Below are 55945 nucleotides of genomic sequence, written 5' to 3' on the forward strand. Positions count from 1 at the left end.
TGGTGGGGCGCTCCCCCCCCCCCCACCCCCCCCCAACCCCCCGCCACCCAGCCGCCGCTGGGGGTCTGGTCACGCAGCCCGCCCACCCCGCCGCGGGGCGCGCCCCCGCGTACGTCGGGGCCGCCCCGCCCCTCTGTGAAGGGTGAGACGTTGAGAATTTCGAGTGCGATGTCCGGTGGGCGAGGAATCGGGATGCACGGTGTGTGCGCCCTGCTGCTCGCCGCGACGGCCTGTGGGTTCTCCGGTACGGAGAAATCGCCTCACGTCACCGAAGATCAACTGGTCGGCCGCTGGGTCGGCGACTGCGGAGCGGTCGTCGAGGTGAAAAGCGACCACACGTTCGCGGCCAAGGACTTCCCTGTCGCCTTCGACGGGGTCGGGACCAAGCCGCGGTTGGCCACGGGCAGTGGGGACTGGCGCCTGGCTCGTGCCATCAAGGACGTCCGGCCGCAAGCGTTGGTCCTGAATCTGCGGGACGGCTCGTACGACCTGCCGGTCCGCGGCGATGAGGACGAACTGGTCCTGCGCTGGCAGGTCGGGGATCCCGACTACGCCCACAGCTGTGACTTCGCCGTCGATCAGGCCTGACACGCGTGACGGGGGAGCCCCGCCGAGTCGCTCGGCGGGGCTCTCCCTGTTTCCGGCCGGGTGGCCCGGGCGTCAGCCCGTCTTGGTCCAGTCGCCGCAGCCCGAGGTCTTGAAGTAGCCGTCCGAGGCCGAGATCTTCACGATCGCCGTGCCCGAGACGTTGTTGTTCGCGAGGATCGCGTCCGTGTTGTGGCTCGCGTCCTTCGAGCGCTCCCAGTAGCAGCCGTCGTCCGTGTTGCCCGTCGACTTGTACGTGCCCGGGGCGATGTCGAGGCCCACCTTGAACATGCCGCCGTTGCCCTTCGGGGCCGCCTTCGGGGTGCCGGTCGCCTTCTTGTCCACGGCTTCCCACTCCTTGCAGCCCGAGGACTTGAAGAGCTTGTCCGAGGCCTTCACCTCCACGTAGCTCGTGCCCGTGACGTTGTCGTTCGCGAGGATCGAGTCGGTCTCGCCCGAGGAGTCCTTGGCCCGCTCCCAGTAGCACATGGCGTCCTCGTTGCCGCTCGTGCGGTAGAGGCCCGGCTTCACGTCCTTGCCGACCTCGAAGTCGCCGTCGCCGTCGATCGTGACGGCCTTCTTCTCCGCCGGGGCCTTGCTGTCGCCGCCCTGCTTCGCCGGCTGCTCCTGCTTGGCCGAGCTCTTCGGGGACGTGGTGTCGCCGCCCTCGCATCCCGTCGCTCCGATCACGACGAGCGCGACGATCGCGCCGGTGGCGGTGAGGGTCTTGTGGCGGGCGAACCAGTTGCGCTGCTGCTGAGACATGGCTGTGGCACCTTCCGGGGCGCTGTGGGAACTCCGTTTGCGATGGGTCAATCACAGCAGAGGCTGTGAACCGAGTCAACATGGTTCACGAGATTCGGATCGACTCACACTGTGAACCGGTGCGGTGGGTATGCTCGGTGTTCACAGGAGGACGAGGGGAGACGGACCGGTGCCGGACGAGCGCGCAGCAGAGGTCACCGCAGCCGGAATCGCCCGGCTCGCAGGCGTGGGAAGGGCCGCCGTCAGCAACTGGCGGCGCCGGCACGAGGACTTCCCCAAACCCGTGGGCGGGACCGAGACCAGCCCCTCCTTCGCTCTCGCCGACGTCGAGCAGTGGCTGCGCGAGCAGGGGAAACTGGTCGAGGTCCCGCTCCGCGAGCGCGTCTGGCAGCAGCTCGCCGCTCACCCGGCCGGGACGGTGACCGCGCTCGTCCACACCGGCTGCGCGCTGCTGCTCGTACGGGACCGGCCCACCGGCTGGGTGGAGTACGCCGCGCTGTCCGACGAGCGGCTGGCCGACGTCCTGCCGCCCGCGCTCGAAGAGGTCCTCACCGCCCGCTTCGGCGTCGAACGCGCCGTGCGGACCCCGCTCGCCGACGAACTCGCCCCCTCCGTCCCCCTGATGCGCGGCGCGGCGGAGCTCGCCGCCGCCCTCGGGGCCCGGCAGGCCTTCGAGTTCCTGCTCGGCCGCCACCTGGACGCCAATCCGCGCCAGTACACGCTCACCCCGCCCGGCCTCGCCGAGCTGATGGCCGCCCTGGCTGCCGAAGCCGCGGGGCCGACCGCGACTGTCCTCGACCCCGCCTCCGGTACCGGCGGGCTGCTGCGCGCCGTCCAGCGCCCGACCGCCCTCTACGCCCAGGACGCCGACCCCGAACTCGCCGCCCTCACCGCCCTCCGCCTCGCCCTGCACGGCGACGCCGACATCCGCTCGGCCGCCGCCGACACGCTCCGAGCCGACGCCTTCCCGGCGCTCACCGCGGACGCCGTGCTGTGCCACCCACCGTTCAACGAGCGCGGCTGGGGTCACGACGAACTCGCCTACGACCCCCGCTGGGAGTACGGCTTCCCGGCCCGCACCGAATCCGAGCTGGCCTGGGTCCAGCACGCGCTCGCCCGACTCCGTGACGGCGGCACCGCCGTGCTGCTCATGCCCCCCGCGGTCGCCTCCCGCCGCTCCGGCCGGCGCATCCGCGCCGACCTGCTCCGCCGCGGCGCCCTCCGGGCCGTGGTCGCCCTCCCGGCCGGCGCCGCACCCCCGTACGGCATCCCGCTCCACCTCTGGGTCCTGTACCGGCCCGCTCCGGCCCAGCGGCCCGCCCCCGAACTGCTGCTCGTCGACACCACCGGCCTCGTCCCGGACGGCGGCCGCGACAAGCTGCCCTGGCCCACCCTCCAGGGCGCCGTCCTCGACGCGTGGAACGGTCGGGCCGAACCCGGCGTCAGCCGCTCGGTCCCCGTCATCGAGCTCCTCGACGACGATGTCGACCTGGCCCCCGCCCGGCATCTGGCAGCCGCGGCCACGGGTGGCTCCGTCGCCGAACTGGAGACCGTGCGCGGGCACCTGGACGAGGCGCTCCGCCGCACCGTTGGCCTCACCCCCACTCCTGCTGCCCCCGCCCGGCCCGCCGCCCGCACACTCACCACCGTCGGCGAACTCGCTCGCGCCGGAGCACTCCAGCTGAGGGCCGGCGGCGCAGGGACCTCCCCGGCCGGCGGTCCCGTCCTCACCGAGCAGGACGTTCTCTACGGCGCCGCGCCCTCCGGGACGCTCCCCGACGGCCCCGCCGAGGCGCCCGTCCTCGTCGAGCAGGGCGACGTCGTCGTCCCCGTCCTCGGCGGCGGATCGATCGCCCGAGTCGTCGACGCCGCCACCGCCGGCGCCGCGCTCGGCCGCAACCTCCAACTCCTCCGCCCCGACCCGGAAGCGCTCGATCCCTGGTTCCTCGCCGGGTTCCTGCGGGGCACGGCGAACAACCGCCAGGCCAGCAGCTTCGCGTCCACCGCGACGCGGCTGGACGTCAGGCGGCTCCAACTGCCCCGGCTGCCGCTCGCCGACCAGCGACGCTACGGCGAACGCTTCCGCGCACTGGGAGAGTTCGAGGAGGCGCTGCGACTGGCAGGCAGGCTCGGCGAGCAGTTGGTGCAGGGGCTGTACGACGGACTCGCGGACGGGACCGTCCACCCGGAGTGACGGAAGGCGGATCCTCGAGCGGATCCTCGAGCAGATCGTCGAGCCGATCGCGTCGCGCCGATCGCGTCGAGGCGATCGGCAGGCGGATTGGCAGGCGGATTGTTGGACAGATCGTTTCCGTACAACCCTGGGCCGGTTGTGGGAGTCGCCTTATACGCTCGTACTCCGCACGCCCGCACCCCAGGAGCGACATCCATGCACGGTCACGCGCCCATGACGCCCCCGCGGCCCGGCCCGTCGGCAGGCGTGATCGTCGTGCGCGTGCTCCTGTGCATGCTGGTCGTGCTGTCCCTCGGCTCCTTCGCGTGGATCGCGATGCTGCGGATCGCGATCATGCGGCGCGGGGGCCGGGACTGGGTGCTGTTCTGGGGCCAACTCGTCCTGAACATCGCCTGTCTGGCCACGCTGGAGCAGCACCTCGCCGATCACTGGATCTCGAACGTGGGCATGGCCGGACTGCTGGTCCAGATGGCGGCCGTGACGGCGTACTACCTGGTGGTCGACATCCGGCACCACCAGCGCCCGGCCGCGCAGCCCCTGCTGTGGGCGCAGCCGCCCGCGCCCCCGGTCGCTCCGTACGGATACGGCTACCCGCCCTCGGCAGTGACGGTGCCTCAACCGACGCCCGCACAGCCCGCACAGCCCGTTCAGCCCGTACAGCCCGTACAGCCCGTACAGCCCGTTCAGCCCGCCCAGCCCGCGATGCCCCCGCAGCACGCGGCGCCCCCGGTGCCCGCGCAGCCTCCGGTGCCGCCCCGGCCGCCGGTTCAGACCCCCCAGCCCGCGCCCCGGATCGACCAGGTCCGTGCCGAACTGGACGAGCTCAGCAACCTCCTCCGTAAGGACGAGGGGAAGTGAACGGACGCGTCATCGGTGGCCGGTACGAACTCTCCACGGTCATCGGCCAGGGCGGCATGGGCCAGGTCTGGACGGCGTACGACGGACGGCTCGACCGCCGCGTCGCCGTCAAGCTGCTCCGTCCCGCCACCATGACCGGCCCCGCCACCGCCGCGGAGGAGCTCCGGCGCCGCTTCGTGCGCGAGTGCCGGGTCACGGCCCAGGTCGACCACCCCGGCCTGGTCACGGTCCACGACGCCGGCAGCGACGGCGACGACCTCTACCTCGTCATGCAGTACCTCGACGGCGCGGACCTCGCCGACCATCTCGCCGAGCACGACCTGTACCCCTGGGAGTGGGCCGTGTCCGTCGCCGCGCAACTGTGCGCGGTGCTCGCCGCCGTGCACGCGGTGCCGATCGTCCACCGCGACCTCAAGCCCCGGAACGTGATGGTGCGCCCCGACGGCACCGTCACCGTCCTCGACCTCGGCGTCGCCTCCGTCCTGGACACCGACACCACCCGTCTGACCCACACCGGTTCGCCGATCGGCAGCCCCGCCTACATGGCGCCCGAGCAGGCGATGGGCGGTGCCGTCGGCCCGTACACGGATCTGTACGCGCTCGGCATCCTGCTCCACGAACTCCTCAGCGGGAACGTGCCGTTCGCCGGATCGACCGCGCTCGGGGTCCTGCACCGCCACCTCTACGAGCCCCCGCTCCCGGTCCGCCAGTTGCGCCCCGAGGTGCCGGAGGCCCTGGAGGCGCTCGTCCTGCGGCTGCTCGCCAAGGACCCGCAGCACCGCCCCTCCGGAGCGCACGAGGTGTACGAGGCGCTGCTGCCGCTGCTGCCCGCGCGCGGCGCCCCGGCGGGGCCGCTCGACCCGACGCGTCCCTTCCTGCGCCCGCATGCACCCTGGCCCGACCGGGCCTCCGCGTCCGTCCCCGCGCCGCCGGTCGCACCGCCCGTCGCGCGCCCCGATGTGGCCGCCACTGTCGACGAGGTCAAGCGGCTGCTCGGCGAGGGCTCCCTCACCCGGGCCGTCGACCTCCTCGGCTCGATCCTGCCGGCGGCCGCCGCCGAGCACGGGGAGTACTCGCCCGTCGTCCGGATCCTGCGCAAGCAGTACGCGACGACCCTCATGGACGACGGCCAGTACCGCCGCGCCCTGCCGGAGCTGCGCCGCCTCGCCGACGACCGCGCGGCCGAGGCCGGCCCCGCCGACCCGCAGACCCTGCAGTTCCGCTACGAGGCGGCGCAGTGCCTGGAGCAGCTGGGGGAGACGGCGGCCGCGCTGTCGGAGTACCGGGCGCTCCTGCCGTTCCACGAACACGGCGCGGACCAGTCGCGGTTCTTCGACCTCCGCAGGCGGATCGGGATGCTGCTCCTTGCGATGGGCGACCACACGGCCGGCCATCAGCAGCTCCAGGCGCTGCTGTACGACACGGAGCGGACGTACGGCCCGTATCACGCGCTTCCGACGGATCTGCGGCGTGCGTTGGCGCGGCAGCAGCAGATGGGGCGGTTCGCCTGACGGGGCGCCAGAATCACGAGTCCACAACTGATGGGGAAGTGGATCTTCCGGGTCCGTTATGCCCGTTCGGGGCGATGTAGCGTTCGCGTCTGATCATGCACACGTCCCCAAGGAACCCCTCATGACGACGCAGTCGCCCACCTCCCCCGACCAGCCGCTCGTGCCCGCCGAGCCGGAGAAGAAGAAGCGCGGGATCGGCAAGAAGATCCTCGGTGTCGTCGTGGCGATCGCCGTCGCCCTGGCCGTGAAGCTCGGCCTCCCGCACCTCACCGGCGAGGCGCCCGTGCACGCGGAGGCCGGCGACTGCGTGACCGTGACGGGCCCGGAGAACAACCCCGAGGTCGAGAGCAAGGGGTGCACCGAGAAGGTGGCCGACCTCTACAAGGTCGTCAAGGTCTACGACAACACCTTCGACATCGAGAAGTGCGGCGAGGACAGCGAGGTCGCGCTCGCGCAGCAGCTGAACTCGGACAAGTTCGTGCTCTGCCTGAACCCCGTCAAGAACTGACGCCACCTCCGCGCATGACGAAGGGGCCGGACCCGAGTGGGTCCGGCCCCTTCGTCACGCTCCCGAGCACCTCGGGCCCCGCCCCGCGGATCAGCCGGTGGTGACCGTCGCAGTGCCCACCACGGGAAGGTGGTCCGACCAGGCCTTCAGCTCCGCGTTGCTCAGGACCTCGCAGGAGGTGAAGGAGCTCTTGGAGAACAGGTAGTCGTACTTGCGGTCGGTGCGCGTGATAACGGGGGAAGCCGAGGGGTCCGGGCCCTTGGACGGTTCGGACCACATGGTGCCCGAACCCTTGCGCACGGTGCCGCTGCCCTGCTCGCACTCGCGGTACTTCGCGTACAGCGGGGCGAGGATTCCGCTGTCGGCACCACTCGCCGAGTCGTCCGGCGGACGGCTGTTGAAGTCGCCGCCGAAGATCGTGTCCTGGCCGTCCCCGATGATCTCGACGAGCCGTTGCACCTGCTCGGCACGGTACGAGAATCCGGCACGATGATCCCGGTCATCCGCCTTGGGGGTGAGGTGGCTGGTGCAGAGGCGGGCCGGGGTCCCGCCGCTCGTGCGGCGCACGCAGAGCGCCTTCAGCCACAGCGCAGGCGCAGGGGAGTGCAGTTCGAACTCCTCGCGTTCGCCGAACGTGCCCTTCACGGCGATCGCGATCCCCTGCACACCGATCCGCTCCGGCCCACGGCAGCGAAAATCGGCTGTGGTCGGCGGGTTCGTGTACGGGGGTGTCGAGTCCGAGCGGGGCGGATAGGCCGTTGAGCCGGAGGTGGGAATGGGGGCGGGGTAGGGGGCGAACGGCGTCGAGGTCCCGAAGCGGCTCTCGGCAGGGCGGGTGTACGGAAGGAACGCGATGCTCCAGCCGGTGCCCAGTTTCTCCCCCAGGTGGGTCACCAGACTCTTGTCGGCCGTCTTGGCGGGGTCGTCGGCCCGGTCGTTCTTGTCGTCGTCGCCGCAGACCTCCTGGAGGAAGACGGCCTCGGCGTTCTTGTTCACCGCGAGGTTCTTGATCTGCTCCGCAAGCAGGACCTGCTGGTCCGTCTTCCCCGCGGAGGGGCACCCGCCGCTCTCGCCGCAGACGTTCCAGTCCAGCACCCGCATGGTGCTCGTCGTCGCGCCCGTGGTCTGCCTTCGCTTCGTCTCCTCGCCTGCGGAGTCCTTCACCACGGCCCCGGCGTACACCAGCGACGCGACGCCCAGAACGGCCAGCGCGGCGCCGACCTGACGACGAACCATTTTCCCTCCCCGTCCCCCGAATGATCAACGGAGTATAGGCTGCGCGGCGAACAGGTGAACGAAGGGGGAACCGTGACGGGACGGACGGGAGCCGGCCGCTGGAACCGGTGGGCGATCGCGCTGGTGCTGACCATGACGGCCACCACGGCGGTGCTGCCGGAATCGGCCGGCGCGGCCGTCGCACAGCGGGCCCGCAGCACGGACCTGAACGGCGACGGCGCCGCCGACGTCGTGGTCGCCTCGTCCGCCCGGCTGACCCGCTGGACCGACCCCGCCATGGGCGCGGCGGACCTGGGCGGTTCCGTCTACCTGCTGCCCGGTGGCCCGACCGGCGCGCGTCCGGCGCAGGCCCTGCTCAACCAGGACAATTCGCCGACGGTTCCCGGAAGTTCCGAGCTCGGGGACACCTTCGGCCAGTCGGTCGCCACCGGCGACTTCGACAACGACGGCAAGGCCGACGTCGCCTTCGGCAATCCCCACGAAGAGGTCGGCGGCATCCTCGACGCGGGGGCGGTGACGGTTCAGTACGGCCAGAGCGCCGCCCCCTATCTGGGCGCCGGGGCCGGCGGGCTGACCTGGGTCGACCAGAACGCGCAGGGAATCCCGGGCGACAACGAGCCCCACGACCGGTTCGGCACCAGCCTGATCACGGGCTATTTCAACGACGACGCCTACGCCGACCTCGCGATCGGCGCCCCCGGTGAGGCCGTCGGCACGGCGTTCGAGGCGGGCCGGGTGACAGTCCTGTACGGCGGCCCCACCGGCCTCGCCGCGACCGGGGCGCAGCACTTCGACGGCACGGTGGCCGGCGCGGCCGAACCCTTCGACCACTTCGGTGCCTCGCTCGCCGCCGCGGATCTGAAGGGCGACGGCCGCGACGACCTGGCTGTGCTCGCCTCCGGCGAGTTCATCGGCGGAGTCAACGGCGCCTGGGGCGCCGCCATCGTGCTGACCGGCTCCACCAGTGGGCTCGACGCCACCGCCCCGGCGGTGATCAACGTCGGCAACACGGGCACGTCCGGCCATGTGCGTACCCTGGTCGCCGGCCGATTCCACGGCTCTGCTTACGCCGATCTGGCTCTCTTCGCCGACCAGCGCCGCGGCGCCGCGCCCCGCTCGGGCGCGGTCGTCGTCGCGCCCGGCGGCTCCACCGGCATCGGAGGCACCCCCGTCGTCCCCCTCGCCAACTCCTCGGCGTACGCGGACGCGTACTGGGGCGGGGCGCTCGCCGCCGGTGACGTGAACGGCGACGGACTGGACGAACTCGCGGTCGGGGCGCTGCGCGGCTCCGGCGGTACGGGCAGCGTCACCGTCTTCATCGGCGACCCGGCGGGCCTCACCGCGCGGCCGAGCGCCACCTTCACCGAGGACTCGGCACCCCTCACCGCCGTCGCGAAGCCGGGTGAGGGCTTCGGCTACGCCGTCTCCCTCCAGGACCACACCGGCGACGGCCTCGCCGAACTGCTGGTGAGCGCACCGTGGGAGGACGCCACCGCGGAAGTGGCCCGCACCTCCACCACCGGCTCGACCCTGTTCGAACTGGGCCTGACCATTCCGGCGTCCGGCCCCGCCTCCCTCACCTCCGCCCTGGCCACCCAGGCTTCGGGAACCTCTGCCTTCGGACCGGGTGGGGTCGGCCTGGCCGGCGGGGTGACCGCCCTGACCGAGAACGGCGTCGAGCCGTTCCCGTGGCTGGACCGCCTGCCACCACTCTTCCCGACCGCGTCCTAGGCGAGTGGGGCCGGCCGGATCGGAAGCCTGCGCCCGTCACACGGTGACGGCCAGGCCGAAGGACGCGAGGGCCAGCGCCAGGAAGCCCCCCGGGAAGGCGATGTTGTGCAGTACGCGCTTGCGGATGTGCACCGCGACCGCGCACACGAAGAACAGGACGAGCCCCGCCGCCGCGGCCGCACCGATGAACGGGACGCCCAGCAGCCCGAGCAGCAGCCCGGCCGCGCCGGCCGTCTTGAGGACGCCGAGCCCCGGAATCCAGGTCTCCGGGACACCCACCTCGGCCGAGTTGGCACGTACGAACTCCGCCCTGGCGAAGCCGGTGGGCGTCGCCCCGCTCGTGGAGAAGGCCTTCCGCAAGGCCGGCACCCCGCGCAAGGCCCTCGACGACACCCGCTCCCCGCGCTTCTGGGCAGCGGCAGCGGCCTGTCTGCTGCTGGCCGCTCTGGTCGCGCGCGTTCCGCTGTAGCGGCCGACGGCCCGGCCCTCGCCGTGGAGACGGCGCGCGCCATACTCGTGCGCATGATCAGCATCCGGCCCGAGACCGTTCAGACCCCACGGCTCACGCTCCTGCCCCTGGCCGTCGGGCACGCCGAGGAGATGGCCGGTGTGCTCGCCGAACCGGCGCTGTACGACGTCATCGGCGGCGCCCCGCCCACCCCCGAGGGCCTCCGGGAACGCTACGAGCGGCTGGTCGCCGGCTCGCCCGACCCCGCCGTCACCTGGTGCAACTGGGTCGTCCGGCTCCGCGAGACGGACCGTCTGACCGGCACCGTGCAGGCGACCGTCCACGACAGCGGGACCGCCGAGATCGCCTGGATCGTGGGGACCCCGTGGCAGGGGCGGGGGATCGCCACCGAGGCGGCGCGGGGGCTGGTGGGCTGGCTCGCCGCGCAGGGGGTACGGACGGTCGTCGCGCACATCCACCCCGACCACGCGGCGTCCGCCGCCGTCGCCACCGCCGCCGGGCTCGCCCCCACCGACGAGTGGCAGGACGGCGAAGTGCGGTGGCGGCGGCCGGCGGCGCCGTAAGGCCGCTGTAGCTCGGGCTCAGCGGCCGCTGCCGCCCGCGGCGGACAGGGCCGGCACGCGTGCGCGAGGCTCGTCCCGAGCGCCGGCATCCTGGACGGACGCGGGGGCCGGGGTGTTGCGGCGGATCTCCTGGACTCCGCGCCGCATCCCCGAGCGGAGGCGCTTCGACAGCGGGCGTTCCACGAGGACGTGGATCAGCCAGGCCGCGACCAGCATGGCGGCCGTCACCGACGCGACGAGGGGCAGGGGAGCGACCTCATCGCGGAAGTGGTGGATCAGCGTGATGCCCACCGCCATGTGGAGCACGTACAGCGGGTACGTGATCGCTCCCGCGGTCTTCAGCCAGCGCCACTGGACGCGGTCGAGGAGACCGAGCGCGACGGCCGCGATCGCGAGGAAGCCGAGCGCGATGACCAGGCGCGCGGGCCAGGTCGGCAACTGCTCCGAGAGCTGGACTCCGAGGTTCAGCTTCATGCGCCCGCGGACGTAGTGCTGGGCGAGCAGGAACTGGACCCCGACGATCGCCCACAGCAGCATCGTGGGCCGGTAGCGGTGCATCAGATAGAAGGCGATGCCGGCGATGAAGTACGGCGCGTACTGAGGCATCGCGAAGAAGTCGAGCAGTCGGAATTCGTTGGTCGGGGCGGCGACCGCGGCCAGCGTCCAGATTCCGCAGAAGATCACACAATTGCGGTACGTGACGCCGCGGAGAACGACGATCGCGAAGAGCGCGTAGAACTTGAGTTCCACGAAAAGCGTCCAGTACGAATGGTCCACGTGTCCGACGCCCAGGCCGCCCTGCATCATGGTCAGATTGACCAGGACGTCGCTCCACTGCTCCATAGTGCGTAGCTCCCGCACCTCGGGCAGGAGCCACAGAGTGAGCGCCGTCAGCGCGATACCCGCCCAATAAGCAGGGAAAAGCCGGGAGACACGTGACACGGCGAAGTCGCCGACCGAGCGTCCCCAGACGCTCATGCAGATGACGAAGCCGCTGACGATGAAGAAGATCTCGACGCCGAGCCAGCCGTACGCCGCGAAGGGGCGCAGCGCCGGAAACAGCTCGGACGGGTTCCTTTCCCAGGCGGCGTCAAGGCCGATGTAGTGGTAAAAGACCACGACCAGGGCTGCTGTGATCCGGATTCCGTCCAGGGCGAAGAGACGGTTCGTCGGCTCTCCGCCGCTTTTGGCCCTTGTGATGCCGGGCATTAGTGCGGCCTTCCCCGTGACTGAGTTGGTCCGGAAAGACCGTACAGTCGACGCACAGGGACATCACAGCCCGACACCGGTGGCCCTTCTCACCCGGAAACGGGGGTTTCGCCGGCGCCTTTTCGCGCAGAAGCAGAGGTCGTCATCAGCATCTGAATCACCAGCAGCACCAGCGCCACCGCCCCCGCGCCCAGCCCCGCCCGCAGGCCCGGTGGGCGGAAGTCGCAGGCCACCGACGTCTCGCCGGAGACCTTCAGCGCCACCAGGCCGCCGTAGGAGTCCGCCGACCGCCCCCCGCACGTCCAGCCCGCGATCCGCGGGGCCGCGACCACCACCGTCCCCTTCGTCCCCGGCGGGAGTTCCGCGCGGATGCCACTGGTCGTGATGTCGATCGACACCGCGGCCGAGGCCTTCAGCCCCGCCACGGCCGTCGCCAGCCGCCCCCGGTCCAGGCAGCCGACCTGGTGACCCGGCACCCCGGTCACCACGGGTTTAGTGCCCGCCGTCCTCTGCACGCCCAGCGAGGTCAGCGCGGCCCGCCACTTAGGCATCCCGCCGTCCAGCCTCACCGGCGCACCGCCCGCCCCGAGCCGGGCCGTCCCCTTCACGTCAGGGGCCCAGAGGAAGACCTCGCTGCCGACCGGGCAGACCCCGTCGGCGGGCAGCGTGTAGACGGACGAGCCCAGCAGCATCTCCTGGTTGCGGAACGGAGAGGCCCCGTATCGGGGCACGGTGGCCCCCTCCGGACGTACGGTCACCAGCGGCAGCACCGGCCCCGTCCGCACCACGGCGCCGTCCCGCCACCGGGCGCCGACGCCGAACAGCGCGTCCGTCACCGGGTTGTCCAGGCTCTGCAGATTGCGCCCCCGGGACGTCCAGCCGCCGCCGAGGGCGGCCAGCGTGTTCGTCAGCACCTCCGGGGTGTGGCTGCTGTAGTACGCGGCGCCCTGGCCGCCGAAGAGCAGCGGCTCGTTGCCGGTGATCCGCGGCCGGCCGGAGTCGGTGCGGTACGCCGGCCAGCCGTCGGCCGCGGCGAGCGCGGCCGTCCGCCGGTCCTGCTCCGCGCCCCAGGCCGGGTAGTCGTCGAGCCGCAGCCGCGCCCGGTCCGCGTACGCCGTGGTCGCGGCCGCCTGTCCGACGAGCGCGCCCGCCAGCAGCACCGCCGCCACGATCACCCGCTTCCCCTTCCCCTTTCCCTTCGCGGCGAGCCACAGCGCGCCGCAGGCGGCCGCCAGGCCGAGGACGAGCAGCGGGTACGACCAGCCGGTCACCAGGTCGCTGGCCGCCGCGCCCACGCCGATCACCGCCACCACGCCCGCGCCGCCCAGCAGCGCGCGCCGCCCGGGCCAGCCGTACGAGAGGACGATCCAGGCGGCGATGACCAGGACGCCGGACAGGACGAAGGTCTGCCGGTACGGGCTGCCGTTCGGAGTGGCGAATACATGCCACACCAGATGCGTCGGGCCCCACTGCAGCGACACCGCGACCGCTACCGCGAACCCGGACCACAGCCACCGCTCCCGCCGCGGCACCTTCCGGTGGAACAGCAGCGCGCCGGCGAGCAGCAGCGTCCCGGTGCCCAGGAACGCGGCGGGGGTGGAGAAGCTGTACGTCGCCGGGAGCAGCCGGGCCAGGAAGTCCGTCCAGTCGGCCGACTGGAACTCCCTCGTCACGCCCGGGTACGCGCGCGTGGAGCCGAGGAACACCGGTACGAGGATCGGCGCGGCGAGCCCGATCCCGAGCAGCACGGTCGCCACGGCCCGCGCCAGGACGCGGAGCCGGAGCTCGTTCGCCACCGCGAGCCGGACCAGGAGCACCAGGGCCGCGCCGATCGTGGCCATGTACGCGGTGTAGAAGTTGCCGACCCAGCACAGCGCGACGACCGCCGGCCCGAGCAGCGGCCGCCGGCCCTGCCGTACCCACTCGCCGACCAGGCACAGCAGGGGGAAGGCGATCAGGCCGTCCAGCCACATCGGGTTGTACGTGGCCTCGATGACGGCCCAGCCGCACAGCCCGTACGAGGCGCCGAGCACCGCCGCCGCCCACCAGGGGCCGGGCCGCAGCCGCAGCAGCGCGAAGGCCATGGCGGCCGCCGCGGCGGCCATCTTCAGGATCGTGACGACATAGACCGCGTACTCGATGTCCGCGCGCGGGAAGAGGGCGACGAGGAGCGCGAAGGGGCTGCCCAAGTACGTCCCGAGGTCGGGCAGGAAGCTGGTGCCCCAGCCGGACTGCCAGTTGAGCAGCAGCCCGCCGTCGGCCCGCCCGTGCAGCAGGTCCCACAGATGGGCGTGGTACGGGACGAACTGGTTGGCCAGGTCGTTCACGCCGCGCCGCTCCGGTCCGAACGGGAAGGTCCGGGCGACGGCGTCCCCCACGCAGACGGCGAGCGCGGTGAGGAACGCGGCGAGGGCGGCGGAGCGGCCCGCGGCCGCCGGGCGCGGTGTCGTCTGAGCAGGCATGATGGTGCGAATATGCCAGTAGGGAACACGAAATCGTGTTCTCTCGAACCCAGTTCACTCAATGGTCGCCTCGCCGTCATGTTTCGAATCGGTCGGCGACATCCGGGTGGGCTGTCGTGTCCTCTGTGCTGCTCTCGATCGTGGTCCCGTGTTTCAACGAAGAGGAGATCATCGGTCGCTTTCACGACCATGTGACCACCGAACTCTCCCGTTTCGACGGTGAATTCGAGCTGGTCTATGTGGACGACGGAAGTCACGACCGTACGCTCCCGCTCCTCGAGGAGATCGCCTCCTCCGACCCTCGCGCCCGCTATGTCTCCTTCAGCCGTAACTTCGGCAAGGAGGCCGCGATGCTGGCCGGCCTCCAGCATGCGCAGGGCGACGCCGTCGTCATCATGGACGCCGACCTCCAGCACCCGCCGGAGCTCGTGCACCGCATGGTGGGCCTGCATGCCGAGGGGTACGACCAGGTCATCGCCCGGCGCACCCGCAAGGGTGACCGGGTGACCCGCACCCTGACCGCGCGCGCCTACTATTGGGCGATCAACCGGCTGGTGGACGTCGAGCTGGTGGACGGGGTCGGCGATTTCCGGCTGCTCTCCCGCCGTACCGTCGACTCCATCCTCGAACTCACCGAGTACAACCGATTCTCCAAGGGTCTTTTCGCCTGGGTCGGATTCCGCACCACCACATTCGAGTACGAGAATGCGGTGCGCGAGGAGGGCCGCTCGAAATGGACCTTCGGAAAGCTGCTCAACTACGGTCTCGACGGGCTGCTGTCCTTCAACAACAAGCCGCTGCGGGCCGCCGTCTATCTGGGAATGGGCCTGGTGTCCGTGGCCCTGGCGTACGCGGCCTGGATCGTCGGCGTCGCCCTGGTGAAGGGCGTGGACACCCCCGGTTACGTCACGCTGCTCGTCATCGTCACGGCGCTGGCCGGGGTCCAGATGGTGATGCTGGGGCTGGTCGGCGAGTACGTGGGCCGTATCTACTACGAGGTGAAGCGGCGGCCGCACTTCCTGGTGAAGGCGACGAACACGGACGTTCCGGGGCTGATCGGGCCGCGGACCGCCACCACCCGAACGCGTGAGTCGTTGATCGAGGCAGTCACGTCGAAGTAGTGGCCCAGGCCACGGCGACTGCCTACCATCGATCACCGCAAGGTCGTTCAACTGACGCACGACCCACGCCGGGAGGCTCCTTTGCACCGCCGCACTGCGCTCTCCGTCTCCGCCGCGCTCCTCGCCGCGGCCCCGCTGCTCACCGCCTGCGGCGGTGAGGCCCACCCAGGGGCGGCGGCGGTCGTCGGTGGCGAACGGATCGAGGTGTCCAGCCTCCAGGCGCAGGTGCGCGACGTACGGACCGCGCAGCAGGCCTCGCCGCAGGCGGCGCAGCTGATCCAGGCGACCGGGGACCTCAGCCGCGAGAAGCTGAACGTGATGATCTTCGACAAGGTCGTGGACAAGGTCGCCGCGGACAACGGGATCACCGCCAACCGCGGGGAGATCCAGAAGGCGCGCGGCGAGTTCGCCGAGCAGAGCGGCGGCGAGGCCCAGCTCGCCGCGATGCTGCTCCAGCAGCAGGGCGCCGCCCCCGACCAGATCGACGCGGTCGTCCGCCGCACGGTCCTCATGAACAAGATCGCCGCGAAGCTCGGCATCGCGAACACCCCCGAGGGCCAGCAGAAGCTCACCGAGGTCTTCGCCGAGGCGTCCAAGGCGCTCAGCATCGACGTGAACCCGCGGTTCGGCGCCTGGGACGACAAGAAGATCCAGCTCGGTACGTACACGCCGGCCTGGCTGCGCCAGATCAGCCAGGCGCCGGAGGCCGTGGAAGCGGGCGCGTAGCCCCACGTAAGGTCGAAGGGTGAATGCTGAAGCACCCGTCGAGCCCGGCCGTATCGTTCTGCTCACCGCCAGCCACCGCGTGGCGCCCGGACTGCTGTCCTGGCCCGCGTGGCAGGCGCTGCACGGTGCCGACCGGGTGCTGTGCGCCGACGAGCACCACCCTCAGCTGCCGTACCTCCGCGAGGCGGGTGTCGCCGTCGAGCACACCCGCCCCGCCGCGCAGGACCTCGTCGAGGCCTGCGCCGGTGGGCGGACCGTCGTCGTCCTGCCCTCCGGCGAGGGCGACCAGGCCCTGACCGACGGGCTCGCCCGGCTGGCCGGCTCCGGCCGCGTCACGATGCCCGACCTGGAGCTGCTGCCCGGCTCGTACGACCTGCCGGGCGCCCGTCTCCTCGACCTGGTGCAGGTCATGGACCGCATCCGGCGCGAGTGCCCGTGGTCCTCGCAGCAGACGCACAAGGGGCTCGCCAAGTACGGCATCGAGGAGGCGTACGAACTCGTCGAGGCGATCGAGGACGGCGACCGCGACGAGCTGCGCGAGGAGCTCGGGGACGTGCTCCTCCAGGTCGTCTTCCACGCCCGGATCGCCGAGGAGGACGCGGAGGAGCCGTTCTCCGTGGACGACGTGGCCGGGACGATCGTCGAGAAGCTGATCCACCGCCACCCGCACGTCTTCGGCGACGCGACCGCCGAGACGCCGGAGGAGGTCAAGGCGCACTGGCTGCGCACGAAGGCGATCGAGAAGCAGCGCGAGTCGGTGACCGACGGGGTGCCGCTGGGCCAACCCGGTCTCGCCCTCGCCGCGAAGCTGGCGGGCCGGGTCCGCACGGCGGGCCTGGACGTCCCGCTGCCGTCGGGCGAGGGCCTCGGCTACGACCTCCTCGCCCTCGCCGCCCGCGCGGAGGCGCAGGGAATCGACCCGGAAGCCGCCCTGAGGGCCGCGGCCCGCGCCTACCGCGACACGATCAGAGCGGCGGAGGGCCGGTAGCCCCGGGGTCAAGGACGGCGTGGGGACCTGGCTTCGGGGTTGTGCCAGTGGAGTTGTGGGGGCTCGATGAACCACTCCGCCGTGCCCGGGCGGGCGGGTAAGACGGCGACCGCCGGCAGGTGGTCGTGGTGGAGCCGGGCCGCGCCGAGGTGCTCCAGGACCGGGACGGTCTCGGCGAGGAAGCCCGGCGGGCCCGCCAGGTAGACCTCGTGGGACGGCCAGTTGACGCAGGCGTACAGCGCGTGGATCAGCCGCTCGGTCGCCTGGTCGCGCGGGTGGTCGGGCGCGGAGGCGATGTATATGACGTTCAGCCCGGGTATGCGCTCCTGAAGGCGCGCGACGTCCTCCCGCCCGTACAGGTACTCCTTCGCCCGGGCGACCAGGAAGAGCCGGGCCTCGGTGCCCTCGGGCCCCTCGGCCACCTCTTCGAGGAGCGCCTTGACCGGCGCCCAGCCGGTCCCGGCGGCGATGTAGGTCCGCGGCCCGCCCGGCGCGGTCCGTGACGTCAGCGCGCCGCCGGGCGCGCTCAGCCGCAGCGGCTCGCCCGCCCGCACCTCGTCGACGAGCGCGGTGCTCATCGCTCCGCCGGGGATCCGGCTGACGTGCAGGTCCACCGTCCCGTCCGCCCGGGCCGCGTTGGCCAGGGAGTACGTCCGCCACACCCGCGGGACCCGCAGCGAGCTGACGCTCACGTACTGCCCCGGCAGGTATGCGAAGGGCTGCCGCGGGCGCAGCGTCAGCACCGCCAGGTCCTCGCCGAGCCGCTCGTGGCGCGCCACGACGGCGTCCCACCAGGCCGGCTCCCCGTCCGCCGCCGCCTCCTCGGCGCCCCGCATCATGAGCTCGGCGACGTACCCGTACGCCTCGGTCCACGTCTTCTCGGCCTCGACGGTCCAGGCGGCCCCCGCGGCGTGCGCGAACGCGGCGGTCAGGCTGGCCCCGACGGAGGCGTAGAGGGCGGGCGAGGCCAGAAACTTGCGGTGGTCCCGGCCCAGATGCGCGAGGTACCCCGGCAGCCCGGGGTCCTCCAGATGGGTCACGACATGGGTGAGCGCGGCGAAGAGCCGGTCGCGCTGGGGGCGCATGTCCTCGGGGAAGAGCTCGCGGACGCCCGGGTTGTTCCAGAAGAGATGGGAGTAGAAGAAGGTGACGGCGTGTTCGGCCCGTCTCTCGACGACGGCGAACGTGCTTCTGAGCAACTGGGCATCCACCCGGGAGAATCTAGGCCACGCCTCTTCACCGGACGATCACATCGCGAGGGTCCGACCGCCGCCCCCGGCCGTCCGCGCGCCCGCCCGCCGGCGACCTTGTACCGTCTCAGGGTGAGCACGCCCCCCGCCCCCGAGCTCTTCACCTGGGAGTTCGCCACCGACCCGTACCCCGCCTACGCCTGGCTGCGCGAGCACGCGCCCGTCCACCGGGCGAAGCTGCCCAGCGGGGTCGAGGCCTGGCTGGTGACGCGGTACGCGGACGCCCGGCAGGCCCTCGCCGACCAGCGGCTTTCGAAGAACCCGGCGCACCACGACGAGCCCGCGCACGCCAAGGGGAAGACCGGGATCCCGGGGGAGCGCAAGGCCGAGCTGATGACACATCTGCTCAACATCGACCCACCCGACCACACCCGGCTGCGGCGGCTGGTGTCGAAGGCGTTCACCCCGCGCCGGGTCGCCGAGTTCGCTCCGCGCGTGCAGGAGCTGACCGACCGGCTCATCGACTCCTTCGCGGAGAAGGGCTCCGCCGACCTCATCCACGAGTTCGCCTTCCCGCTGCCCATCTACGCGATCTGCGACCTGCTCGGCGTGCCGCGCGAGGACCAGGACGACTTCCGGGACTGGGCCGGAATGATGATCCGGCACGGTGGAGGCCCGCGCGGCGGGGTGGCGCGCTCGGTCAAGAAGATGCGCGGCTATCTCGCGGAGCTGATCCACCGCAAGCGGCTCGACCCCGGCGACGACCTGATCTCGGGGCTGATCAAGGCCTCCGACCACGGCGAGCACCTCACCGAGAACGAGGCCGCCGCGATGGCCTTCATCCTCCTCTTCGCCGGCTTCGAGACCACGGTCAACCTCGTGGGCAACGGGGTGTACGCCCTGCTGCGCAACCCCGATCAGCGCGAGCGGCTCCAGGCCTCGCTCGCGGCGGGGGACCGGGGTCTCCTGGAGACCGGGGTCGAGGAGCTGCTGCGCTACGACGGGCCGGTGGAGCTGGCGACCTGGCGGTACGCCATGGAGCCGCTGACCATCGGCGGACAGGAGATCCCGGCGGGCGACCCGGTCCTGGTCGTGCTGGCCGCCGCCGACCGTGACCCGGCGCGCTTCGACGAACCGGACACGCTCGATCTGTCCCGGCGGGACAACCAGCACCTGGGGTACGGGCACGGCATCCACTACTGCATCGGCGCCCCGCTCGCCCGGCTGGAGGGCCAGATCGCGCTCGCGACGCTGCTGACTCGCCTGCCGGACCTGCGACTTGCCGCCGATCCGGCCGATCTGCGGTGGCGCGGCGGGCTCATCATGCGTGGATTGCGCACGCTTCCGGTGGAGTTCGCCCCAGTTGTCAGCTGACGGTCCGTCAAGACTGTGACTTTTACGTGATCTCCGCTGCATCGACTTGTAACAGACGTTCGAATGCCGCTACGTTCACCGTCACCTCAGCAGTCACGCGAAAGGCAGCTCCGCATGCGCTCCGGGAACGGTCGACACCGCAGACCCCGCCAGGCCCCCGCCATCGTCGTCGCCGCAGGCGTGACGGGATCGGCCCTCGCGCTGCCGCTGCTCGCCGCGGGCTCCGCCTCCGCCGCCGACGCCCCCACCTGGGACCGGGTCGCCGAGTGCGAGTCGGGCGGCCTGTGGAGCGCCCACTTCGGCAACGGGCTCTACGGTGGCCTCCAGTTCACCCAGGAGACCTGGGAGACGTACGGCGGTCTGTCGTACGCGAGCAGTGCCGACCTCGCCAGCCGCGCGCAGCAGATCGCGGTGGCCGAAAAGGCGCTCGCCGCGGGGTCCACGCAGTGGGCCACCTGTGCCCCGATCGCGGGGCTGGCGAACGACGGCGCCGCGCCCGGTGTCGACCCGGGCCCTGCGGTCACGCCGGCGGAGCCCACGGGTCCCGTCGCGGAGTCGAACCGGACCGCCGGCCTCCCGCTCACCCCCGAAGCCGCCACGCCCGACGCCGCCACCCCTGAGTCGCCCGTCACCCCCGGGGCCACCCCGCCTTCGACCCCGACCCCGGGCACCACCCCCGAGACGCTCGTCACGCCCTCCGCGCCGGTGACGACGCCGGGCACCGGCAAGCACCGGGGCGACGCAGCTCCGGAGGAGACGCTCAATCCGGACAAGAATGGCGAAAAGGGTCGACACGCCTCGCCGACTGACGCACCGACACAGGACGCCACCCCTGGTACGGATGTGACGAATCCGGACAGTGCGGATGTAACGGATGTCGAGGGCGCCGAGGATGCCGAGAGCGGCAAGGGTGCCGAGGCCGGCAAGGACGTTACGGACACCAAGGGCACTTCGGGCGAATACACCGTCAAGCCGGGCGACAACCTCACCGACATTGCTCGGGAGAACGAACTCCCGGGCGGCTGGGGCGCCCTCTACGACGCCAACCGCTCGACGGTGGGCGCCGACCCGGACCTCATCCTCCCTGGCCAGAGCCTCGATCTGACGATCGGTCTCCCCGTGAAGTAGGGGTAGTTCGGGGTCGTATGTCCGGTTCTGTGCAAGTGAGACATGGGTCTCTTTGTCTCAACTGGCGTGTCGCGTCCGCAAACTTTGCTTCCGTCACCTCTCACCTGCGTAAACACCCTTCGTCCCGAAGCGAGTAGGGCCGATTTTTCCCCAATGGACGTCTTTGAACTTCGGAGAGGTCTGTGTCTACGGTCGTCACCGCTCGCCACCGCGGGCCCCGTCGACCGAAACGCCGAATCCTGCCGTCGGCCGATGGGAACAGTCGTCGCGTCGAGCGCCGAAGGCAGGAGCGGGGGACCCAAGGTAAGTGCCGCCCCCGGCCGTTGAGACAGACGGCCGACGGAGCGGCTTGGGGTGAAGCCGCGCGCTAGGTCGCGCGGCCGGGCAACTCACATGGCCCGAACCCGACAGCTCACCTCGCAGGCGTCGGTGAGGAGAAGTCCCATGCTGTTTTCCGCCAAGGGCAAACACCGTCGTCCCTCCAAGGCCACCCGCGCCGTCGCCCTCGCCGGTGTCGCCGGTGTCGCCGTCGCCGCCCCGCTGATGACCGCCGGGTCCGCCTCGGCCGCCACCGCCTCCGAGTGGGACGCCGTCGCCCAGTGCGAGTCCGGCGGCAACTGGTCCATCAACACCGGCAACGGCTACTACGGCGGCCTGCAGTTCTCCGCCTCCACCTGGGCCGCCTACGGTGGCACCGCGTACGCCGCCACCGCCGACCAGGCCTCGAAGTCGCAGCAGATCGCCGTCGCCGAGAAGGTCCTGGCCGGCCAGGGCAAGGGCGCCTGGCCGAGCTGTGGCGTGGGCCTCTCCAGCGCCGCCTACACCGGTGGTGCCGCCGAGAGCGCGCCGGCCCAGCCGGCCGCCCCGAAGCAGCAGGAGCGTCAGGCCGAGCAGCCGACGACCCGCAGCGAGCAGCGGACCGCGCCGAAGGCCGACGCGAAGAAGACCGTCACCACCCCGACCGGCAAGAAGGTCAAGAAGGGTGACGGCGAGTACAAGGTCGTCGCCGGTGACACCCTGAGCAAGATCGCCGCCGCCCACGACGTCAAGGGCGGCTGGGAGAAGCTCTTCGAGCTCAACAAGGACGTCGTCGAGGACGCCGACCTGATCTACCCGGGCCAGCAGCTTCACCTGAAGTGAGCCCGGCGGTTCGCGTGAGTCCGGCGGCTCACGCGGCCCCTCCGACCCTCCCGCGGTGACCACCCCGGTCCGACGTGCTCTTCCCCCGTGCGCGTCGGGCCGGGGTTTCCGCGTTACCGAAGGGTAGCTTCGGGGTCGTTCGTCCCCTGATGCATGCCCTTGGGTCCTTTTTCGTCCCAGGGGGCGGGCGCCCGGCTGGCTGGAGCCCCAGAGCCGGTTAGGCTCTTGTCGCAAGGCCAAAGCGACCCTGCACAGCTTGCGTCACATCTAGCGTCACATCCCAGAAGGAGATGCTCGTGCCGTCCATCGACGTCGTCGTAGCCCGGGAAATCCTGGACTCCCGAGGCAACCCCACGGTCGAGGTCGAGGTCGGCCTCGACGACGGCAGCACCGGCCGTGCTGCCGTTCCGTCCGGTGCCTCCACCGGTGCGTTCGAGGCCATTGAGCTCCGTGACGGAGACAAGAACCGCTACCAGGGCAAGGGCGTCGAGAAGGCCGTCCTCGCCGTGATCGAGCAGATCGGCCCGGAGCTCGTCGGCTACGACGCCACCGAGCAGCGCCTCATCGACCAGGCCATGTTCGACCTGGACGCCACCGACAACAAGGCCTCGCTCGGCGCCAACGCCATCCTCGGCGTCTCCCTCGCCGTCGCGCACGCCGCCTCCGAGGCCTCCGACCTCCCGCTCTTCCGCTACCTGGGCGGCCCGAACGCGCACCTGCTGCCCGTTCCGATGATGAACATCCTGAACGGCGGCTCGCACGCCGACTCCAACGTGGACATCCAGGAGTTCATGATCGCCCCGATCGGCGCGGAGTCCTTCTCCGAGGCCCTGCGCTGGGGCACCGAGGTCTACCACACCCTCAAGTCCGTCCTGAAGACCAAGGGCCTGTCCACCGGCCTCGGCGACGAGGGCGGCTTCGCCCCGAACCTGGACTCCAACCGCGAGGCGCTCGACCTCATCCTCGAGGCCATCAAGCAGGCCGGTTACGTCCCGGGCAAGGACATCGCGCTGGCGCTCGACGTCGCCGCGTCCGAGTTCTACAAGGACGGCTCGTACGAGTTCGAGGGCAAGTCCCGCTCGGCCGCCGAGATGACCGAGTACTACGAGGAGCTCGTCTCCGCGTACCCGCTGGTCTCCATCGAGGACCCGCTGTTCGAGGACGACTGGGCCGGCTGGAAGGTCCTCACGGACAAGCTGGGCACCAAGGTCCAGATCGTCGGCGACGACCTGTTCGTCACCAACCCGGAGCGCCTGGCCCGCGGCATCGAGGAGGGCGCCGCCAACGCCCTGCTCGTCAAGGTCAACCAGATCGGTTCGCTGACCGAGACCCTGGACGCCGTCGAGCTGGCCCAGCGCAACGGCTTCAAGTGCATGATGTCCCACCGCTCCGGCGAGACCGAGGACGTCACGATCGCCGACCTGGCCGTCGCCACCAACTGCGGTCAGATCAAGACCGGCGCCCCGGCCCGCTCCGAGCGCGTCGCCAAGTACAACCAGCTCCTGCGCATCGAGGAGATCCTCGACGACGCCGCGGTCTACGCCGGCCGCAGCGCCTTCCCGCGCTTCAAGGGCTGACACCGCCCAGGGGCCGACAGCCCCGTCGTACATACGTCCCCGCACCCGGTCCCGTACCGTGTGCGGGGACGCACGTATGCAGGGAGGCGGGAACACATGGCCGCGAAGGACCGGGACCGGTTCTCGACCGCGACCCGGATCAGGCTGCTCGGCGAGCAGACCGCCGCCCGTGTCTACCGCTCCCAGACCCGCCGTCAGGCCCGCCGCTCGCGGCTCACCGGCCGTGCGGCCTTCCTCGCCCTGGTCGTCTGCTCGCTGGTGGTGGCGCTCGCCTACCCGATGCGGCAGTACGTCTCCCAGCGCGGCGAGATCGCCGAGCAGGAGCGCCAGGCCGCCGAGGCCGCGGCCCGGGTCGAGGAGCTGCGGGACGAGAAGGCCCGCCTCCAGGACCCGGCCTACGTCCGCCGCCTCGCCCGCGAGCACCTGCACTACGTGCAGCCCGGCGAGACCGCCTTCACCGTGAACGACCCCGAGGCCGAGCGCGCCCGGCGCGAGGAGCAGGGCGCGGCCGAACGCCCCTGGTACTCCAACCTCTGGGACGGCGTCGACCACGCGGACGCGCGCCGCTAGCGCGGCGACGCGAGATGATGGCCCCGACCACCGAACGCCGATCGACGAGAAGACGAAGACGCCGCATGGAAACGCCCCCTCCGCAGACCGCACGCACCGAGCCCACCGACGCGGACGTCGCCGCCTTCGAGGCGCAGCTCGGCCGCCCGCCCCGGGGTCTGCGCGCCATCGCGCACCGCTGCCCGTGCGGCAACCCGGATGTCGTCGAGACCGCGCCGCGGCTCCCGGACGGCACCCCGTTCCCCACCACGTACTACCTGACCTGCCCCCGCGCGGCCTCCGCGATCGGCACGCTCGAGGCCAACGGGGTCATGAAGGAGATGCAGGCCCGGCTCGGCACCGACCCGGAGCTGGCCGCCGCCTACCGGGCCGCGCACGAGGACTACATCGCCCGCCGCGACGCCATCGAGGTCCTGGAGGGCTTCCCGAGCGCCGGCGGCATGCCGGACCGGGTCAAGTGCCTGCACGTCCTCGTCGGTCACTCGCTCGCCGCGGGACCCGGCGTGAACCCGCTGGGCGACGAGGCGATCGCGATGCTGCCCGAGTGGTGGGCCAAGGGCCCCTGCGTCGACCCGTGCGCCGACAAGGAAGAGGGGGGCACGGAATGACCCGGGTCGCGGGCATCGACTGCGGTACGAACTCCATCCGCCTCCTGGTCGCCGACGTCCACCCCGACACCGGTGAGCTGATCGAGCTGGACCGGCGGATGACGATCGTCCGGCTGGGGCAGGGCGTCGACAAGACCGGCCGGCTCGCGCCCGAGGCGCTGGAGCGGACCTTCGCGGCCTGCCGTGCGTACGCGGCCGTCATCAAGGAACTGGGCGCCGAGAAGCTGCGCTTCGTGGCCACCTCCGCCTCCCGCGACGCCGAGAACCGCGAGGAGTTCGTGAGCGGCGTCCTGGACATCCTGGGCGTCGAGCCCGAGGTGATCACCGGCGACCAGGAGGCCGAGTTCTCCTTCACCGGCGCCACGGGCGAGCTGCACGGCACCGAGAAGTACCTCGTCGTGGACATCGGCGGCGGCTCGACCGAGTTCGTCGTCGGCAACAAGCACGTCGAGGCCGCCCGGTCCGTCGACATCGGCTGCGTACGGCTCACCGAGCGGCACGTCCGCAGCGACCCGCCGGCCGCCGCCGAGATCGCCGCGATCCGCGCCGACATCCGGGCCGCGCTCGACCTGGCACAGCAGACCGTCCCGATCGGCGAGGCCGAGACCCTGGTCGGGCTCGCCGGCTCCGTGACGACGGTCGCCGCGATCGCGCTGGGGCTGACGGAGTACGACTCCGAGCGGATCCACCACTCCCGGATCCCGTACGAGAAGGTCGCGGAGATTGTCAGGTCGCTGGTCGCCTCCACCCACGCCGAGCGCGTCGCGATCCCCGTGATGCACCCCGGACGGGTCGACGTGATCATCGCCGGGGCGCTCGTCCTGCTGGAGATCATGGAGCGGACCGGGGCCCGGGAGGTCGTCGTCAGCGAGCACGACATCCTCGACGGAATCGCACTGTCCGTGGCATAACGGGCACCCGGCGACACGTCCGGAAACAGTCCGCCGGGAAAGTTCGTGAAGTTCTTCACAAGGAAAAGGGCCCTGATGGGGGCCGTGGAGGGCCTTTAGGGCCTCCAACGCCCCTGTCGGGGCTCTTTCGTAGGCGCCGAGCCCCGTTCGCACTCTGTTTCCATCGTGTGAACGCACCCTGTGGTTCAGCGTTAACGACGGCTCTCCAGGCCAGTTCAGTAGGGGTGAACAACGTTCACCCCACCACCCTGGTTCCTTTGCACGACCATGACCTAGGTCACGTGGGCGGCGGAGTGTAGCAGAGGTCCCCTCAGACCTTGTGAAGGGGCGCACGAGCGACCCCCCTGAGAGGGGTGGATACTCGGATGCATGAGCACCACGGAGCGTCCCAGGATCCTCGTAGTAGGCGGTGGGTACGTAGGCCTGTACGCAGCACGACGCATTCTCAAGAAGATGCGTTATGCGGAAGCGACCGTCACGGTCGTCGACCCGCGCTCGTACATGACGTACCAGCCCTTCCTCCCCGAAGCTGCCGCAGGCAGCATCTCGCCGCGCCATGTCGTCGTCCCGCTGCGACGCGTCGTGCGTGGAGCCGAGGTGCTCACCGGTCGCGTCACCACCATCGACCAGGACCGCAAGGTCGCCACGGTTGCGCCGCTCGTCGGCGAGGCCTACGACCTGCCCTTCGACTACCTGGTCATCGCGATGGGCGCGGTCTCCCGCACCTTCCCGATCCCCGGCCTTGCCGAGCAGGGCATCGGCATGAAGGGCGTGGAGGAGGCCATCGGCCTCCGCAACCACGTCCTGGAGCAGCTGGACAAGGCCGACTCGACGACCGACGAGGAGGTCCGCCGCAAGGCGCTGACCTTCGTCTTCGTGGGCGGCGGCTTCGCCGGCGCGGAGACCATCGGCGAGGTCGAGGACATGGCCCGCGACGCGGCGAAGTACTACACCAACGTGAAGCGCGAGGACATGCGCTTCATCCTGGTCGACGCCGCCGACAAGATCCTTCCCGAGGTGGGCCCGGAGCTGGGCCGCTGGGGCAAGGAGCACCTCGAGGGCCGCGGTGTCGAGATCTACCTCTCGACGTCGATGGACTCCTGCGTCGACGGCCACGTCGTGCTGAAGAACGGCCTCGAGGTCGACTCCAACACGATCGTGTGGACCGCGGGCGTCAAGCCCAACCCGGCGCTGGCCCGCTTCGGCCTCCCGCTCGGCCCGCGCGGCCACGTGGACGCCCAGCCGACCCTCCAGGTCACCGGCACCGACTACATCTGGGCCGCGGGCGACAACGCCCAGGTCCCGGACCTCGCCGCCCGCAAGGCCGGCGTGGAGAACGCCTGGTGCCCGCCGAACGCCCAGCACGCGCTGCGCCAGGCGAAGGTCCTCGGCGACAACGTGGTCTCCGGCATGCGGGGCTTCCCGCAGAAGGAGTACGCGCACTCCAACAAGGGCGCGGTCGCGGGTCTCGGCCTGCACAAGGGCGTCGCGATGATCGTCATGGGCAAGATGAAGATCAAGCTCAAGGGCCGTCTCGCCTGGTACATGCACCGTGGCTACCACGGCATGGCCGTCCCGACCTGGAACCGCAAGATCCGCGTCTTCGCCGACTGGACCCTCGCGATGTTCCTCAAGCGCGAGGTCGTCTCCCTCGGAGCGATGGAGACGCCGCGCGAGGAGTTCTACGAGGCCGCCAAGCCCGCTCCCGCTCCGGCCGCCGCCGCGAGCCAGGAGAAGGCCAAGGCCTCCTAGCTCCACCGCAGTACACCCCCGCAAGGGCCGTCCGCCATCCGTGGTGCGGACGGCCCTTCGGCATGTCCGGCCCAGTGTTCCGCACGAGTGTTTTGCCGAGTCGTTGCGCGCCGACGGGACGAAAAACGCCTACGGAGGGTGTTTACGTGGTGACGAGCATTTCTGGGGCACGACATCACGGAGGTGTGCACCATGGCCGACGCCGCATTGCGGCTGACCACTCTCGCCGAGGATCTCCTGGGGGTCCCGCTCCCGGTGCGTCTGCGAGCCTGGGACGGCAGCGAAGCGGGCCCCTCGGACGGCCCCGTCCTGATCGTCCGGCACCGCCGTGCCCTGCGCCGGCTGCTGTGGAAGCCCGGCGAACTGGGCCTCGCGCGGGCCTGGGTGGCCGGTGAGATCGACGTCGAGGGAGACCTCTACGAGTTCCTCGACCGGCTCGCCGGACTGATCTGGGAGCGCGGGGAGGAGACCAGGGGCGTCCTGAAGTCCGTACGCGACCCGAAGCTGCGCGCCGCGGCGCGCGGCCTGCTGAAGCTGGCCGGGCCGTTCCCGCCGCCCGCACCGCCCGCCGAGGAGATGCGCCGGCGCACCGGCTCCCGCCACAGCAAGCGCCGCGACAAGCAGGCGATCAGTCACCACTACGACGTGGGCAACGACTTCTACGAGCTGGTCCTCGGGCCCTCGATGGTCTACTCGTGCGCGTACTGGACGGACGGCGGGACCCTGGAGGACGCCCAGCGCGACAAGCTGGACCTCATCGCCCGCAAACTGAACCTGAAGGAGGGCGACCGGCTGCTCGACGTCGGCTGCGGATGGGGCTCCATGGCCATCCACGCGGCCCGCGAGTACGGCGCCCAGGTCGTCGGCGTCACCCTCTCGCGCGAGCAGGCCGCCTACGCCCGCAAGCGGATCGCCCAGGAGGGCCTGACCGACCGGATCGAGATCCGCGTCCAGGACTACCGGGATGTCAAGGACGGCCCGTACGACGCCATCTCGTCCATCGGGATGGCCGAGCACGTCGGCGCGGTCCGCTACCGCGAGTACGCCGACATACTGCACGCGCTGCTGAGGCCCGGCGGCCGGCTGCTCAACCACCAGATCTCCCGCCGCCCCGAACCGGACGAGGAGGCCTACGAGGTGGACGCGTTCATCGACGCGTACGTCTTCCCGGACGGCGAACTGGCCCCGATGGGCGGCACGCTCACCACCCTGGAGGACGCCGGCTTCGAGGTCCGCGACGTGGAGGCCATCCGCGAGCACTACGCCCTGACGCTGCGCCGCTGGGTGGCCAACCTGGAGGGCGACTGGAAGCGGGCCGTACGGAACACCTCGCCCGGCCGGGCGAGGATCTGGCGGCTCTACATGGCCGCCTCCGCGGTCTCCTTCGAACGCAACCGCATCGGCGTGAACCAGTTCCTCGCCGTGAAGACGCCGGAGTCGGGCACCTCGGGCGTGGCGCTGCGGCCGCGGGTGTGGGACGAGAAGCCGTAGCCGTACGTACGGAGAAGGGCCGGGCTCCCGTTCGGGGAGCCCGGCCCTTCGCCTCGTGCGTACCGCGGTTACTCGGCCTTGATCGCGGCCAGCATGTTCAGCTTCGCGGCGCTGCGGGCCGGCCACATGGCGGCCAGCACGCCGACCAGTCCGGCCAGGATCAGGAAGATCCCGATCCGGTCCCAGGGCAGGACCAGCGCGTAGCCCGGCAGGCTGCTCTTGAACGTCTCGCCGATCGCCCAGCCGAGGAACGAGCCGAGACCGATGCCGACCACGGCACCGAAGAGCGAGATGACCACGGCCTCCAGACGGACCATCCGCTTGACGCGGCGTCGGTCCAGACCGATCGCGCGCAGCATGCCGATCTCCTGCTGCCGCTCGAAGACAGACATGGCCAGGGTGTTCACGACGCCCAGGATCGCGATGAGCAGGGCCATCGCCAGCAGGCCGTACATGATGTTCAGGAGTATGTTGATCTGGCCGCCGAACAGGTCACGGATGTCCTTCTGGTCCATGACGGTGATGGCCGGGTTGTCACCCATGGCCTTCGCGAGCGCCTTCTCGTTGGCCGCCGAGGCGCCGCCGTCCATCGAGACGAAGATCTGCGGGATGTAGGACTGCTGCTCGTGGGCGGTGATGATCTCCGCGTCGATCAGGACCGGCGAGACGAACTCGCTGTCCTCGAAGACCGCGCCGACCGTCAGCTTCCCCTTCTGCTTGTCCCCGTACTCGACCGGCAGCGTGTCGCCGACCTTCCAGCCCTGCTTGGTCGCGGTCTTCTCGGCGATCGCGATCTTCCCCTCGCCGAGCGAGTCGAGCGAGCCCTTCACGGTGTTGAGCTTGATGAGCCGCTCGATGTCGCCGGGGGTGACACCGGAGGCCGAGACGTCCTTGCCCTTCAGCGAGAACCAGCCGGCCTGCTGCGGCGAGACGGCGGTGGCGCCCGGGGTCTTCTCGATCGCGGCGAGCGCGTCCTTGTTCATGCCCTCGCCGCTGGCCATGGAGATCAGGTAGTCGGCGCGGATCTGGTCCGTCGTCATCTTGTCCAGGGCCGAGCCGACCGTCGTACCGAGCACGGACAGGCCGGTGACCAGGGTCAGACCGATGGCGAGCGCGGAGGCGGTGGCGCCGGTACGGCGCGGGTTGCGGACCGCGTTGAGGCCGGCGAGCTTGCCGGAGACCCCGAAGGCGCCGACGAAGAGCGGGCGGATCACGGCGATCACCGGGCGGGAGAGCAGCGGGATCAGCACGATCACACCGATGAGGGTGACGAAGGCGCCGCCCGCGATGAACATCCGGCCGTCGTCGCCACCCTTGCCGGCGCCGAGCACGATCAGGACCGCACCGAGCGCGGTGAGCGCGGCGCCGATGGAGTTGCGGACCACCAGCGACTTCGTGGTCGCCGCCGCGTGGACGCTGCTCATGGCGGCGACCGGCGGGATCTTCGCAGCGCGGCGGCCGGGCAGCCAGGCGGCGATCATGGTGATCAGGACGCCGACGGCGAGCGCGGCCACGAGCGGGGTCGTGCCGAGGACCAGCGGGCCGTCCGGCACCTTCAGGTCGAAGGCGTTCATGCCCGCGCGCAGTCCGACGGCGAGCGCGATGCCCAGGCCGTAGCCGACCACCGAGGCGACCAGGCCGACCAGACCGGCCTCGGCGAGGACGGAGCGGGTGATCTGCTTGCGCGAGCCACCGACGGCGCGCATCAGCGCGAGCTCCTTGGTGCGCTGGGCGACCAGCATGGTGAAGGTGTTGGCGATCAGGAAGACGCCGACGAAGAGGGCGATGCCGGCGAAGCCGAGCAGGACCTGCTTCAGCGCGCCGAGCCCGGCCTCGATGTCCTTGGCCTGCTGGTCGGCGAGCGCCTGGCCGGTCTGGGCCGTGGCGGACTTCGGGACGACCTTGAGGACCTCGTCGAGGAGCTTGTCGGCGTCCGTGCCCTTGGTGGCGACGACGGTGGCGTCCCGGTAGAAGCCCGGCTTCACGTACTGCTGCTGAGCCACGGAGTTGTCGAAGAGGACCAGGCTGCCGCCGGCACTGACCGCGCCGTCGTCGGTGGTGAAGACACCGGAGAGGGTGTACTCCTTCACCGGGCCGTTGGTGGCGACGCGGACGGTGTCGCCGACCTTGTAGCCGCCCTTGGCCGCGGTGTCCTGGTCGAGCGCGATCTGGCCGTCCTGCAGCGGTCCCGCGCCCTGGGTGAAGTCGTACGCCCGGTCCTTGCCGTCGGCGCCGGGGGCGAAGTTGGTGCCCTTGTTGGACCAGCCGACGCCGATCAGCTTGCCGTCCTTGTCGGGCACGCCGGCGAAGCCGTCGACCCGCCCGGAGACGGCGGCGACACCGTCGAGCTTGCCGATGCGGTCGATGACGTCCTGCGAGAGGCCGGGCGTCTTGGCCGCTTCCTCGGGGCTCGGGTGCATGCTGACGGCGACGGCGACGTCGTCGTAGCTCTTGGCCGACTGGTTGCGGAAGGCCTGGGAGAGGGTGTCGGTGAAGACCAGGGTGCCGGAGACGAAGGCCACGCCGAGCATGACGGCGAGCACGGTCATCAGCAGCCTGGCCTTGTGCGCGAGTACGTTGCGCAAGGCGGTACGGAGCATGGTGTGTGTGTCCTGGAGGGGAGCGCCCCTGGTGGGGGCGGTACATCGAAAGGTGCTGGGCCGCGGACCGGGGCGGAGCCCCGGGGGGGGCCTCAGCTCGTGCGGCCCTTGGCGTCGAAGGCCTTCATGCGGTCCAGCACGCCGTCCGCCGTCGGGCTGAGCATCTCGTCGACGATCCGGCCGTCCGCGAGGAAGATCACCCGATCCGCGTAGGACGCGGCGACCGGGTCGTGGGTGACCATGACGACCGTCTGGCCCAGCTCCCGTACCGAATTGCGCAGGAAGCCCAGGACCTCGGCGCCCGAGCGCGAGTCCAGGTTTCCGGTCGGCTCGTCACCGAAGATGATCTCGGGGCGGGAGGCCAGCGCGCGGGCCACGGCGACGCGCTGCTGCTGGCCGCCGGAGAGCTGCGCGGGGCGGTGGCTCAGCCGGCCGGACAGGCCGATCATGTCGATGACCTTCTCCACCCACTGCTTGTCGGGCTTGCGGCCCGCGATGTCCATCGGCAGCGTGATGTTCTCCATGGCCGTCAGCGTCGGCAGCAGGTTGAACGCCTGGAAGATGAAGCCGATCTTGTCCCGGCGCAGCTGCGTGAGCTGCTTGTCCTTCAGGGTGCCGAGCTCCGTCTCGCCGAGGCGCACCGAACCGGAGCTGAAGGAGTCCAGACCCGCGACGCAGTGCATCAGGGTCGACTTGCCGGAGCCGGAGGGGCCCATGATCGCGGTGAACTCTCCCTGCCGGAAGTCCACGGTGACCCGGTCGAGGGCGACCACCTGGGTCTCGCCCTGTCCGTAGACCTTCGAGAGATCCGTGGCGCGGGCGGCCACCGCGGTGGCGCGGGACACGGTGGGGGTGGTGGTCACGAGGGACTCCTGTCACTGCGGGATGTTCGGGAACCACTCCATCGTGTCGAGCGTTGAGGCCGCGAGCGTCCGCCCACGTGCCCGTTCCTGGGGCAGTCTCGAGTCGGACCGGGGGGCCCGCCCCTCCTCCTGAGGTATGACAGGACCCCTGAGACGCCCTCCGGAGCGCCGGCCGCCGTCCGTCCGGGTGGGTACCCCCCGGGGGATGTGACATAGATGCGACGACTTTCCGTCATTCCGGCGTACGCGCCTTTGCGCCTGCGACCCCTGTCACAGTTCGTCAGATGGGCCCCCACCTGCACTGACACACCCTCAGACGTCAATAAAATAAGACAACATCGGGCCAGTGTTCCGCTGAACGGGGGAAGCGTCCCGATAGGCTCATGTGCCAACGCGGAGCCGCGCGCCATGCCCGGGTGGTGGAATGCAGACACGGCGAGCTTAAACCTCGCTGGCCTTCGGGCCGTACCGGTTCGAGTCCGGTTCCGGGCACAGCTCACCCCCCGTCGACCGCCGGGCCTCTTTGACGATCCCGGAAAGATCCTCCCCGAGCACTAGGGAGTTTCTTTTGCTTCCCTATTACTCTTGACGCAAGGCCGCGCAGTGCGGCCATGGAGGAGTGAGATGAGGAGCAGCAACCCGGTCTTCTCGCGACGGGGGTTCAGCCGCGACAACGGCTACGCCGGCTTCAACGCGCAGCAGCCGCAGGCCGGGGGCCCCGCCGTTGGAACCAACCCCTACGCCGAGGGCGCGACGAACCCGTACGCGACCAACCCGTACGCACAGGACACCCAGCTCGGCGCCCCGCAGCAGACGCGCGGCAATGTGATGACGATCGACGACGTCGTGAGCCGTACGGCCATGACGCTCGGTACGGTCGTGGTCACCGCCGCCCTGTCGTGGTTCCTGCTGCCGGTCGACGAGGCGAACCTCGGCAAGTCCTACGGCATCGCCATCGGCGCCGCCCTGGTGGCCTTCGTCCTGGCGATGGTGCAGTCCTTCAAGCGCAAGGCCTCGCCGGCGCTGATCCTGGCCTACGCGGCGTTCGAGGGTGTCTTCCTCGGCGTCATCTCGGCCGCGGTCTCGACCTACATCTCGCCCGGTGTGGTCGCGCAGGCGGTCCTCGGCACGATGGCGGTCTTCGCCGGTGTGCTGATCGCGTACAAGATGCGCTGGATCCGCGTCACGCGCCGCTTCTACGGCTTCGTGATGGCGGCCGCGATCGGCTTCATCCTGCTGATGGCGGTCAACGCGCTGTTCTCGCTCTTCGACGGCGCCGGTGACGGCCTGGGCTTCCGCAGCGGCGGCCTCGGCATCCTCTTCGGTGTCATCGGCATCATCCTCGGTGCCTGCTTCCTCGCCCTCGACTTCAAGCAGGTCGAGGACGGCGTGACGTACGGCGCCCCGCGCGAGGAGTCCTGGCTGGCGGCCTTCGGCCTCACCCTGACCCTGGTGTGGATCTACCTGGAGATGCTGCGTCTGCTGTCGATCCTGCAGGGCGACGACTGACGCACCACCCGTGTGTGACGAAGGGCCCGTCCGGCTTCCGCCGGGCGGGCCCTTCCGCGTTCTCCTCAGCCCTTGAGTGCGGTGTCCAGGAGCACCCGGGCCGCGTCCTTCGCCTGGGCGGCCGGCTCGGGGGAGCCGTTGATGCCCGCGACGGCCATGGCGCCGTTGGCGAGCAGGGCCAGCTGGTCGGCCAGCTCCGACGGCGCGCCGAGGGCGTTCGTCTGCTCCGCGAAGTATCCCCGCAGGGCCTGCTTGTGGCCGCGGGCGATGTCGGCGACGTCCGGTGAGATGCCGCCCATCTCGCCGAAGGTGTTGATGAAGGCGCAGCCGCGGAACCCGGGGTCGGCGAACCAGTCCCCGAGGTAGTCGAAGACCGCCAGGGCGCGCTCGTACGGGGTGGTGGCGTGGCGCGTGCCGTGGGCGGCGATGGCCTCCCGCACGGCCGCGTCGCGGCGGTTGAGGACGGCCCACACCAGATGGTCCTTGGACGGGTAGAGCTGGTAGAGGCGCTTGAGGGAGACGCCGGACGCGGTGCGGATGGCGTCCATGCCGACCGCCTGCACCCCGCGCTCGTCGAAGAGCGTCTCGGCGGCCTCCAGGAGTCGCAGCTCGGCGGATTCCGTGTCCATCGTCCGATCACCCCTTGCCTGGAGAACCATCGTTCTCCTACTCTACAGGGCATGGGGAGAACGATCGTTCTCCCTCCCGGTCTGAACGGGAAGGCCCCACCATGTCCGCATTCGCCCTGCGCGCCCACACGGAGACGATCGACGGGCTCGACGTCTTCTACCGGGAGGCCGGCGACCCGAGCCGCCCCGTACTCGTGCTGCTGCACGGCTTCCCGTCCAGCTCGCACATGTACCGCGGGCTGATGGCCGAGCTGGCCGACACGTACCACCTGATCGCGCCCGACCACATCGGCTTCGGCGCCTCGTCCGCGCCCGCCGTCGACGCCTTCGACTACAGCTTCGAGACCCTCACCGCGGTCACCCTGAAGCTGCTCGACCGGCTCGGGATCGACCGCTTCGCGCTCTACGTCCAGGACTACGGAGCCCCGATCGGACTGCGGATCGCCGCGCGGAACCCCGAGCGGGTCACCGCGATCGTCACCCAGAGCGGCAACGCCTACCTGGAGGGCTTCACGCCCTTCTGGGACGTGCTCTTCGCGCACGCCAAGGACCGGGAGGCCAACGAGGCCGCCGTGCGCGAGCTGCTGACCGTCGAGGCGACGCGCTGGCAGTACACCCACGGCGTCCCGGCCGACCGCCTCGACCGCGTCGGGCCGGAGACCTGGACCCTGGACCAGGCGGGCCTGGACCGGCCCGGCAACAAGGAGATCCAGCTCCAGCTCTTCTGGGACTACCAGTTCAACCTGGACGGCTACCCGGTTTTCCAGGAGTACTTCCGCACCCACCGGCCCCCGCTGCTGGCCGCCTGGGGCCGCGGCGACGAGATCTTCGGGCCCGCGGGCGCCGAGGCGTTCGCGCGGGACCTGCCGGACGCGGAGATCCACCTCCTCGACGCCGGGCACTTCGCCCTGGAGACGCACGGCGAGGAGATCGCCGCGCTGGTCCGCGACTTCCTGGACCGGCGCGCGAGGTGAGCCGGCGCCGAGGTGTGGCGTGAGGGCCCGCACGGGCGGGCCCTTCGCGTGACGTCAGAGCAGCCGGCGGGCCGCCCTGCGGAGGTCGTACTCGTGGATGATCGCCTTCGCGTGGCCGTACGCGAGGTCGTGCTCGCCCCGGAGCCAGCTCACCTTCTCCTCGAAGCGGACGAGGGAGGGGCCTTCCTCGACGGTGCGGAGCCAGTCGGAGACTTCACGACCGGTGCAATGCGGGATGCGGGCGAGCAGGTTGCGATGGGTCTCTTCGGAGAATACGTGGGACATCGGCGCCTCCGGACGCGTGTTGCCGTGTGCTCCTTCCCGTCACCGTGCCTGAGCGCCGGGCCGTTGGCAACACTCTCCGGAGGGCGCGTAGGGTCGCGTCGTGCTTGATACGAGTGAACTGACCGCCGCCGTCGAACGGTTCGCCGACCGCTTGCGGGCCGCCCCGCAGAGCCGCCTCCAGCGCGGCGCCGCGGCCGAAGGGCTGGCGCTGGCCAGGGAGTTGGCGCTGCGCGCGCAGCGGATCGAGGAGCCGGAGGGCGGCGGACGGATCATGCCGGACGCCGGTGTCTTCACGGCGGCCGACCAACTTGTGGTGGCCGGAAACGATCTGGCGGAGATTCTGCGAACGGCCCCGGCCGGCTCCCGGGAACGGGAACTGGGCGAGGCCGTGAGGCTGGTGCGGGAGGCCGCCGAGCGGTCGGGGCTCTGACGGTCCCCGGTGGCTACAGCGAGGCGATGACGCGGTCGGCGAGGATGTAGACGTTCTCGCCGTCCGCTTCCCCGAAGGAGAACGTCAGGGCGTACGCGCCCGAGACACCCGAACCGCCGAGCAGGACCGGCGTACGACCGGCGTTCAGGGCCTCCGCGAGGCGCTCCGCGGTCTCCCGGTGGCCGGGGGTCATGCAGAGCGTGGTGCCGTCGGCGAAGACGTACACGTCCAGCGTGCCGAGCGGCCCGGGGCGCACGTCGGTCAGCGCGGTGCGCGTGTCGGCGAGCTCCTCCAGGCGGGCCACCGTGCGCTCGTGGTCGGTCACGACGGGTGTCTGGACCGGCACGAAGTCGGGGTGCGAGGGGTGGCGGCGGCGGGCCGCGGCGAGCTCGGGGGAGTCCTCGGCGTACTCGGTCAGCTCCGGGAACTCGTCCAGGACGCTCTCGGCGCCGGCGCCGTCAAGCGCGGCGGCCTCGGCCTCCATCGCTTCCAGGGCCATGGCCTCCAGGCCCACGAAGTCGGCCTGGCGCGGCACGTAGAAGGGGCCGTCCTCGGTGGTACCGCCCAGGCCGCCGAGCAGCGACGGGGCGTCGGCCGCGTCCCGCGCCTCCTGCGCCGCCCAGAAGGCCCGCGCCTCGGCGAGCTCGCGCTCGCGCTCCTCGGCCAGCGCCTCGGCCACCGCGGCCCGTATCTCGGCGGCGGGGGTCTGGCGGGCATGGGGTACGGACACCCCGTGGGCGGTGGCGAGTTCGCTACGCAGAGCGGCGACCTGCTTACGGAGACCGTGGGCAGCGTGCAGGGCGGCGGCGCCCACGGCCGTGGCGGCGGCCGTGGTCACCAGCAGGGCAAGAGACATGGCGCTCACTGACGTACTCCCGATTCCGAGTCGATCCCCCGACTTCCTACATCAGCCTGCCGTGGGAGTGCGCCCCCTGTCAGTGCATTACGTCACGAAATGGACAGGTATTTGGGCCAGGTGTTTAGTCCCGTTCCTGCTGTGACCTGCGGGAATGACTCTCCCCCGGGACATAGGTCACATCCTGGGGGAGATTCGGTCACGGCTGGGACGCGACGGGGTTAGCCGAGGTGCCCGGCGGCCATGGCGGAGCTCAGCTCAGCCGCTCGATGACCATGGCCATGCCCTGCCCACCGCCGACGCACATGGTCTCCAGACCGAACTGCTTGTCGTGGAACTGCAGGCTGTTGATCAGCGTGCCGGTGATGCGGGCGCCGGTCATGCCGAAGGGGTGGCCGACGGCGATGGCGCCGCCGTTGACGTTCACCTTGTCCAGATCCAGACCCAGGTCCTGGTAGGACGGGATCACCTGGGCGGCGAAGGCCTCGTTGATCTCGGCGAGGTCGATGTCGCCGATGGTCAGGCCGGCGCGCTTGAGGGCCTGCTTGGAGGCCTCGACCGGGCCGAGGCCCATGATCTCGGGGGAGAGGCCCGAGACGCCGGTGGAGACGATGCGGGCGAGCGGGGTGAGGCCGAGCTCGCGGGCCTTCGTGTCCGACATGATCACGAGCGCGGCGGCGCCGTCGTTGAGCGGGCAGCAGTTGGCGGCGGTGACCAGGCCGTCGGGGCGGAAGACGGGCTTGAGGCCCTGCACGCCCTCCAGGGTGACGCCGGCGCGCGGGCCGTCGTCGGCGGAGACGACGGTGCCGTCCGGGGTCGTCACCGGGGTGATCTCGCGCTCCCAGAAGCCGTTCTTGATGGCCTGCTCGGCGAGGTTCTGCGACCGTACGCCGAACTCGTCCATCTCCTGGCGGCTGATGCCCTTGAGGCGGGCCAGGTTCTCGGCGGTCTGGCCCATGGCGATGTACGCGTCGGGGACGAGGCCGTCCTCGCGCGGGTCGTGCCAGGCGGAGCCCTCGGAGGCGGCGACGGCGGCGGTGCGGGCCTCGGCGTCGGCGAAGAGGGGGTTGTGCGTGTCGGGCAGGGAGTCGGAGTTGCCCTTCACGAAGCGGGAGACCATCTCGACACCGGCCGAGATGAAGACGTCGCCCTCGCCCGCCTTGATGGCGTGCAGCGCCATGCGGGAGGTCTGGAGGGAGGAGGAGCAGTAGCGGGTGATCGTGCAGCCGGGGAGGTGGTCCATCCCCATCTGGACGGCGACGATCCGGCCCAGGTTGTTGCCCTGCTCGCCACCGGGGAGGCCACAGCCGAGCATCAGGTCGTCGATGTCCCGCGGGTCGAGCTCGGGGACCTTGGCGAGGGCGGCCTGGACGATCGTCGCGGTGAGGTCGTCGGGCCGCAGGTCCTTCAGGGAGCCCTTGAAGGCCCGGCCGATCGGGGAGCGGGCGGTCGAGACGATGACGGCTTCGGGCATCACGGCTCCAGGAGGATGCGGGGTGGACGGACTGAAAGCGAAGCTACCTGCACGTACGGCACGGGTCACCGCCCAGACGGTGTGACGCGGACCTCAATTCTAAGCGCCCGCTCAGCGGGCGACCGCGGTCTGGCGATCGCCCCCCCGTTGTGGGCAATCGTCCCGCAGGGCGGGACGGGTGGGCACAACGGACGGCGCCCTTGCGGGCGCTTCTGCCCCTTGTGCCCCGATCTCCAGGGCCCTGAAGGGTGCACGTGCCTCGTGGTGCGGGAGCCGGTCGGAGCGGACGCGCCCGCAAGGGCGCCGTCCCGTGTGCCCACCCTCCCCCAGACTTCGTCCGGGGGGACCCCCAGCCCCGGCGGGACGATTGCCCACACGGGGTGGGGGCGGGCGGGCGCCGCGCACCGGTCGTCAGGGCCGGTGGGCCTCCTCCGGGGACGGGGTCGGGGATTCCGGCGTCGGGAGGCGGCGCCGGCGGCGGTGCTTGAGGAGGGCCCACGGCGCCCGCGCCCCCGTGACCTCCGTACCCGCCTCCTTCGCCGCCTCCGCCGCCGCCTTCGCCACCGGCAGCATGTTCTCGTGACGCTCCGGCTCCAGACGGTCCGTTTCCGGCCACACGCCGAGCACCGCGCACACCGTCGGCAACACCGCCATCGCCGCCGTCGCGTACCCCTCCGCCGACGGGTGGTAGTTGTCCGCCCCGAACATCTCCCGCGGATTCGCCGCGAACTCCGGACCCAGCAGGTCCCCCAGCGACACCGTCCGCCCGCCCTGCTCCACCACCACGATCGTCTGCGCCGCAGCCAGCTGCCGCGACACCCGCCGCGCCAGCCACCGCAGCGGCTGGTACACCGGCTCGATCGTCCCCAGATCCGGGCAGGTCCCCACGACCACCTCCGCCCCCGCCGTCCGCAGCCGCCGCACCGCCGCCGCGAGGAGCCGCACCGACTCCGTCGCGGACATCCGGTGCGTGACGTCGTTCGCCCCGATCATGATCACGCAGACGTCCGGCGGCCCCGCCGGAGACGCCAGCAGCAGCGACACCTGACGCTCCAGGTCGTCCGAGCGCGCCCCCGGCAGCGCCACGTTCCGCAGCACCACCGGCCGCTCCGCCACCGCCGCGAGCCCCGAGGCCAGCAGCGCCCCCGGGGTCTGACCCACCCGGCGCACCCCCTGACCCGCCGCCGTCGAATCACCCAGAAGGGCCAGCCGAAGCGGGGTCGAGGCGGGATCCGAGGTCTCGAACGAGCGGCCGTACAGCCCGTCCGCCCCCGGTGGCAGCGGCGCCACCCCTCCCCCGACCGTCCTCTTCGCCAGCTGCACCTCGGCCAGGACCACACCCACCGCCGCCACACCGAGCAGCCCGATGCTCCCACCGCCGTACGCCGCGCCCGCCGCGATCCGCCGTGCCACCCTCGCCCTCGACATGGGGGCAGTCACCTCCTTCAAGCCGTTCAGGATCTAACTGCCCCGTAACCCGCACCGACTACGCATACGCTGGACGCACCATTACGGAGACCCCGGAGATTACGGTGCAATTCCACGACTCGATGATCAGCCTCGTCGGCAACACCCCGCTGGTGAAGCTCAACAACGTCACGGCGGGCATCCAGGCAACCGTCCTGGCCAAGGTCGAGTACTTCAACCCCGGCGGCTCGGTCAAGGACCGCATCGCCCTGCGCATGATCGAGGCGGCCGAGGAGAGCGGTGCTCTCAAGCCCGGCGGCACCATCGTCGAGCCCACATCCGGCAACACCGGTGTCGGTCTCGCGATCGTGGCCCAGCAGAAGGGCTACAAGTGCATCTTCGTCTGCCCCGACAAGGTGTCCACGGACAAGATCAACGTGCTGCGGGCGTACGGCGCCGAGGTCGTCGTCTGCCCCACCGCCGTCGACCCCGAGCACCCCGACTCGTACTACAACGTCTCGGACCGGCTCGTTCGTGAGACCCCCGGCGCCTGGAAGCCCGACCAGTACTCCAACCCGAACAACCCCCGTTCCCACTACGAGACCACCGGTCCCGAGCTGTGGGAGCAGACGGACGGAAAGATCACCCACTTCGTCGCGGGCGTCGGCACCGGCGGCACCATCTCCGGCACCGGCAAGTACCTGAAGGAGGTCAGCGGCGGCACGGTCCAGGTCGTCGGCGCCGACCCCGAGGGCTCGGTCTACTCCGGCGGCTCCGGCCGGCCGTACCTCGTCGAGGGCGTCGGCGAGGACTTCTGGCCCACCGCCTACGACGCGTCCGTCACCGACCGGATCGTCGCCGTCTCGGACAAGGACTCCTTCCAGATGACCCGCCGCCTCGCCAAGGAGGAGGGCCTCCTGGTGGGCGGCTCCTGCGGCATGGCGGTCGTCGCCGCGCTCGAGGTCGCCAAGGAGCTCGGGCCCGACGACATCGTGGTCGTGCTGCTGCCGGACTCCGGCCGCGGCTACCTGTCCAAGATCTTCAACGACGAGTGGATGGCCGACTACGGCTTCCTGGAGGACACCGAGTCCGCCACCGTCGCCGACGTGCTGCGCCACAAGGAGGGCGGCCTGCCCTCCCTCGTCCACATGCACCCGGAGGAGACGGTCGGTCAGGCCATCGAGGTGCTGCGGGAGTACGGCGTCTCCCAGATGCCGATCGTCAAGCCGGGCGCCGGACACCCCGACGTCATGGCCGCCGAGGTCGTCGGCTCGGTGGTGGAGCGCGAGCTCCTCGACGCGCTGTTCACCAAGCGGGCCTCTCTGGAGGACCCGTTGGAGCGTCACATGAGCGCGCCGCTGCCGCAGGTGGGCTCCGGCGAGCCGGTCGCCGACCTGATGTCCGTCCTCGGTGAGGCGGACGCGGCGATCGTGCTGGTCGAGGGCAAGCCGACGGGTGTGGTGAGCCGTCAGGACCTGCTCGCCTTCCTGGCGAACGGCGGGACCAAGGGCGCCGCGAAGTAGCCCGAACCCTCTTCGAGCGGGCGTTCGCGCAATCGGTACGAGCGCGACACGTACCCGCAGCACCCGCTTAACACGCGTCCGGCACAGTGGCTGTTGTCGGCGTCAAGGACTACGGAGCGGCTCCCGGACCTCCTGCAGACGCCGCCGGACGCGGCGACCGGCCCTGACCCGGGCCCGTGTCCCTCGCGGGGACCGCCGTCGTCCCGCCCCCCGGTAACGGGGGTGCGGCGGTCCCCGCGCTACTTCTCCCCTTTTTTGAGGGCTCGGTTCTCCTCCGGGCGCCCTGTTGCGTGCGTCGACGGTCGATCGTGCTCGGTCCTCCCCCAGACTTCGTCCGGGGGTACCCCCACGTTCCTCGGGACCTGCGCGCGGTCTCCCTTTCGACACCCGCGGCGCCCTTCGGCTCACTCGCCGAGGGTCTTGAACGGCAGGCGGCCCCGGAAGGCGTGGACGGCGTTCACGCCCACGATGCCGAGCCAGGCGACGATCAGGCCCTCCAGGTTCGCCTGGGTGACGGCGATCGCGGAGAGCGGGATCGCCAGGATCAGCGAGATGATCCCGAAGCCGAACCGCTCACCGAAGCCCTCCACGCCCGATCCGGCCGGTCGGCCGCCGCGGGCCACTGCCACCTGCTGCTCGGCCAGCCGGCGCCGCACCTGGCGGTCGAGGGTGGCGTCCAAACGGTCCTCCACCTTGCCGAGGAAGGACTCGACGAGCGCCGCCTCGTACTCCGTGCCCAGCTCCCGGCGGGCATCCAGGGTGGCGTCCAGTTCGCTTTTGAGCTCGTCCATGCTTGCCACCGTAGAGAGCCCCGGCCCTCTGCGTCGGTAGGGCTACCCCCCGTTTTTCTTGCCCTCCTGCATATCTTCATGCAGAGTTCGAGGTAGATGAATAAGCGGAAGGGGGACGGCGTGAGCGACAGCCCGGCCGGACGGCTGCAGGCGCTCTTCGAAGGGCACCGGCTGACACCGACACAGCGGCGCATCGCGCACTGCATGGTGCGCCGGGCCGGAGACGTGCCGTTCCTGTCGAGCGTGGAGCTGGCCGAGCTCGCCGGAGTCAGCCAGCCCTCTGTCACCCGCTTCGCCGTCGCCCTCGGGTTCGACGGCTACCCCGCCCTGCGCCGCCATCTGCGCGAGGTCGCCCCGGCCGAGAAGCCCGCGGGGGAGGTCGGCGGGCACAACGAGTACCAGCAGGCCGTCCTCGCCGAGATCGAGAACCTCCGCCATCTCGCCGAGCTGCTCGCCGACCCCGCGCCCGTCGAGCGCGCCGGGCGGCTGCTCGCCGCCTCCCGGCCGCTGCCCGTCCTCGGACTGCGCGCCGCCTCCTCGCAGGCCCGCGGCTTCGCGTACTTCGCCGCCAAGGTCCACCCCGACATCCGCCTCCTCGACGAGGCCGGCTCGATGCTCACCGACCGCATCGACGCGGCCGTGCGGGCGGAGGCCACGGCCCTGCTCTGCTTCGCGCTGCCGCGCCACCCCCGGGAGGTCGTGGAGGCGCTGGAGTACGCGCGGGCGGCCGGTCTGACCGTCGTGACGGTCGCCGAGTCGGCGTTCGCGCCCGTCGCCGCCCACAGCGACCTGCTGATCCCCGCCGCCGTCGGCACCGGACTCGCCTTCGACACGGCCTGCGCTCCGATGCTGCTCGGCCGGGTGCTCCTGGAGGCGATGGCGGACGAGCTGCCGGACGCCCAGGCGCGGCTGGAGGAGTTCGACGCGAAGGCGGCGGCGCGGGGACTGTTCGTCGAGTAGTCCCCGCAGGCGAGCAGCCGAGCAGCCGAGCGGCCGAGTGGCCGAGCGGCGGATCAGATCTCCAGCTCGGCCTCGATCCGCTTCAGCTGGTGGCGGGCCATCGCCAGGTTCGCGCGGTCCTTGTCCAGCGCCAGGTACAGGAAGAGGCCGTTGGTGCCCCGCGCCTTGAGCAGCCGGATCAGGTGGTACTGGCCGCCGAGCGTGATCAGGATGTCCTCGATCTCGTCCTTGAGGCCGAGCATCTCCATCGCCCTGACCTTGGCGCGGACCACGTCCGTGTTGCCCGCGGCCGCCACGTTGAGGTCGAGCTCCTTGCTGCCGCCGATCGTGCCGAGGGCCATGCCGCTCGTGTAGTCGACCAGCGCGGCGCCGATGGCGCCTTCGATGGAGGCGGCTTCCTTCAGGGAGGTCTCGGTGTTCGCCATGGGTGTCGCACTTCCTTTTCGCATCGGTGATCGGTGTCGCTGGTGGGATTCAGTTCAGGTCTTTGCGTTCCAGCGCCCCGTCGACGAGCTCGCCTATCCGGGCGCTGGACCGCCGCGCCTCCAGATGGAGCCGCCCCACGTTGATCCGGGGCTCGGCGAGCAGGGTGAGGACGGCGGAGCCGCCGGCGGCGTACGTGGCGACATAGCCGCTCTCGCCGCGCACCAGCAGCTCGCGGAAGCCGCCCTGCCCCGTGGACTCGGTCAGCCGCTGACCGACGCCGAGAGCCGCCGCCGTGAGCGCGGCCACCGCCTCCGCCTCCGTGGCGACCGTGTCCTGGGCAAGGACCAGGCCGTCGGCGCTCGCGGCGAGCGCCCCGGTGAGCTGGGGCAGTCGGGCCCGCAGCCGTCTCAGCTCGCCGAGCACCTCGGCTTCTGCCGACATCAGTTGTCTCCTCTCGGCGCGCAGGCGCAGGGCACGCCTCATCACAGACTTGCCTCCAGGGCGTCACGGAGCCGGCGCAGCAGGGCGATGTCCGGATCGACCGCGACCTCGCCGACCCAGGCCGGGACGGCGGGCGGGTCGGCCGGTAACGGCTCGAGCGGGGTCTCGACGAGACCGGCGGCCGCCAGGCGGCGGATGTCGAGCAGCGTGTGGAAGGCCGGGCGGCCGAGCAGTCGCGCGATGTCCGCCGGGGTGCGGACCCCGTCGGCGGCGGCCAGCACGGCCCGCTGACGCAGGCTCACCGTCTGCCCGGGGGCGGCCGCGCGGGGCGCGACCGGGGCGGTGTCCACGGCCCCGTACGGCCAGACGCTGTCCAGCAGTTCACGGCGGCGTACGGTCTCGCGCTCGACGGCCTCGGTGGAGACCGGCCGCACCGGGCCGAACCAGTGGGCGACGCCGTAGCGGAAACGGGTCGGGCCGCTGGCGGGGGCGAGCGCGAAGAACGCCGCGTCGAAGACGGCGCCGAGGTGGCAGATCTGCAGCTCTCCGTCGTGCAGCCGGCCGCTGTCCACCAGGAACCGGCCGACCTCGCGGCGCGCGCCGGCGCGGTTGACCGCCTCGTCCCAGCCCTCGCGGGGCAGCCGTCCGCCGGCCGTCAGCAGGACGTCGAGGCCGGGGGCGGCGGGGCTCTCGGCGTGGACGACACGGCCGTCGACGAGGTAGAGCGTGCCGTGGTCGCGCAGCAGGGCGCCGGTCGCGCGTTCGGCGGCGAGGCGGGTGAGCATCGGTGAGACGGTCATCCGAGGACCAGCCTCTCGGCGAGGTCGCGCAGCCGCATCCGGGCGAGGGCGAGGTTGCCGGTGTCGCGGTCGAGCCACAGGTGCAGGAAGACGCTGCTGTCGAAGGCCGTCTCGACGAAGCGGAGGACGTGGTAGCCGCCGCGGGCGGTGACGATCAGGTCCTCGACGGGTGGCCCCTTGGGTAACGTGTCGTCGTCCGTCGGCGCGGTGCCGGTGGCGAAGGAGTGGTACTCCGCTGCCGCACGCGCCAGTTCGGCCGCCTCGGCGGCGGTCGTCTCGTGGTCGCCGACCGGCGAGTCGCCCGCCGCGCCGAGGGCGAGCCCGCTGGTCCAGTCGACCAGCCAGGCCCCGCGTGCGCCCGGCAGGCTCATGGCCTCCAGCAGGCACTCGTCGATTCCGGGCACGCGGGTTCCCCTCCCGATGCGGCGTGCGGCGTACGGCAGTGACGGTGACGTTACTCAACGTTCCGGTCGGGGGGATGAGTTCTGGCATTTTCCATCGGAACATGCCGACGGCTTGCTTGAATTCGCCCCTGGGAGCCTCGGTCGCCGGGGGGCGCTCAGTCCTCCCGTGTGCCCGATGCCCGCCGCACTGTCACTCGTGCGAGCGAACAAACGCACGGGTGAGGGTCAGTGGCGGCTCTCCACCGACGCCGCCAGGTCGTCCAGGTCCTTCGCCAGCGCCCGGCTCACCGCCTTGGTGCCCAGGGCGCTCAGCAGTTTGACGAGAAACCCCATGCGGCTCCCCTCGGCCGGCGTCGCCGAGAACGTCATCCGTACCGTGGTCGCCCCGGACCCGTCCGGCCGCAGCGCGATCTCCGAGACGTAGTGCATCCCGTGCGAGTCGGCCACCGTCACATAGCGGTCCGGCGGCTCGGCCTCGGTCACGGTCATCTCCTCCGTGGCCTCCTTGCCCATCATCCGGCGGGTCTCGCGCCAGCGGGTGCCCACCCCGAAGGCGCCCTCCGTCAGCACCTCGACCCGTTCCACGCCGCTCAGGACCCGCTCCATGTCCTTCAGGTCCGTCAGCGCCTCCCAGACGGGCCCGGGAGACGCCGCGATCCGGCGTTCGACGACGACGCTCTTGGTAGCAGCCATGGCTCCACGGAACCACCGGGGCGTCAGTCCAGCAACGCGTCGCGGTGCGCCCCGCCCGCCTCGGTGACGATCTCGTCGAGCGTCTGGGCCCTCCGTACGGTCGAGAAGACGACCGCCTTCTCGTCGTCCGTGACGGTGAAGCCGTGGACGGCGGGCCGGGGCAGGCTGTTGTACGCGTAGTGGTGGGCGAAGTAGTACGCGCCGGTGTCCGGCACGGCGACGACGTCGTCCGGCCGCAGCAGGGGCAGCGGGCGCGCGGTGGCGAGCAGGTCGCCGGCGAAGCAGGCGGGTCCGGCCACGTCCTGGACGGTCTCCTCCCCTTCGCGGGGCCGGCCCTCGGAGTCGTACGCGAGGACGCGCAGCGGCCACGAGGCGGGGTCGTAGACGGTACGGGTGGCGACCTGGACCCCCGCATGGGTGACCGCGATGGGGCGGGCGCCCGAGGTCTTGGTGTACTCGACGCGGGCCAGGATCGTGCCGTGCTTGGCGAGCAGCGAGCGGCCGAACTCGGTGACGAGCCCGTACCGCCCGTCGAGCAGGCCGGGAGCGGTCGCGGCGAGCAGCTCGGCGTACTCCGCGTACGTCGGCGTCTCCTCGTCGGAGGCGAAGTTCACCGGCAGTCCGCCGCCGATGTCGACGGTGTCGATCTGCTGCCGTCCTGCCTTGGCGTTGATCTCCTCGGCCAGCTCGTAGGCCGCCGCGACGCCCTCCGCCATCAGGGCGAGCGGAATCCCCTGCGAGCCGGTGTGCGTGTGCAGCCGGCGCATCCAGGGCCGGTCGAGATATGCCTGGACGACCGCCTCCCGGGCGCCCTCGTCGCGCAGCGCGACCCCGAACTTGGAGGTGGCGGTCGCGGTGGAGAGGGCGCCGATCGCGCCCGCCCCGACCTGCGGGTTGACCCGGAGCCCGATCGGGCTCGCGGTCGGCGCGGAGCCGACGAGCGCGGAGATCCTGGCCAGTTCCTGGTGGTTGTCGGCGTTGACGGCGATCCCGAGGGCCAGGGCCTGGCGCAGCTCGGCGGGTGTCTTGGCGGGCGAGTCGAGCACGGTACGGGACGGCGGGACGCCGGCCGCGCGGGCCAGCGCCAGCTCGCCGGGGCTCGCGACCTCGACCCCGAGCCCGCAGTCGTACAGCAGGCGCAGGACGGGCACGAGCGGGCACGCCTTCACGGCGAAGGCGTGCAGGACGGGCGCGTCGGTGACGGCGGCGAAGGCGGAGACGAGGGCGGCGGCCGAGGCACGGATGCCGGCGGTGTCGAGGAGGGCGACGATCTGTCCGGAGGGGTCGGCGGGGGAGAGGAGGCCTTGTTCGACGGCGGCTCGGACGGCCTGATCGCGACGGTGGGAAGCCATGGATCCATAGGACCACCGGGACGGACGGCCCCGCAGCTGTTGACTACAAGTATTCAGCAGTCCAGGATGTGAATAACTGATTCACATCGGAGGAGGCCGCCCCATGTCAGGACCCCGCCCCGTACGGGCCCCGCGCGGTACGGAACTGAGCGCCCTGGGATGGCAGCAGGAGGCCGCCCTCCGGATGCTGCAGAACAACCTGGACCCCGAGGTCGCCGAGCACCCCGACAAGCTCGTCGTCTACGGCGGCACCGGCAAGGCCGCGCGCGACTGGCGCTCGTTCGACGCGATGGTGCGCACGCTGCGCACCCTCAAGCAGGACGAGACGATGCTCGTCCAGTCCGGCCGCCCGGTCGGCGTCATGCAGACGCACGAGTGGGCACCGCGCGTGCTCATCGCCAACTCCAACCTGGTCGGCGACTGGGCGAACTGGGAGGAGTTCCGGCGCCTGGAGCAGCTGGGCCTGACCATGTACGGCCAGATGACGGCCGGCTCGTGGATCTACATCGGCACCCAGGGCATCCTCCAGGGCACGTACGAGACCTTCGCCGCCGTCGCCGCGAAGAAGTTCAACGGGACCCTGGCCGGCACGATCACCCTCACCGCCGGCCTCGGCGGCATGGGCGGCGCCCAGCCGCTGGCTGTGACGATGAACGACGGCGTCGCGATCTGTATCGACGTCGACCCGCGCGCGATCGAGCGCCGCATCGAGCACCGCTACCTGGACGTGAAGGCCGACAACCTCGCCCACGCGCTCCAGCTGGCCGTGGAGGCCCGGGACGCCCGCCGCCCGCTCTCCATCGGCCTGCTCGGCAACGCCGCCGAACTGCTGCCGCAGATGCTCGCCGAGGGCGCCCCGATCGACATCGTGACCGACCAGACCTCGGCCCACGACCCGCTCTCGTACCTGCCGATCGGCGTCGCCTTCGACGACATGGCCGACGCCGCCGCCAAGGACCCGGCGGGCTTCACGACCCGCGCCCGCGAGTCGATGGCGAAGCACGTCGAGGCCATGGTCGGCTTCATGGACGCGGGCGCCGAGGTCTTCGACTACGGCAACTCGATCCGCGGCGAGGCGCAACTGGCGGGCTACGACCGCGCGTTCGCCTTCCCCGGCTTCGTCCCCGCGTACATCCGCCCGCTCTTCTGCGAGGGCAAGGGCCCGTTCCGCTGGGCGGCGCTCTCCGGCGAGGCCTCGGACATCCACAAGACGGACAGGGCGATCCTGGAGCTCTTCCCGGAGAACGAGTCCCTGCACCGCTGGATCAAGATGGCCGGCGAGCGCGTCCACTTCCAGGGTCTGCCGGCCCGCATCTGCTGGCTCGGCCAGGGCGAGCGCGACAAGGCGGGCGACATGTTCAACGACATGGTCGGCAACGGCACCCTCGCCGCGCCCCTCGCGATCGGCCGCGACCACCTCGACTGCGGCTCGGTGGCCTCCCCGTACCGCGAGACCGAGGCCATGCTCGACGGTTCCGACGCGATCGCCGACTGGCCCCTCCTGAACGCGATGGTGAACGTCGCCTCCGGCGCGTCCTGGGTCTCCATCCACCACGGCGGCGGCGTCGGCATGGGCCGCTCCATCCACGCGGGCCAGGTCTCCGTGGCGGACGGCACGAAGCTCGCCGGCGAGAAGATCCGCCGCGTCCTGACGAACGACCCCGGCATGGGCGTCATCCGCCACGTGGACGCGGGCTACGACATCGCGGAGCGGGTCGCGGACGAGAAGGGCGTACGGATCCCGATGCGCGAGGGCGACGACGCGTGAGCGAGACGTTCCACGCCATGTGGCGGTCGCTGCGGCCCATCGGCCGCAGCGCCGCCTCGGGCGGCTACCGCCGCTACGCCTGGACCGGCGCCGACGCCGACTGCCGGCTCTGGTTCCAGATGCAGGCGGAGGCCCGCCGGCTGAACTACGAGGTCGACCGCAACGGCAACCAGTGGGCCTGGCTCGGCGACCCGTCGGCCGGTGACGCGGTCGTCACCGGCTCGCACCTGGACTCCGTGCCCGACGGCGGAGCCTTCGACGGCCCCCTCGGCGTGGTGTCGGCGTTCGCGGCGCTGGACGAACTCCGCCGCAGGGGAGTGGAGTTCGCCAGGCCTTTCGCGATCACCAACTTCGGTGACGAGGAGGGCGCCCGCTTCGGACTCGCCTGTGTCGGCTCCCGCCTGACCGCCGGGAAGCTGACGAAGGAGCAGGCGTACGAGCTCCGCGACGCCGACGGGATCACCCTCCCGCAGGCGATGGAGGCCGCCGGCCACGACCCCGACGCCATCGGCCCCGACCCCGAGCGGCTCGCCCGCATCGGCGCCTTCGTCGAGCTCCACGTCGAGCAGGGCCGCGCCCTGGACCTGAGCGGCGACGCCGTCGGTATCGCCTCCGCGATCTGGCCGCACGGCCGCTGGCGGTACGACTTCGCCGGCGAGGCCAACCACGCCGGCACGACCCGTCTCGTCGACCGCCGCGACCCGATGCTCACCTACGCGGAGACCGTCCTCGCCGCCCGTCGCGAGGCCGAACTCGCGGGCGCCGTCGCCACCTTCGGCAAGATCGCGGTCGAGCCGAACGGCGTCAACGCCATCCCCTCCCTCGTCCGCGGCTGGCTCGACGCCCGCGCCGCCGACCAGGGCTCCCTGGACACGGTCACGGCGGGCATCGAGACCGCCGCCCGCGACTACGCGAACCGCCACGGCATCGACCTCACGGTCGTCCGGGAGTCCTTCACCCCGGTCGTCGAGTTCGCCCACGCGCTCAGGGACGAGCTGGCCTCCGTCCTGGGGGAGAAGACGCCGGTCCTCGGTACGGGCGCGGGACACGACGCGGGTATTTTGTCCGAATCGATCCCGACCGCCATGCTGTTCGTACGGAACCCCACGGGCGTCTCGCACTCCCCGGCCGAATTCGCGGCCGAGGACGACTGCGTGGCCGGGGTCCTCGCACTCGCCGACGTACTGGAAGGACTGGCGTGCAGGTGACGACGTACTGGCTGGAACACGCCTGGCTCGACACCGACGTCGAGCCGGGCGTGGCCCTGGAGGTGGCCGACGGCCGCATCACGGCGGTACGCACGGGGCTCGAGACCCCGCCCCCCGGCGCCGTCGTCCTGCGCGGCCTGACGATCCCCGGCCTCGCCAATGCCCACTCGCACGCCTTCCACCGCGCCCTGCGGGGGACCGTCCAGGTCGGCTCCGGCACGTTCTGGACCTGGCGCGAGGTGATGTACCAGGTCGCGTCCCGGCTGACCCCGGAGACGTACCACGCCCTCGCGCGGGCGGTGTACGCCGAGATGGCGCTCGCCGGGATCACGGCCGTCGGCGAGTTCCACTACCTCCACCACGCGCCGGGCGGCACCCCGTACGCCGACCCCAACGCGATGGGCGAGGCGCTCGTGGCGGCCGCGACCGAGGCCGGCATCCGGATCACCCTCCTCGACACGGCCTACCTCTCCTCCGGCTTCGGCGCCGCCCCCGACACGCACCAGCTCCGCTTCTCCGACGGCACGGCGGACGCCTGGGCGGAGCGCGTATCGCTGCTCAAGGAGCGCGAAGGCGTACGGATCGGGGCGGCGATCCACTCCGTACGGGCCGTCCCGGCCGACCAGCTGGCGACCGTGGCGACCTGGTCGCGCGAGCGGGGCGCCCCGCTCCACGTCCACCTCTCGGAGCAGACGGCCGAGAACGACGCCTGCCACGCGGCCCACGGCCGCACCCCCACGCAACTCCTCGCCGACCACGGGGTGCTCGGCCCGCTGACGACGGGTGTCCACAACACCCACCTCACGGACGCGGACGTGTCCCTGCTGGGCTCCTCGACGACCGGCACCTGCATGTGCCCGACCACCGAACGCGACCTCGCGGACGGCATCGGCCCGGCCGTCGCCCTCCAGCGCGCGGGCTCCCCGCTCTCCCTGGGCAGCGACAGCCACGCGGTGATCGACCTCCTGGAGGAGGCCCGGGCGATGGAGCTGAACGAGCGCCTCCGCTCCCGCACGCGCGGCCACTGGACCGCCGCCGCACTGCTCCGGGCCGCCACCGCCGACGGCCACGCGGCCCTCGGCTGGGGCGAGGCGGGCACCCTGGAGCCGGGCGCGCTCGCCGACTTCACGACCATCGCCCTCGACTCGGTCAGGACAGCGGGACCGGTGCCGCGTCTGGCAGCCGAGACGGCGGTATTCGCAGCGTCGGCCGCGGATGTGCGGCACACGATCGTGGGCGGCCGTCACGTCGTACGGGACGGCGTCCACCAGTCCGTACCGGACGTACCCCGGGCCCTCGCGGACTCGATCGCCGCCCTGCGCGGCTGAAGCGGCTGAAGGAGACACCTCTCACCATGAACACGGGCCCCGCGGCGAGGAACAACCCGGCGGCGACCTCCGCCCCCACGAGCGCGAACAGCGCCGTGGCGACGGCCGCCACCGCCATCGTCAACATCGCCAGCCTGGTCACCAATGACCCCTCCCTCGGTGATGGCCCCCTGGGCCTGATCCAGGACGCGGCCGTCGTCATCGAAGGCGACCGAGTCGTCTGGGTCGGTGAATCCAGCAAAGCACCGGCCACTGACAACCGGGTCGACGCCGGTGGACGGGCCGTGATCCCCGGTTTCGTGGACTCCCACTCGCACCTCGTCTTCGCGGGCGACCGCACGGCGGAGTTCAACGCGCGGATGTCGGGCCAGGCGTACGCGGCGGGCGGCATCCGTACGACGGTGGCGGCGACGCGCGCGGCCAGCGACGAGGCGCTGTCCGCGAACGTGGCCCGCTTCATGGCGGAAGCCCTGCGCCAGGGCACGACCACCTTCGAGACCAAGTCCGGCTACGGCCTCACGGTCGAGGACGAGGCCCGTGCGCTGCGCATCGCCGCCGCCCACACCGACGAGGTGACGTACCTCGGCGCCCACATCGTCTCCCCCGACTACGCCGACGACCCGGCCGCGTACGTCGAGCTCGTCACCGGCGAGATGCTCGACGCCTGTGCGCCGTACGCCCGTTGGGTGGACGTCTTCTGCGAGAAGGGCGCGTTCGACGGGGACCAGGCGCGGGCGATCCTCACCGCCGGCAAGGCGAAGGGGCTGCACCCGCGGGTGCACGCGAACCAGCTCTCGTACGGCCCCGGTGTCCAGCTCGCGGTGGAGCTCGACGCGGCCAGCGCCGACCACTGCACCCACCTCACGGACGCCGACGTCGACGCGTTGGCTTCCGGCAACACGGTCGCGACCCTCCTGCCCGGCGCGGAGTTCTCCACCCGCGCCCAGTGGCCGAACGCCCGCCGCCTCCTGGACGCGGGCGCGACGGTGGCCCTGTCGACGGACTGCAACCCGGGCTCGTCCTTCACCTCGTCCGTCCCCTTCTGCATCGCGCTCGCGGTACGGGACATGGGGATGACCCCGGACGAGGCGGTCTGGTCGGCGACGGCGGGCGGCGCGGCGGCCCTGCGCCGCACGGACATCGGCCGCCTCACCCCGGGCGCCGCGGCGGACCTGACCTTCCTGGACGCCCCGTCCCACGTCCACCTGGCGTACCGCCCGGGCGTCCCGCTGGTGACCGAGGTCTGGCGCCGTGGAGCCCGCGTGGCCTGATCGGCTTTGACCGTCAGCCGGTCGTCGTGATCTCCACGCCGCGTGCCGTGAGTTGCTCGAGGACCGTGTGGTGGGGCTCGGCGTCGGTGATCAGTCCGCTGATCTCCTCCCAGGGCAGGACGCGGAACCGCGAAGCCGCGCCGATCTTCTCGGCGGAGGCGAGGATGTAGGTGTCCGCGGCCCGTGCGGCCAGGGCGCGCTTCATCGCGGCTTCCTCGGCGTCGCCGGTGGTGAGGCCCGCCTCCGGGTGCACGCCCGTGACGCCGAGGAGGCAGAGGTCGGCGGAGACGTTCTGCGCGGCCTCGACCGCGGCCGCACCGCAGGCGACCGCCGAGTGCTTGAAGACGCGCCCCCCGAGCAGGAAGAGCTCTGCCCGCGGATGGTCGAGCAGGGCCGCGGCGATCGTCGGGCTGTGGGTGATCACGGTGCAGGCCAGGTCGTGCGGGAGGGCTTGGGCGACGGCGAGGGCGGTGGTGCCGCCGTCGAGGATGACCGCGCCGCCCGGCCGTACCAGAGCGGCGGCCACCGATGCGACCTTCCGCTTGCCGTCCGGGGCCACGGTCTGCCGGGCGGCGTAGTCCGCCAGGGCGGGCGAAACGGGCAGCGCCCCGCCGTAGACGCGCTGGCAGAGTCCCTCGGCCGCGAGATCGCGCAGGTCGCGCCGCACGCTGTCCTCGGAGATCCCCAGCTCGGCGGCGACGTCCTTGGCGACGATCTTGCCCTCGCGGGCGAGCAGATCCAGTAGGTGGTCGCGCCGTTCAGCAGCCAGCATCCGTACTCTCTCCTGTTCTTGCACGTTTCTGCATGTATCGTAGCGCGCCATGACCGAGAAGCCGATGCTGATCCTCATTGCCGGCCCCTACCGCTCCGGCACCGGCGGCGACCCCGAGGCCATGGCGGCCAACCTCGCCCGTCTCGAGGCCGCCGCCTGGCCGGTTTTCGCCGCAGGACACCTCCCCGTGATCGGGGGTGGGGTCTCCCCTGCTCGAGCGAAGCCGAGAGCTCGGGGAAGGATTGCCCTGCCCGTCCTGCACTCGGCCGGCGCGGGCCCCACCGACCCCCTCGCCGACCAGGTGCTGTACCCGACCGCCGAGCGGCTGCTCGCCCACTGCGACGCCGTGCTGCGCCTGCCGGGCGACTCCACCGGAGCCGACCAGGACGTCGCCACCGCCCGCCGTCGCGGCCTGCCGGTCTACGACGACGTCGCGCAGATCCCGTCCCGCACCCCGCAGGAGCGCGTGTGAGCCCCCGCCCCGGTATCGACACCCCCGACCACCGCGGCCGCACCGGCCTCGACCGCACCGGCCGCGACCTGGACCGCAACCCCGATGTCGTGATCCGCGACGTCGAGCTCACCTCCCAGGGCTGGCACGTCCTGCGCCGCACCACCTTCGACTACCGCCGCCGCGACGGGCGCTGGGTCACCCAGCAGCGCGAGACCTACGACCGAGGCAACGGCGCGGTCGTCCTGCCCTACGACGCCGAACGCCGCTGCGTCCTGCTCGCGCGGCAGTTCCGCTACCCGGCCTATGTCAACGACCATCCCGACGGCATGCTCGTCGAAGCCGCTGCGGGACTCCTCGACGCGGACGACCCGCCGGCCGCCGTCCGGCGCGAGAGCGCCGAGGAACTCGGCGTCACGCTCGGCCCGCTCACCCACGTCCTCGACGCCTACATGAGCCCCGGATCCGTCACCGAGCGCCTCCACTTCTTCGCCGCCCCCTACTCCGCGGCGGACCGGACCGGGACCGGCGGCGGACTCGAGGAGGACGGCGAGGACATCGAGGTCCTCGAACTGCCCTTCGCCGAGGCCCTCGCCATGACCCGCGACGGACGCATCACGGACGGCAAGACCATCCTGCTCCTGCAATGGGCAGCCCTGGACGGACCGTTCGCCGCCACAGCGGGGTCACGGTCATGACCTACTCCAGGGCGACGTCGGCCGGCTGATCCGAACCGGGCGCTCTGGCATGGGAGCCGCGGCAGCCGGGGCAGAGCCCCTCGTCGGCGCCGCGGAAGGCCCGGTCGCAGCGGTCGCAGTTCTGCAGCGGCAGGACGGTGGGGGCCTGCGGCACGGGAGGCAGCTCGGGTGGTAGCCACTCGCGGAGGCGGTGGGCGAGGAGGCGCGCGGGCCAGCGGATGGTGCCGGTGGGGAGTCCGCCGGTGAGGGTGCGGGTGACGGCGGCGGGGGCGATGTCACGCTCCAGCCACCGCTGGACGTCGGGCGCGAGGCGCCGTACGTCGTTCTCGGAGAGCAACAGCCGTGGCTCGCACTGCCGAAGCCCCGCGAGCAGCCCGGCCGCGGGCCGCAACTCCTCGATGAGCTCGGGCACTTCAGGCTCGGGCTCCGGGGCGGGCGCGGGACGGGGCTCACGGCGGGCGGGCCGGTTGCGCTTGACCAGGTCGACCGGGTGCGGGTCCTCGTACCAGGTCGTGATCGTGGCCAGCTTGGCGTCCTCGCCCCGTACCACCTGCCGCTTCAGATATCCGGCGGCCTCCAGCTCCCGCAGCGCCGCGGCGATCCGCGACTCGCCCTCCCGGAAGCGGAGCGCGAGCATCTTGATGCCGACGAGAGCGCCGTCGGGCAGCGACTGGATGTACACGCCGATGCCGATGGCGCAGGCGGACAAGTCCTTGTGCTGGGCGAGATGGTTGCCGACGACGGTGAACTTCTCGTCGTGACGGTGACGTACGTGCGTCACTCCGGCGCGCGAGGGCGTGCGCGTACTAAACTGCGTCGAAGTCATCGGGAAGTCTCCGCTTCCTGGATGATCAGGCCCTCGACCGGGATGCCAGTCCCGCCGGGGGCCGAAATCATTTATGGCATATGCAAGTTGGCGTGACCGTACCGCGCCGACCGGCCGTTGTGCCACCTTGTCACCCGAAGGTGTGAGCTGTCGGGTTTGGACGGAAGTGGTTCTTTCACTCGTTCTTTTCAACGGGACGTCGTGGAACGCCGGTTCGCCCCGAACCGGGTCGCGAAGAACCGGGATCCACACGCCGTGACGCGTGGCCGCAGGGCCGCTCAGTCCCGTGACTCTCCGAGCGCGGTACGCAGCCAGTCCAGGCTGTCCTGCGCCAACAGCTCGTCCGCCAGACGATTGGCCGTCTTCGTGACGATCCGGCCTCGGCTGTTGTCGATCCAGCGCTGGGCGTTCTCATAGCCCTGCGCCTTGTACTCGATGCCCTGCAGCAGGCACTCGAGCTTGTCGGCGTCCCGCGCACAGATCGCCTCGGGCGACTCCTTCGCCTCGTACTCGCCGACCAGGCCCCGGATCGCGGAGGC

The 55945-nt window shown here is 71.5% G+C and carries 54 protein-coding genes, 1 tRNA gene and 1 riboswitch (1 of these 56 cut by a window edge); of the genes, 32 read left to right on the forward strand and 23 right to left on the reverse strand.

What is annotated here, in order from left to right; genetic code table 11:
• The first annotated feature begins 192 nt into the window (after positions 1-192).
• Entirely contained in the window at positions 193-588 is a 396-nt protein-coding gene (locus tag ACFV9D_RS06965; RefSeq protein ID WP_385142070.1) for a hypothetical protein, read from the forward strand.
• A gap of 72 nt (positions 589-660) precedes the next feature.
• On the opposite strand, the gene ACFV9D_RS06970 is transcribed toward ACFV9D_RS06965, so the two are convergent.
• Positions 661-1350, reverse strand: a complete 690-nt coding sequence (locus ACFV9D_RS06970) for a hypothetical protein (protein ID WP_385142073.1) — start codon at positions 1348-1350, stop codon at positions 661-663.
• A gap of 130 nt (positions 1351-1480) precedes the next feature.
• On the opposite strand from ACFV9D_RS06970, the gene ACFV9D_RS06975 reads away from it, so the two are divergent.
• From ACFV9D_RS06975 to ACFV9D_RS06990, 4 genes are all read left to right on the forward strand, one after another.
• Positions 1481-3544: an N-6 DNA methylase gene (locus tag ACFV9D_RS06975; RefSeq protein WP_385142076.1), complete on the forward strand. Its 2064-nt coding sequence runs from the start codon at positions 1481-1483 to the stop codon at positions 3542-3544.
• Between the two features lie 195 nt (positions 3545-3739).
• A complete protein-coding gene (locus ACFV9D_RS06980; protein WP_385142079.1) occupies positions 3740-4402 on the forward strand; it encodes a hypothetical protein in 663 nt (220 codons plus the stop codon).
• Positions 4399-5913 carry a protein kinase gene (locus ACFV9D_RS06985; RefSeq protein WP_385142082.1) on the forward strand — a complete coding sequence of 505 codons (1515 nt, stop codon included), beginning with the start codon at positions 4399-4401 and terminating at the stop codon, positions 5911-5913. The genes ACFV9D_RS06980 and ACFV9D_RS06985 overlap by 4 nt, the downstream gene beginning before the upstream one ends.
• Before the next feature lie 121 nt (positions 5914-6034).
• Positions 6035-6421, forward strand: a complete 387-nt coding sequence (locus tag ACFV9D_RS06990; RefSeq protein ID WP_385142085.1) for a hypothetical protein — start codon at positions 6035-6037, stop codon at positions 6419-6421.
• 90 nt (positions 6422-6511) lie between these two features.
• On the opposite strand, the gene ACFV9D_RS06995 is transcribed toward ACFV9D_RS06990, so the two are convergent.
• The gene (locus ACFV9D_RS06995; RefSeq protein ID WP_385142088.1) at positions 6512-7657 is read right to left on the reverse strand and encodes an endonuclease/exonuclease/phosphatase family protein; all 1146 of its coding nucleotides are present in this window, start codon (positions 7655-7657) and stop codon (positions 6512-6514) included.
• Positions 7658-7729: 72 nt separating this feature from the next.
• Between ACFV9D_RS06995 and ACFV9D_RS07000 the strand changes: the two genes are divergently transcribed.
• Complete coding sequence (locus tag ACFV9D_RS07000; protein WP_385142091.1) at positions 7730-9388, forward strand: VCBS repeat-containing protein; 1659 nt, start codon at positions 7730-7732, stop codon at positions 9386-9388.
• 36 nt (positions 9389-9424) lie between these two features.
• Here the strand turns inward: ACFV9D_RS07000 and ACFV9D_RS07005 are convergent, their stop codons facing one another.
• Complete coding sequence (locus tag ACFV9D_RS07005; protein ID WP_385142095.1) at positions 9425-9757, reverse strand: DoxX family protein; 333 nt, start codon at positions 9755-9757, stop codon at positions 9425-9427.
• On the opposite strand from ACFV9D_RS07005, the gene ACFV9D_RS07010 reads away from it, so the two are divergent.
• Complete coding sequence (locus ACFV9D_RS07010; RefSeq protein ID WP_385142407.1) at positions 9678-9857, forward strand: hypothetical protein; 180 nt, start codon at positions 9678-9680, stop codon at positions 9855-9857. The genes ACFV9D_RS07005 and ACFV9D_RS07010 overlap by 80 nt on opposite strands.
• A gap of 53 nt (positions 9858-9910) precedes the next feature.
• On the forward strand, positions 9911-10420 hold the full coding sequence (locus tag ACFV9D_RS07015; protein WP_385142098.1) for a GNAT family N-acetyltransferase: 510 nt from the start codon (positions 9911-9913) through the stop codon (positions 10418-10420).
• An 18-nt stretch (positions 10421-10438) separates the two neighbouring features.
• Here ACFV9D_RS07015 and ACFV9D_RS07020 read toward each other — a convergent pair whose 3' ends face one another.
• Both ACFV9D_RS07020 and ACFV9D_RS07025 read right to left on the reverse strand, forming a co-directional pair.
• On the reverse strand, positions 10439-11629 hold the full coding sequence (locus ACFV9D_RS07020; RefSeq protein WP_385142102.1) for an acyltransferase family protein: 1191 nt from the start codon (positions 11627-11629) through the stop codon (positions 10439-10441).
• A gap of 89 nt (positions 11630-11718) precedes the next feature.
• On the reverse strand, positions 11719-14091 hold the full coding sequence (locus ACFV9D_RS07025) for a YfhO family protein (protein ID WP_385142104.1): 2373 nt from the start codon (positions 14089-14091) through the stop codon (positions 11719-11721).
• A gap of 125 nt (positions 14092-14216) precedes the next feature.
• Here ACFV9D_RS07025 and ACFV9D_RS07030 point away from each other — a divergent pair, with 125 nt between their 5' ends.
• The 3 genes from ACFV9D_RS07030 (at position 14217) to ACFV9D_RS07040 (ending at position 16926) form a co-directional block, all read left to right on the forward strand.
• Positions 14217-15212: a glycosyltransferase family 2 protein gene (locus tag ACFV9D_RS07030; RefSeq protein ID WP_385142388.1), complete on the forward strand. Its 996-nt coding sequence runs from the start codon at positions 14217-14219 to the stop codon at positions 15210-15212.
• An 81-nt stretch (positions 15213-15293) separates the two neighbouring features.
• Complete coding sequence (locus ACFV9D_RS07035; protein ID WP_385142107.1) at positions 15294-15938, forward strand: SurA N-terminal domain-containing protein; 645 nt, start codon at positions 15294-15296, stop codon at positions 15936-15938.
• Between the two features lie 19 nt (positions 15939-15957).
• Positions 15958-16926, forward strand: coding sequence for a nucleoside triphosphate pyrophosphohydrolase (locus tag ACFV9D_RS07040; RefSeq protein WP_385142110.1), 969 nt, complete (start codon positions 15958-15960; stop codon positions 16924-16926).
• An 8-nt stretch (positions 16927-16934) separates the two neighbouring features.
• Here the strand turns inward: ACFV9D_RS07040 and ACFV9D_RS07045 are convergent, their stop codons facing one another.
• Positions 16935-18137: a globin domain-containing protein gene (locus ACFV9D_RS07045; protein ID WP_385142113.1), complete on the reverse strand. Its 1203-nt coding sequence runs from the start codon at positions 18135-18137 to the stop codon at positions 16935-16937.
• Positions 18138-18248: 111 nt separating this feature from the next.
• On the opposite strand from ACFV9D_RS07045, the gene ACFV9D_RS07050 reads away from it, so the two are divergent.
• The 9 genes from ACFV9D_RS07050 to ACFV9D_RS07090 all read left to right on the forward strand — a co-directional run bounded on the left by ACFV9D_RS07050 (position 18249) and on the right by ACFV9D_RS07090 (position 28667).
• Positions 18249-19490, forward strand: coding sequence for a cytochrome P450 (locus ACFV9D_RS07050; RefSeq protein ID WP_385142116.1), 1242 nt, complete (start codon positions 18249-18251; stop codon positions 19488-19490).
• A gap of 114 nt (positions 19491-19604) precedes the next feature.
• Positions 19605-20618, forward strand: a complete 1014-nt coding sequence (locus ACFV9D_RS07055) for a transglycosylase family protein (RefSeq protein ID WP_385142119.1) — start codon at positions 19605-19607, stop codon at positions 20616-20618.
• A gap of 265 nt (positions 20619-20883) precedes the next feature.
• Positions 20884-21059, forward strand: a riboswitch (cyclic di-AMP (ydaO/yuaA leader).
• A 3-nt stretch (positions 21060-21062) separates the two neighbouring features.
• Complete coding sequence (locus tag ACFV9D_RS07060; protein WP_385142122.1) at positions 21063-21758, forward strand: transglycosylase family protein; 696 nt, start codon at positions 21063-21065, stop codon at positions 21756-21758.
• A 290-nt stretch (positions 21759-22048) separates the two neighbouring features.
• Positions 22049-23335, forward strand: coding sequence for a phosphopyruvate hydratase (gene eno, locus ACFV9D_RS07065; protein ID WP_385142124.1), 1287 nt, complete (start codon positions 22049-22051; stop codon positions 23333-23335).
• Positions 23336-23431: 96 nt separating this feature from the next.
• Complete coding sequence (locus ACFV9D_RS07070; protein WP_385142127.1) at positions 23432-23905, forward strand: septum formation initiator family protein; 474 nt, start codon at positions 23432-23434, stop codon at positions 23903-23905.
• A 65-nt stretch (positions 23906-23970) separates the two neighbouring features.
• Positions 23971-24513: a DUF501 domain-containing protein gene (locus tag ACFV9D_RS07075; protein ID WP_385142130.1), complete on the forward strand. Its 543-nt coding sequence runs from the start codon at positions 23971-23973 to the stop codon at positions 24511-24513.
• Positions 24510-25424 (forward strand): exopolyphosphatase, encoded by a 915-nt coding sequence (locus tag ACFV9D_RS07080; RefSeq protein WP_385142133.1) that lies wholly within the window; start codon positions 24510-24512, stop codon positions 25422-25424. The genes ACFV9D_RS07075 and ACFV9D_RS07080 overlap by 4 nt, the downstream gene beginning before the upstream one ends.
• A 369-nt stretch (positions 25425-25793) precedes the next feature.
• Entirely contained in the window at positions 25794-27176 is a 1383-nt protein-coding gene (locus tag ACFV9D_RS07085) for an NAD(P)/FAD-dependent oxidoreductase (RefSeq protein ID WP_385142136.1), read from the forward strand.
• A gap of 192 nt (positions 27177-27368) precedes the next feature.
• On the forward strand, positions 27369-28667 hold the full coding sequence (locus ACFV9D_RS07090) for a class I SAM-dependent methyltransferase (protein ID WP_385142139.1): 1299 nt from the start codon (positions 27369-27371) through the stop codon (positions 28665-28667).
• 68 nt (positions 28668-28735) lie between these two features.
• On the opposite strand, the gene ACFV9D_RS07095 is transcribed toward ACFV9D_RS07090, so the two are convergent.
• Positions 28736-31267 carry an ABC transporter permease gene (locus ACFV9D_RS07095; protein ID WP_385142142.1) on the reverse strand — a complete coding sequence of 844 codons (2532 nt, stop codon included), beginning with the start codon at positions 31265-31267 and terminating at the stop codon, positions 28736-28738.
• A 92-nt stretch (positions 31268-31359) separates the two neighbouring features.
• Positions 31360-32130, reverse strand: coding sequence for an ABC transporter ATP-binding protein (locus tag ACFV9D_RS07100; RefSeq protein ID WP_385142145.1), 771 nt, complete (start codon positions 32128-32130; stop codon positions 31360-31362).
• A 410-nt stretch (positions 32131-32540) separates the two neighbouring features.
• Between ACFV9D_RS07100 and ACFV9D_RS07105 the strand changes: the two genes are divergently transcribed.
• Together ACFV9D_RS07105 and ACFV9D_RS07110 are read left to right on the forward strand one after the other, a co-directional pair.
• A tRNA-Leu gene (locus tag ACFV9D_RS07105) sits at positions 32541-32622 on the forward strand.
• A 132-nt stretch (positions 32623-32754) separates the two neighbouring features.
• A complete protein-coding gene (locus ACFV9D_RS07110; RefSeq protein ID WP_385142148.1) occupies positions 32755-33639 on the forward strand; it encodes a Bax inhibitor-1/YccA family protein in 885 nt (294 codons plus the stop codon).
• 65 nt (positions 33640-33704) lie between these two features.
• On the opposite strand, the gene ACFV9D_RS07115 is transcribed toward ACFV9D_RS07110, so the two are convergent.
• The gene (locus tag ACFV9D_RS07115; RefSeq protein WP_385142151.1) at positions 33705-34268 is read right to left on the reverse strand and encodes a TetR/AcrR family transcriptional regulator; all 564 of its coding nucleotides are present in this window, start codon (positions 34266-34268) and stop codon (positions 33705-33707) included.
• Positions 34269-34369: 101 nt separating this feature from the next.
• On the opposite strand from ACFV9D_RS07115, the gene ACFV9D_RS07120 reads away from it, so the two are divergent.
• Positions 34370-35242 carry an alpha/beta fold hydrolase gene (locus tag ACFV9D_RS07120; RefSeq protein WP_385142154.1) on the forward strand — a complete coding sequence of 291 codons (873 nt, stop codon included), beginning with the start codon at positions 34370-34372 and terminating at the stop codon, positions 35240-35242.
• A gap of 54 nt (positions 35243-35296) precedes the next feature.
• On the opposite strand, the gene ACFV9D_RS07125 is transcribed toward ACFV9D_RS07120, so the two are convergent.
• Entirely contained in the window at positions 35297-35527 is a 231-nt protein-coding gene (locus ACFV9D_RS07125) for a DUF4287 domain-containing protein (protein WP_331919624.1), read from the reverse strand.
• A 100-nt stretch (positions 35528-35627) separates the two neighbouring features.
• On the opposite strand from ACFV9D_RS07125, the gene ACFV9D_RS07130 reads away from it, so the two are divergent.
• Positions 35628-35957, forward strand: a complete 330-nt coding sequence (locus tag ACFV9D_RS07130) for a hypothetical protein (protein ID WP_385142158.1) — start codon at positions 35628-35630, stop codon at positions 35955-35957.
• A 13-nt stretch (positions 35958-35970) separates the two neighbouring features.
• Here the strand turns inward: ACFV9D_RS07130 and ACFV9D_RS07135 are convergent, their stop codons facing one another.
• From ACFV9D_RS07135 to ACFV9D_RS07145, 3 genes are all read right to left on the reverse strand, one after another.
• Positions 35971-36813, reverse strand: a complete 843-nt coding sequence (locus tag ACFV9D_RS07135) for a hypothetical protein (protein WP_385142391.1) — start codon at positions 36811-36813, stop codon at positions 35971-35973.
• Positions 36814-37066: 253 nt separating this feature from the next.
• A complete protein-coding gene (locus ACFV9D_RS07140) occupies positions 37067-38287 on the reverse strand; it encodes an acetyl-CoA C-acetyltransferase (protein ID WP_385142161.1) in 1221 nt (406 codons plus the stop codon).
• Between the two features lie 411 nt (positions 38288-38698).
• The gene (locus ACFV9D_RS07145) at positions 38699-39700 is read right to left on the reverse strand and encodes an SGNH/GDSL hydrolase family protein (RefSeq protein WP_385142394.1); all 1002 of its coding nucleotides are present in this window, start codon (positions 39698-39700) and stop codon (positions 38699-38701) included.
• 119 nt (positions 39701-39819) lie between these two features.
• Here ACFV9D_RS07145 and ACFV9D_RS07150 point away from each other — a divergent pair, with 119 nt between their 5' ends.
• Complete coding sequence (locus ACFV9D_RS07150) at positions 39820-41217, forward strand: cystathionine beta-synthase (RefSeq protein WP_385142163.1); 1398 nt, start codon at positions 39820-39822, stop codon at positions 41215-41217.
• Between the two features lie 404 nt (positions 41218-41621).
• Here ACFV9D_RS07150 and ACFV9D_RS07155 read toward each other — a convergent pair whose 3' ends face one another.
• Positions 41622-42008 (reverse strand): hypothetical protein, encoded by a 387-nt coding sequence (locus tag ACFV9D_RS07155; RefSeq protein WP_385142166.1) that lies wholly within the window; start codon positions 42006-42008, stop codon positions 41622-41624.
• A 96-nt stretch (positions 42009-42104) separates the two neighbouring features.
• Between ACFV9D_RS07155 and ACFV9D_RS07160 the strand changes: the two genes are divergently transcribed.
• A complete protein-coding gene (locus tag ACFV9D_RS07160) occupies positions 42105-42968 on the forward strand; it encodes a MurR/RpiR family transcriptional regulator (RefSeq protein ID WP_385142168.1) in 864 nt (287 codons plus the stop codon).
• Positions 42969-43021: 53 nt separating this feature from the next.
• Here ACFV9D_RS07160 and ACFV9D_RS07165 read toward each other — a convergent pair whose 3' ends face one another.
• From ACFV9D_RS07165 to ACFV9D_RS07190, 6 genes are all read right to left on the reverse strand, one after another.
• Entirely contained in the window at positions 43022-43393 is a 372-nt protein-coding gene (locus tag ACFV9D_RS07165) for a hypothetical protein (protein ID WP_385142171.1), read from the reverse strand.
• Between the two features lie 49 nt (positions 43394-43442).
• On the reverse strand, positions 43443-43835 hold the full coding sequence (locus tag ACFV9D_RS07170) for a roadblock/LC7 domain-containing protein (RefSeq protein WP_385142174.1): 393 nt from the start codon (positions 43833-43835) through the stop codon (positions 43443-43445).
• A 41-nt stretch (positions 43836-43876) separates the two neighbouring features.
• Positions 43877-44635 carry a transcriptional regulator gene (locus ACFV9D_RS07175; RefSeq protein WP_385142177.1) on the reverse strand — a complete coding sequence of 253 codons (759 nt, stop codon included), beginning with the start codon at positions 44633-44635 and terminating at the stop codon, positions 43877-43879.
• Entirely contained in the window at positions 44632-45039 is a 408-nt protein-coding gene (locus ACFV9D_RS07180; protein WP_385142180.1) for a hypothetical protein, read from the reverse strand. Before ACFV9D_RS07180 ends, ACFV9D_RS07175 begins: the two co-directional genes overlap by 4 nt.
• Before the next feature lie 225 nt (positions 45040-45264).
• Positions 45265-45732, reverse strand: a complete 468-nt coding sequence (locus tag ACFV9D_RS07185) for an SRPBCC family protein (RefSeq protein WP_385142183.1) — start codon at positions 45730-45732, stop codon at positions 45265-45267.
• A 23-nt stretch (positions 45733-45755) separates the two neighbouring features.
• A complete protein-coding gene (locus ACFV9D_RS07190) occupies positions 45756-47084 on the reverse strand; it encodes a diaminopimelate decarboxylase (protein ID WP_385142186.1) in 1329 nt (442 codons plus the stop codon).
• Between the two features lie 103 nt (positions 47085-47187).
• Between ACFV9D_RS07190 and hutU the strand changes: the two genes are divergently transcribed.
• Genes hutU through hutI form a run of 4 tightly spaced genes read left to right on the forward strand, consistent with a single transcriptional unit; the run spans position 47188 to position 52659 of the window.
• Positions 47188-48852 (forward strand): urocanate hydratase, encoded by a 1665-nt coding sequence (gene hutU / locus ACFV9D_RS07195; RefSeq protein WP_385142189.1) that lies wholly within the window; start codon positions 47188-47190, stop codon positions 48850-48852.
• Positions 48849-50060, forward strand: coding sequence for an allantoate amidohydrolase (locus ACFV9D_RS07200; protein WP_385142191.1), 1212 nt, complete (start codon positions 48849-48851; stop codon positions 50058-50060). The genes hutU and ACFV9D_RS07200 overlap by 4 nt, the downstream gene beginning before the upstream one ends.
• A complete protein-coding gene (locus tag ACFV9D_RS07205; RefSeq protein WP_385142194.1) occupies positions 50051-51388 on the forward strand; it encodes a formimidoylglutamate deiminase in 1338 nt (445 codons plus the stop codon). Before ACFV9D_RS07200 ends, ACFV9D_RS07205 begins: the two co-directional genes overlap by 10 nt.
• Positions 51389-51414: 26 nt before the next feature.
• Positions 51415-52659: an imidazolonepropionase gene (gene hutI / locus ACFV9D_RS07210; RefSeq protein ID WP_385142197.1), complete on the forward strand. Its 1245-nt coding sequence runs from the start codon at positions 51415-51417 to the stop codon at positions 52657-52659.
• A gap of 13 nt (positions 52660-52672) precedes the next feature.
• Here the strand turns inward: hutI and ACFV9D_RS07215 are convergent, their stop codons facing one another.
• Positions 52673-53431: a DeoR/GlpR family DNA-binding transcription regulator gene (locus tag ACFV9D_RS07215; protein ID WP_385142199.1), complete on the reverse strand. Its 759-nt coding sequence runs from the start codon at positions 53429-53431 to the stop codon at positions 52673-52675.
• A 49-nt stretch (positions 53432-53480) separates the two neighbouring features.
• Here ACFV9D_RS07215 and ACFV9D_RS07220 point away from each other — a divergent pair, with 49 nt between their 5' ends.
• Both ACFV9D_RS07220 and ACFV9D_RS07225 read left to right on the forward strand, forming a co-directional pair.
• Positions 53481-53903, forward strand: a complete 423-nt coding sequence (locus ACFV9D_RS07220; RefSeq protein WP_385142202.1) for a DUF4406 domain-containing protein — start codon at positions 53481-53483, stop codon at positions 53901-53903.
• Positions 53900-54580: an NUDIX domain-containing protein gene (locus ACFV9D_RS07225; protein ID WP_385142205.1), complete on the forward strand. Its 681-nt coding sequence runs from the start codon at positions 53900-53902 to the stop codon at positions 54578-54580. Before ACFV9D_RS07220 ends, ACFV9D_RS07225 begins: the two co-directional genes overlap by 4 nt.
• Before the next feature lies 1 nt (position 54581).
• On the opposite strand, the gene ACFV9D_RS07230 is transcribed toward ACFV9D_RS07225, so the two are convergent.
• A complete protein-coding gene (locus tag ACFV9D_RS07230) occupies positions 54582-55361 on the reverse strand; it encodes a helix-turn-helix domain-containing protein (RefSeq protein ID WP_385142208.1) in 780 nt (259 codons plus the stop codon).
• Between the two features lie 323 nt (positions 55362-55684).
• A protein-coding gene (locus ACFV9D_RS07235; RefSeq protein ID WP_385142211.1) for an HD family hydrolase crosses the window boundary here: on the reverse strand, positions 55685-55945 show its end. 324 nt of this gene lie beyond the right edge of the window; only the last 261 of its 585 coding nucleotides appear in the window; its start codon lies off the right edge, out of view — the gene reads right to left on this strand; its stop codon occupies positions 55685-55687.

The organism is Streptomyces sp. NPDC059875 (assembly GCF_042731085.1).
Lineage (GTDB): Bacteria > Actinomycetota > Actinomycetes > Streptomycetales > Streptomycetaceae > Streptomyces.

Excerpts from the sequence above, each read along its gene's own strand:
- ACFV9D_RS07070 (WP_385142127.1), top strand. The coding sequence starts at position 23,432 with ATGGCCGCGAAGGACCGGGACCGGTTCTCGACCGCGACCCGGATCAGG.
- hutU (WP_385142189.1), top strand. The coding sequence starts at position 47,188 with ATGTCAGGACCCCGCCCCGTACGGGCCCCGCGCGGTACGGAACTGAGC.
- ACFV9D_RS06990 (WP_385142085.1), top strand. The coding sequence starts at position 6,035 with ATGACGACGCAGTCGCCCACCTCCCCCGACCAGCCGCTCGTGCCCGCC.
- ACFV9D_RS07080 (WP_385142133.1), top strand. The coding sequence starts at position 24,510 with ATGACCCGGGTCGCGGGCATCGACTGCGGTACGAACTCCATCCGCCTC.
- ACFV9D_RS07175 (WP_385142177.1), bottom strand. The coding sequence starts at position 44,635 with ATGACCGTCTCACCGATGCTCACCCGCCTCGCCGCCGAACGCGCGACC.
- ACFV9D_RS07115 (WP_385142151.1), bottom strand. The coding sequence starts at position 34,268 with ATGGACACGGAATCCGCCGAGCTGCGACTCCTGGAGGCCGCCGAGACG.
- ACFV9D_RS06995 (WP_385142088.1), bottom strand. The coding sequence starts at position 7,657 with ATGGTTCGTCGTCAGGTCGGCGCCGCGCTGGCCGTTCTGGGCGTCGCG.
- ACFV9D_RS07085 (WP_385142136.1), top strand. The coding sequence starts at position 25,794 with ATGAGCACCACGGAGCGTCCCAGGATCCTCGTAGTAGGCGGTGGGTAC.
- ACFV9D_RS07160 (WP_385142168.1), top strand. The coding sequence starts at position 42,105 with ATGAATAAGCGGAAGGGGGACGGCGTGAGCGACAGCCCGGCCGGACGG.
- ACFV9D_RS06970 (WP_385142073.1), bottom strand. The coding sequence starts at position 1,350 with ATGTCTCAGCAGCAGCGCAACTGGTTCGCCCGCCACAAGACCCTCACC.
- ACFV9D_RS07110 (WP_385142148.1), top strand. The coding sequence starts at position 32,755 with ATGAGGAGCAGCAACCCGGTCTTCTCGCGACGGGGGTTCAGCCGCGAC.
- ACFV9D_RS07190 (WP_385142186.1), bottom strand. The coding sequence starts at position 47,084 with ATGGCTTCCCACCGTCGCGATCAGGCCGTCCGAGCCGCCGTCGAACAA.
- ACFV9D_RS07020 (WP_385142102.1), bottom strand. The coding sequence starts at position 11,629 with ATGCCCGGCATCACAAGGGCCAAAAGCGGCGGAGAGCCGACGAACCGT.
- ACFV9D_RS07125 (WP_331919624.1), bottom strand. The coding sequence starts at position 35,527 with ATGTCCCACGTATTCTCCGAAGAGACCCATCGCAACCTGCTCGCCCGC.
- ACFV9D_RS07140 (WP_385142161.1), bottom strand. The coding sequence starts at position 38,287 with ATGCCCGAAGCCGTCATCGTCTCGACCGCCCGCTCCCCGATCGGCCGG.
- ACFV9D_RS07055 (WP_385142119.1), top strand. The coding sequence starts at position 19,605 with ATGCGCTCCGGGAACGGTCGACACCGCAGACCCCGCCAGGCCCCCGCC.
- ACFV9D_RS07220 (WP_385142202.1), top strand. The coding sequence starts at position 53,481 with ATGACCGAGAAGCCGATGCTGATCCTCATTGCCGGCCCCTACCGCTCC.
- ACFV9D_RS07075 (WP_385142130.1), top strand. The coding sequence starts at position 23,971 with ATGGAAACGCCCCCTCCGCAGACCGCACGCACCGAGCCCACCGACGCG.
- ACFV9D_RS07165 (WP_385142171.1), bottom strand. The coding sequence starts at position 43,393 with ATGGCGAACACCGAGACCTCCCTGAAGGAAGCCGCCTCCATCGAAGGC.
- ACFV9D_RS07185 (WP_385142183.1), bottom strand. The coding sequence starts at position 45,732 with ATGGCTGCTACCAAGAGCGTCGTCGTCGAACGCCGGATCGCGGCGTCT.
- ACFV9D_RS07090 (WP_385142139.1), top strand. The coding sequence starts at position 27,369 with ATGGCCGACGCCGCATTGCGGCTGACCACTCTCGCCGAGGATCTCCTG.
- ACFV9D_RS07135 (WP_385142391.1), bottom strand. The coding sequence starts at position 36,813 with ATGTCTCTTGCCCTGCTGGTGACCACGGCCGCCGCCACGGCCGTGGGC.
- ACFV9D_RS06965 (WP_385142070.1), top strand. The coding sequence starts at position 193 with ATGCACGGTGTGTGCGCCCTGCTGCTCGCCGCGACGGCCTGTGGGTTC.
- ACFV9D_RS07060 (WP_385142122.1), top strand. The coding sequence starts at position 21,063 with ATGCTGTTTTCCGCCAAGGGCAAACACCGTCGTCCCTCCAAGGCCACC.
- eno (WP_385142124.1), top strand. The coding sequence starts at position 22,049 with ATGCTCGTGCCGTCCATCGACGTCGTCGTAGCCCGGGAAATCCTGGAC.
- hutI (WP_385142197.1), top strand. The coding sequence starts at position 51,415 with ATGAACACGGGCCCCGCGGCGAGGAACAACCCGGCGGCGACCTCCGCC.
- ACFV9D_RS07215 (WP_385142199.1), bottom strand. The coding sequence starts at position 53,431 with ATGCTGGCTGCTGAACGGCGCGACCACCTACTGGATCTGCTCGCCCGC.
- ACFV9D_RS07120 (WP_385142154.1), top strand. The coding sequence starts at position 34,370 with ATGTCCGCATTCGCCCTGCGCGCCCACACGGAGACGATCGACGGGCTC.
- ACFV9D_RS07025 (WP_385142104.1), bottom strand. The coding sequence starts at position 14,091 with ATGCCTGCTCAGACGACACCGCGCCCGGCGGCCGCGGGCCGCTCCGCC.
- ACFV9D_RS06980 (WP_385142079.1), top strand. The coding sequence starts at position 3,740 with ATGCACGGTCACGCGCCCATGACGCCCCCGCGGCCCGGCCCGTCGGCA.
- ACFV9D_RS07095 (WP_385142142.1), bottom strand. The coding sequence starts at position 31,267 with ATGCTCCGTACCGCCTTGCGCAACGTACTCGCGCACAAGGCCAGGCTG.
- ACFV9D_RS07015 (WP_385142098.1), top strand. The coding sequence starts at position 9,911 with ATGATCAGCATCCGGCCCGAGACCGTTCAGACCCCACGGCTCACGCTC.
- ACFV9D_RS07170 (WP_385142174.1), bottom strand. The coding sequence starts at position 43,835 with ATGTCGGCAGAAGCCGAGGTGCTCGGCGAGCTGAGACGGCTGCGGGCC.
- ACFV9D_RS06975 (WP_385142076.1), top strand. The coding sequence starts at position 1,481 with ATGCTCGGTGTTCACAGGAGGACGAGGGGAGACGGACCGGTGCCGGAC.
- ACFV9D_RS07155 (WP_385142166.1), bottom strand. The coding sequence starts at position 42,008 with ATGGACGAGCTCAAAAGCGAACTGGACGCCACCCTGGATGCCCGCCGG.